The following is a 56695-nucleotide window of genomic DNA, read 5'->3' on the forward strand; positions in this document are numbered from 1 at the left end:
GGGGCGGTGGTGCGGCCGGACGAGCGGCTGTCGTGGGGGCGGACGGTCGGGCTCGGGGCGCAGCACGTGGTGGCGATGTTCGGGGCGACGTTCGTGGCGCCGGTGTTGATGGGGTTGGACCCGAACCTCGCGGTGATGGTGTCGGGTGTGGCGACGGTGTTCTTCCTGCTGGTGACGCAGGGGCGGATTCCGTCGTACCTGGGCTCCAGCCTGTCGTTCGTGGGCGTGGCGGCGGTGATCAAGGCCCAGGGCGGGGACGCGTCGACGCTGACGGGTGCGCTGCTGGTGGTGGGCGCGGTGCTGGCGGCGTGCGGGGCGGTGGTGCAGGGGTTCGGGGCGCGGGTGATCCACGCGGTGCTGCCGCCGGTGGTGACGGGCGCGGTGGTGATGCTGATCGGGTTCAACCTGGCGCCGGTGGCGGCGGGGACGTACTGGCCGCAGGACCAGTGGACGGCGCTGCTGACGATGGCGTTCACGGCGCTGGCGCTGGTGGTGCTGCGCGGGTTCTGGTCGCGGATCGCGATCTTCCTGGGGCTGGTGTTCGGGTACGCGGCGTCCTGGCTGTTCGACCGGGTCTTCGGGAGGATCGACTCGCCGGTGGGCGGCGGGGCGGCGACGGAGCACTGGCGCCTCGACCTGTCGGGCGTCGGCAAGGCGGACTGGATCGGCCTGCCGTCGCTGCACGCGCCGAGCTTCTCGACCTCGGCGGTGCTGGTGGCGCTGCCGGTGGTGGTGGCGCTGATCGCGGAGAACGCCGGGCACGTGAAGGCCGTCTCGGAGATGACGGGTGACCCGCTGGACGACCGGATGGGCACCGCGATCATGGCGGACGGCGCGGCGACGGTGCTCTCCACGGCGGTGGGCGGTCCGGCGACGACCACGTACGCGGAGAACATCGGCGTGATGGCGGCGACCCGGGTGTACTCGACGGCGGCGTACTGGTGCGCGGCCGGCTTCGCGATCCTGTTCGGCCTGTGCCCGAAGTTCGGCGCGGTGATCGCGGCGGTCCCGGGCGGGGTGCTGGGCGGCATCACGGTGGTGCTGTACGGCATGATCGGCCTGCTGGGCGCGCAGATCTGGATCCACAACAAGGTGGACCTGACCAACCCGCTGAACCTGGTGCCGGTCGCGGCGGGCGTGATCGTCGGCATCGGCAACGTGACGCTGAAGTTCACCGACGACTTCGAGTTGAGCGGCATCGCGCTGGGCACCCTGATCACGCTGCTCGGCTACCACGGCCTGCGCGCCCTGGCCCCCGCCCACCTGAAGCACCCGCAGCCCGGGGACGGCCCGCTGCTGGACGAGGGCACCAGCGCGTACGACGACGAGCGGCGGGAGTGAGGCCGGCTCGGTCCGCCGCCCCGTCGAGGTAGTCCTCGTACACCGCGACCTCGTGCCGGACGATGTCCAACGAGCGCCGCAGCTCGGCGAGTCGGTCCCGGACGCGCTGCTCGTGGGCGCGCAGCAGGGCGAGGCGGTCGGGTTCGGTGCCGGTGCCGGTGCGGGCGAGTTCGGTGGGGCGGCGGATCTCCGGGATCGGCATGCCGGGGGCGCGCAGGACGGTGCGCAGCCGCAGCCGCTCCACGTCGCCCTCGGTGTAGCGGCGCCGCCCGCGCTGCGGCGGACGCCCGACGCCGAGAGCCCGCCCGTCGGCCGGTTCAGCCCCCGGCCGGCAGGCGGCCCTGCAGGGTGCGGGACAACTCGGCGATGCAGTCCGCGAGTTGGCGGTCGGAGAGCTGGGCCGGGTCGCCGCCGCAGCCGGAAGCAGCCGGGGCGGGGGCCGGAGCCGTGGGTGTCGCCGCCGGATCGGGCTGCGGCTGCGGCTGGGCGCCGGGCGGGGTGACGGCGCCCTTGAGGGAGACCAGGTTGGGGGTGACGGTGGCGTCGCCCGAGAGGTCGATGTAGTCCTGGGTCTGCCCGTTGAAGTCGACGAAGCCGCGCCACATGTCCCGGCCGAACGGGATGATCTCCTGGAGCGCGCCGCCCTCGCCCACGCTGATGGTGATCGAGGTCTGCTGGGCCATGTACGAGACCATCCGGCTGGCCAGCACGTCCAGGTTGACCGACGGGGCGTCGTCGGCCCGGACGTACACGTGCAGGTCGTTGAGGCCGTCGCCGACCCGGTCGGCCTGGAGGACCGCGAAGGCGACCACCAGTTGCGAGGAACTGTCCCGGGGCACCAGCGGCGTCACGTAGTACAGGTGGCCGTCGGCCTTCGAGCGGAGCAGGAACTCGCCGGGGTTGGTGGCGTTCGCGGCGGCCGAGGTGTGGTCGTAGCCGAAGCCGCGGTCGTCCTTGGCGCCGCGCCCGCCGAGCCACTGCACCTCGTGGATCTGCGAGCGGACCACCGAGGCCGGGTAGACCGCGCCGGGCAGGTCGCCGGGGGCCGCGGTGGGCCGGTAGGCGAGGTCGGGGCGGCCGTCGGCGGAGCCCTTGAGCACCAGGACGCCGGCCGGGGCGAGCACCGTGCGCTGCTTCCAACCGGTCTGCCTGGCCACCGAGATGACGACCACGGGCCGGGCGGTGCGGACGTCCGGGCCGTCGCAGTAGCCCCAGATGTCCTGGTCGCTGTAGACCAGGTCGGGGAAGCGCTCGGCGAGCAGGTTGCGCAGGCTGACCGCGCCCGTCCCGCCGAAGGCCCGGTCGAAGGCGTGGTCGCCGCCGAAGGCGCAGGAGGTGACGGAGTTGGAGCCGCCGTCCCAGACCGCGACGCCCTCCATCGGCTGCTCGCCGGAGCCGTCCAGCACGGCCGTCCACACCCCGGCCGCCGGCCGGCCGCTGCTGCCGTCACCCGCAGCGCCGTCGCCGGCGGCGGCGCCGGGCAGGTAGTGCAGGCTGTGGTTCAGCAGGTGGACGCCGGAGGTCAGGCCCGCGCTGTCGGTGAGCGCCTTGGTGGCGGCGGCGTAGGACGCGGTGCGGGCCTCGAAGTCGAAGTCCGGCATCGGGGCGGTCTTGACGCAGGCCGGGACGTCCGAGGTGCCGACCAGGTCGCAGCGCGTACCGTCGCCGGGACGGCTGTGCTCGGTGACCGGGAGCACCGAGCGCGGGGTGGCCGCGCCGCCCGCCGGTACGTCCAGGACGGTGGAGCGGGCGTAGAACCGGCCCGCGTCCTTGTCGTCGTCCCACAGGCCGGTGCCCGCGCGCACCAGCGAGCCGAGCACCGCCAGCACCACCGCGGCCGTCGCCAGCCGGACCCACCAGTCGCGCAGGCCCGCCCCGGACTCCTCGACCACGTACCCGAGCGCCACCCCGGTGCCGCCCAGGCCGATCGCGAGCCAGAACCAGAACAGCGGCGCGGCGTCCAGCGGGCCGCCGCGCGGGAAGAACAGGCGCTCGACCAGCAGCAGGTAGCTCTGGTCCTGCTGGCCGAAGCCGCCGAACAGGAAGTGCTTGACCACCCGGGTCAGCACCGCCAGCAGCGGCATCCACAGCCACCAGACGGCCACCAAGACCAGGGCGCTCCGCGCCGCGTGGCGGCCCCGTGCACTCGTCATCCCGCTCCCCCGTTCCCGACCCGCTCCACGGCGCGGGCCCCCCTGGTCCATCGTTCCCGCCCCGCCCGCCCGGCAAGCCTGCGGAGCGGGCGGACGACCGGACTGAGCGCCGCCGTGAACCCCGGTCCTCGGCCGTTGCCGGACACGCTGGCGTGACGGCCCGTCAGGCGGCCCCGGCGGCCTCCCGCAGGGTGCGGGAGAGCGTGCCGCGCAGGTGGGCGAACTCGGGGGTGCCGCGCAGCGCGGCGGGGTCGGTGGCGCTGTCGCGGGGCAGGTCGACGGGCAGGTCGGCGACCACCCGGCCGGGGTCGGCGGCCATCACCAGGACCCGGGAGCCGAGCAGCACCGCCTCGTCCACCGAGTGCGTGACGAACAGCACGGCGGTGCCGGTCCGGGCGGTGAGGGTGCGCAGTTCCTCCTGGAGGCGTTCGCGGGTGAGCGCGTCCAGGGCGGCGAACGGCTCGTCGAGCAGCAGCAGCCGGGGCCGGCCGGCCAGTGCCCGGGCGATGGCGACCCGTTGCTGCTGGCCGCCGGACAGCTCCCAGGTGCGCCGCCCGGCGTAGCCGGACAGGCCGACCAGGTCGAGCAACTCGGCGGTGCGGGCGGCCCGTTCGGCCCGGGGCAGACCGTGCCGGGCGAGCGCGAAGGCCAGGTTGCCGCCGACGGTGCGCCACGGGAACAGCCGCGGCTGCTGGAACACCAGCCCGGTGCCGTGCCCGGGCCGGGGCGGCGCGCCGTGCACCAGCGCGCCGCCCTCGACGGCCGGTTCGAACCCGGCGACCACCCGCAGCAGGGTGGTCTTGCCGCAGCCGGACGGGCCGACCAGGACGACGAACTCCCCCTCCGCGACGGTCAACGAGACGTCGTGGACGGCGGTCACCTCCCGCCCGGCCCGCCGCCGGCCCCGCGTGCCGCCGTACCGGACCGTGATCCGGTCCAACGCGACTGCGGGGGCCGTGCGTTCGGCCGCCTCGGCCACCCCGGCCACCTCGCCCACCTCGGCCACCCCGGCCGCCCCGGTCGGCGGTCCGGGCGCCTCAGCCGGTGACACGGGCCAGCTCCTCCACGGCCAGTGCCTTGGCGAACACCGAGGCGTCGGGCACCGCGTCGATCTTCTGCTGGCCCTTCAGGAACACCGCGGCGTCGTGCAGGTTGTCGGCGAGCCTGCCGGGCGCGCCGGGCTTGCCCAGGTAGTCGGGGCCGGCCTGTTCGGCGGCGGTGAGCAGGACGAGCTGCTTGAGCTGGGCGAGCGCGTCGGCGGGGCTGAGGTTGAGCTCCTTGGCGATCGAGGCGGCGGCCTGCTCGGGGTCGCTCTTGGCGAGCGTGACGGCCTGGTCCTCGGCCTTGAGCCAGGCGGTGACGATCTCGGGGTGGGCCTGGGCGAAGGCGTTCGTGACCACGCCGAGGTCGGCGGTGCGCTTGCCCTGGTCGGCGAGCTGGCGGCTGGTCACCAGCACCTTGCCGTCCTTCTCCAGCTCGGTGAGGGTGGGCGTCCAGGTGTAGGCGGCGTCGATGTCGCCGCGCTTCCAGGCGGCCAGCGCGTCCTGCGGCTGGAGGTCGATGACGTTCACCTTCGCCGGGTCGACGCCGGCCGCCTGGAGGGCGGCCAGCAGCGAGTAGTGCGAGGTGGAGCCGAACGGGGTGGCGACCTTCTTGCCGACCAGCTGCTCCACCGAGGTGATGCCGCCGCGGGCGACCAGCGCCTCGTTCTCGCCGATCAGGTCGTGCACCCAGAGCACCTTGTACGGGATGTTCAGCGGCGCGGCCAGGCCCTTGGTGACGGGGCTGGAGCCGGCCAGTCCGAAGTCGACCGAGCCGGCCAGGACGGCGGTGTTGACGTCGCCGCCGGAGTCGAACTTCACCCACTTGACGTCGGCGTCGGGCAGCGCCTGCTCCAGCAGCCGCCTGTCCTTCACCACCAGGTCGGCGTTGGGTATCTCCTGGTAGGCGATCCGGACGGTGGTTCTGCCCTTGCCGTCGGCGCTGCCGGATCCGGAGCTGGAGCAGGCGGTGGCGGCGGCGGTCAGCAGCACGGCCGCCGCGGCGGCGGTGGCGGCGCGCAGGACGGGACGGCGGTTCTCGGACATGGCGAACTCCCTTGGAATAAAAAAGGATTGACGGATGGTCAGGCGCGTCCGCGCCAGGGCACGGCGAGCCGTTCGACGGCCTTGAGCAGGCCGTCCAGGACGATGCCGGACAGACCGATGGTGATGATTCCGGCGAGCACGACGGCGGTCTGGTTGTAGCGCTGGGCGTCGCGGATCATGCCGCCGATGCCGGGCACCCCGTTGATGGTCTCGGCGGCCACCACCGAGGTGTACGCGACGCCGACGGCGATCCGCACCCCGGTGAGGATCTCGGGCAGCGCGGCGGGCAGCACCACTCCGCCCAGCAGCGACCAGCGGCCCGCGCCGAGCGCCCGGGCGGCCTCCAGCAGGTCGCCGGGCACCCCGCGCACGGCGGCCGCGGTGGCGGCGGCGACCGGCGGCAGCGCGGCGATCAGCAGCAGCCAGACCTTGGGCGACTCGTCGATGCCGAACCAGATCACCAGCAGGCTCAGGTAGGCCAGCGGCGGCAGGGTGCGCAGGAAGGTGACGGCGGGCTCCAGCACCACCGCGACCGGGCGCAGGGTGCCGATCGCCAGGCCGAGCGCGGTGCCGAACAGGACCGCCCAGCCGGTGCCCTGGGCGATCCGGCGCAGGCTGGCGGCGAGGTGCTCGCCCAGCAGGTGGCCGCTGTAGCCGCGGACGCCGTCGTGGACGGTGGAGGCGAGCACGAACTGGTGCCACACCTCGCCCGGCGAGGGCACCAACGCCCTCGGCCACACCTGGAGTTGGACGACGAGCTGCCAGCCGGCCAGCAGCGCGGCGAGCGCCAGGGCGCGCAGCGCCGTCCAGCGCAGCGCCTCGGCCACCCGGCCCCGGGAGGCCCCGGCCCGCGCGCCCGCCGCACCCGGCGTTCCCGTCACGCCCGCCGTTCCCGTCACGCCCGCCGTACCGGCCTTCGTACCGGCCTTCGTGGCGGTCGTCGTACCGGTCGTCGTCCCGGTCCCCGTCGCCGCGCTCATGCCGCGTCCCGCTCGGCCAGCAGGGCGCGCACCCGGGGCACGACCTCCTCGCCGACCCGGTACGCCTCCTCCAGGTGCGGGTAGCCGGAGAGGATGAACTCGTCGACGCCCAGGGCCCGGTACTCGGCGAGGCGGGCGGCGACCTCGTCGTGCGAGCCGACCAGGGCGGTGCCGGCGCCCTCCCGGACCAGGCCGATGCCGGCCCACAGGTTGGGGGCGACCAGCAGGTCGCGGGCGGCGGCGGTGCCGCCGCCGTGCAGGGCCGCCATCCGGGCCTGGCCGGTGGAGTCCATCGCGGCGAACCGGGCCTGGCTGGCCCGGACGGCCGCCGGGTCGATGCCGGACAGGATCCGGTCGGCCTCGGCCCACGCCTGCTCGGCGGTGTCGCGGCTGATCACGTGCAGCCGCAGCCCGTACCGCAGGGTGCGCCCCTGCTCGGCGGCGATCGCGCGCAGCCGGGTGATCCGCTCGGCGATCGCCGCCGGCGGTTCGCCCCACAGCAGTTGGACGTCGGCGCGGCGGGCGGCGACCTGCTCGGCGGCGGGCGAGGCGCCGCCGAAGTACAGCGGGACGGGGTGCTCGACGGCGGGGTCGACGAGCTGGGCGTCGGCGAGTTGCAGGTGCTCGCCCCGGCGGTCGACGCGCTTGCCGTCCAGCAGGTCGCGCAGCGCGGCCATCACCTCGTCGGTGCGGGCGTAGCGCTCGTCGTGGGCCAGGTGGTCGCCGTAGGCGCGCTGTTCGGCGGGGTCGCCGCCGGTCACCACGTTCAGCCGGAGCCGGCCGCCGGCCAGGCGGCGGAAGGAGTCGGCCTGCTGGGCGAGCAGGGTGGGGCTGGCGAAACCGGCTCGGAAGGCGACCAGGAAGCCGATCCGGCGGGTGTGCTGGGTGAGCGCGGTGGCCAGGACCCACGGGTCGACGCAGCCGAGGCCGACCGGCGCGAGCAGCGCGGTGAACCCGGCCTGCTCGGCGGCCCGGGCGACCTGCGCCAGGTAGTCGACGTCGGCGGGCCGGCGGGTCGCGGCACCGGTGCGGCCCTGCACGGCGGTGACGCCGCCGGGGTCGCGGCCGTCGCCGCCGGTGGGCAGGAACCAGTGGAACACGGGGGTTCGGTCGGGCACGGGGGTCCTCTTCTCCGGGGGCGGCCGAGGCGGCGGACGGGACAGCGGGCGGGGCTCGCACACGGGCGTACCGGACTGACCGGGCGTACCGGGTCGTACGGTCGGCAGGGTGCGGGCGCGGCGACGGCACCCTCCGCACCCGCTACGGACGCGGGGGTGCGGACGCGGGGGCTACGGACGCGCAGGTGCGGCGGGGTACCGGCGAAGCCGGGGGCGTGCGGCGCTCAGGCGCGGTGACAGGCAGCGGAACACACCCGGAGAAGGTCGATGTGACCCCGGGTGGTGAGGAATACGCGCTGCGACATGCGCCGGAAGCTACCACGTTCCGGCCGGTCGGGGGTCGAAAACGTCCACATCGCGGTCATCGCGTCCACGATCCGGACGGTTCGCTGAAGCGGTCGGCGCCACGGGTCTTTTCGGCCAACCCCGGTGACGTCCGATCAGTTATTCGACGGACCGCGCCTACTGGAAACAAACCTTTCGTTCAACCACTTGACCGCGCCCGGTACGCCGCTATCGTCTCCCCCAGCAGTCGGTCTAGACCTATGACCGTCTCCGGCCTGTCGCAACGGTCGTACGGAGGAACCCCGTTCGTGTCCGCCCCACCGCGCCACGACGGGGACCGACGTACCTGGACGGTCCAGGACGGACCTGAACCCCCCACCTCAGGAAGGCACCCCCCATGCAGACCAAGAGAAAGGTGACCGCCGTCGTCGGCGCGCTGGTCGCCCCCCTGCTCGGCATGACCATGAGCGCGGGCACCGCCAGCGCCCACGGCTGGATCACCAACCCGGCGAGCCGCCAGGACCAGTGCGCCAACAACGTGGTCAGCTGCGGCCAGATCAAGTACGAGCCGCAGAGCGTCGAGGGCCCGAAGGGTCTGTTCACCTGTTCCGGCGGTCACTCCGAGTACGCCGAGCTGGACAACGACAACCTGGGCTGGAAGGTCACCAACGTGTCCTCCGTCCAGACCTTCACCTGGCACTTCACCGCCCGGCACTCCACCGCGAACTGGCAGTACTACATCGGCAACAAGCTGATCGCCACGTTCCCCGGCAACAACGCCCAGCCGCCGGCCGACCTCAGCCAGACCGTGAACTTCGGCAGCTACACCGGCCGCCAGAAGGTCCTCGCGGTGTGGAACATCTCGGACACCGCGAACGCGTTCTACTCCTGCATCGACGTCAACATCGGCGGCACGGGCGGGACGACGGGCGGCACCACCGGGGGCACCACGGGCGGCACGACCGGCGGGACCACCGGCGGTACGACCGGAGGCACCACCGGCGGTACGACCGGAGGCACCACGGGCGGGACCACCGGCGGCACCGGCAGCTGCACGACCGCCGCCTGGAACGCGACCGCGGCGTACAGCGCCGGCCAGACCGTCTCCTACGGCGGCCACAACTGGCGCGCCAAGTGGTGGACCCAGGGCGAGCAGCCCGGCACCACCGGCCAGTGGGGCGTCTGGGACGACCTCGGCGCCTGCTGACGAGCCACCCGGCACCCCGCGACACCGCTGACCGACCGACGGCCCCCTGTGGGGGAGGGCCGCCCGACCCGGCCCGGCACCAGGCCCCCGGCCCGCACCCGGGTCGGGGGCCCACGCGTTCCCGAGCCCCCCGGCCCGGCTGCTGCCCGCGACGTGCACCGGGCATCCCCGTCCGCCCGACCGTCCGCCCCGGATCGCCGACGCCCCGCCTTCCCACCGCGACCCGCGCAGCAACACGCCCACCGGCCGTCGGCCCTCCCACCAGGCACCCCGGCCGACCGTCCGCCCCGGCCGCGACCGCCACCCCCCGAATCGTCACCCACGCCCTCCGCGGTCCTCGCGCCCCGGCCTCCCGCCGCAGCACACCCACCGCCCGGCTCAGCCTCCGGCCCGACGCGCCGCGCCTCACGCCCCCGGCTCCCGGCCCGCCCGGCTGCCGCCCTGACGGCACGCGTGCGGCGTCGGCGGCGCGGCCCACGCCGAACAGGAGCCGGGGGCAGCGGAGTTGGTGATCGTCCCGCTGTCCTGTTCGCTGTACCGGCAGGAGGGCGGCATCCGGCTCTCCCCCGGTTCGGCGGCGGCCCGGCTGCTCGGCGCGGAGCCGGCCGGCCACCGCCCGCTACCACTGCGGCTACACGCCCGCCCCCGGCTGCCTGGACGCGCTGCGCGCGCACGACACGCGCTCCACCGGGCACGACGTGGACGGCGAGGTCCGGATCGCCGAACTGCCCGGCCACCCGTTCCACCTGGCCGCCCTGTTCCAGCCGGAGCTGGCCCCGGAGCACGAGGGCCCGCACCCGTTCGTCCGCGCCTTCGCCCGGGCCCGGCCGGAACGGCGGCAGCCCGGACCACCGCCCCGGCCCAGATCCCGGACCCGGCCCCGGCCCGCCCCTCCCGGTAGGGCCGGGGCGGGGACCGGCCGCCCCCGTCAGCCCCGCAGCCGGGCCAGCAGCGCACCCCACCAGCCGCGCCGCTGCGGGGGCACCACCGGCGGTGCGGGCGGCAGCGGCGGCGCGACGGCCACCGGGACGGGCGCCGTCCGCGCCGGGGTGGTGGCGGGCGTCCGCGGGCCGGGCACGGACGGCCCGAACGCCGTCGCCGAACTCGACGGGTACGGCGCGGACGACACGGTCGGCGCGGTCGGCGCGGTCTCCGGATACCGCGAGGTCGACGGGTACGACGGGTTCGAGGGGACGGCCCCGGCGGCCGGTGCCGCCGCCTGCGGCTGGAGCGCGGCACGCGGGGTGAAGCGGGCCGGCAGCTCGGTCAGGTGCCGGGACATCCAGTTGCCCCGCCAGACCAACTGGTCCTCTTCCACCGAAAGTTGGAGGTCGGGCAGCCGGGTGAGCAGGATGTCGATGCCGGACTCGGCGATCGCCCGCCCGATCTCCTGCCCGGGGCACTCGTGCGGGCCGCTGCCGAACGCCAGGTGCGAGCGGTTGCCGAACAGCGGGGTGTCCAGGTCGGGCCGGACCGCCGGGTCGGCGTTGCCCGCCGCGACGCCGAGCAGCAGCATGTCGCCGGCCTTGATGGCCTGCCCGCCGAGTTCGGTGTCACCGGTCGCCCAGCGGCCGGGCACCAGCATGAACGGCGGTGAGTCCCAGAGCACTTGGTCGAGCGCGTCCGGCAGGGTCATCTGGCCGCCCGACAGGTGGGCGCGGAAGCGGCTGTCGGTGAGGACCATCTTCAGCGTCTCGGAGATCAGGTTGATGGTGGTCTCGTTGGCGGCCAGCAGCACCGAGCGCAGGTGCTCCAGCACCTCGTCCTCGCTCAGCCCGGACGGGTGCTCGATCAGCCAGGTGATCAGGTCCTGGCCGGGCTCGTCGCGCTTGCGCTCCACGGTGCGGCGCAGCGACTCGACCACGTACTCGTTGCTGGCGACGGACGTCTCGGTGCCCTTGACCAGGTCGCGGGCGGCCTCGACCAGCCGCGGGCCGTACTCCTCGGGCATGCCGAGGAGCTGGGTCATCACCAGCATCGGCAGGTGCTCGGCGAACTGGGAGACCAGGTCGACCCGGCCGCTGTCGCCGAACTCGGCGATCAGCTGGTCGGAGAACCGGGTGACGTAGCGCCGCATGCCGCGCCGGTCGAAGCGGTTCAGGCCGTCGGTGACGGCGACCCGCAGCCGGCGGTGCTCCTCGCCGTCGACGAAGGAGCAGGTCGGCTGCCAGGCGATCACCGGCAGCACCGGGGAGTCAGGGGCGACCCGGCCCTCCCGGAACTCGGTCCAGCGCCGGGAGTCCCGGGAGAACCGGGACGGGGTGCGCATCGCGGTCAGGTTCGCCGAGTAGCCCAGCACCAGCCAGGCCGGCAGGTCGCCGTGCAGCAGGACGGGTGCGACCTCGCCGTGCTCGGCGCGCAGCTTCTCGTAGAAACCGGCCGGGTCGGCCTCGGCCTCGGGGCCGAACAGCCGCAGCAGTCCACCGCCCGGCGGCCCCCCGGCGGCGCGGTGGGCGGGACAGCCGGGCGGCGGGACGGGCGCGCCCTGGTACGCGTGCTCTTCGTACGTCACGGGATGACTCCGGGGAGAGGAGGAGGAGTTGACGGGCCGCGGGCGGCCGGTGGGGCGGCGGGCGGGACGGCGGGACGTCAGCCGACCGGCTGGGCCGAGGGCGTCGCGGCCGGGACGGACCCGCCGGACGCACCGGACGCAGCGGACCCGCCGGGCCCGCCCGGCTGGGCGGCGAGGTCGTACAGGTAGCGCATCAGGGCCATCAGCACGTCCCGGCTGGACTCCCGGGAGCGGGCGTCGCAGTGGACGATCGGCACGTGGTGCGGCAGGTCGAGCGCGGCGCGCAGTTCGTCGACGGGGTAACGGGGCGACTCCGGGAAGCCGTTGAGCGCGACCACGAACGGCACCCCGCGGTCCTCCAGCCGGCCCAGGACGTCGAAGGAGACCTCCAGTCGGCGGGTGTCGACCAGCACGACCGCGCCCAGCGCGCCCTCGAACAGGCCGTTCCAGAGGAACCAGAAGCGCTCCTGGCCGGGCGTGCCGAAGACGTACAGCACCAGTTCGTCGCTGATGGTGATCCGGCCGAAGTCCATCGCCACGGTGGTGGAGTCCTTGCGCTCCACCCCGGCCAGGTCGTCGATGCCGACGCCCGCCTCGGTCATGGTCTCCTCGGTGGTCAGCGGGCGGATCTCGCTGACCGCGCCGACCAGGGTGGTCTTGCCGACCCCGAAGCCGCCGACGATGACGACCTTGACGGCGGTGGCCACGGTCGCCGGGAGCAGCTCGGCCTCGCGCGGCCCGCGCGGCTCAGAGCCGTTGAAGTCCATGGATCACTGCCTCCAGCAGGGAAAGGTCGGGAAGGGCGGCCGGGGGGACGGGGGCGCGGACCTCGATCCGGCGCTCGGCGAGCAGGTCCGCCAACAGGACGGTGACCAGGCTGTTCGGCAGCCGCAGGTAGGCGGAGATCTCGGCGACCGAGAGCGGGGAGCCGCAGATCCGCAGGATCGCGGCGTGCTCGGGCTGCATGGTGGGCTCGGGCCGGGCGCGGGCGACGACCAGCGTGACCAGGTCGAACCCGGCGGTGGCGGACTTGCGGTCGCGCCCCCCGCTGATCACGTAGAGCCGCTCCGGGTTGGCGTCCGCCCAGTCCTGGTTGCTCATCCCCGCACCTCGGTGTGGCCGACGGCCGGTCGGCGCGTCGGCGGTGTTCCGGTGGTTCCGGCCGTCCCGGTGGTTCCGGCCGTCCCGGCGGCTGCGACTGCCGCCGCCGTCGCCGCCGCTGCCGCGTCGGACCCGGCGGACGGTGCGCCCGCCCGGCCCGGCCGTGACCCGGCCCGACGGAGCGCCCGCCGTCCGGCCCGTGGCCCGACGGGGCGCCCGGCCCCTGGCCCGACCCGTCGGCCGGTCGGGTCGGCGGCGCGACTCACGCGATCTGCTCGCTGCCGCGGACGGGTGTGGTCAGGTGCTCGCCGATCCGGGCGACCAGGTCGCGCATCCGCTGGCCGACCAGGCCCGCGTCCACGCCCTCGTCCGCGAGGACCGCCAGGTAGGCCCGGGAGCCGGCCGCCATCAGGTAGAAGAAGCCGCCGCCGACCTCGATCACCACCAGCCGCATCCGCCCGTCGCCGTGCGGGAACTCGTGGCCGACCGCGTTGGCCAGGCTCTGGAGTCCGGCGCAGGCGGCGGCCAGCCGGTCCGCGGTGTCGGGGTCGGTGCCGTGCTGGGCCAGCCGCAGGCCGTCCGCGGACAGCACGATGACGTGCCGGATGCACGGGACGGTCTCCGCGAGGTCCTTGAGCATCCAGTCCATGTTGGTCCGTTGCTGAATCACTTGTCGCCTTTCCCTGCTGATTCGTCACTGGCGTGGCTGCCGCCGCCCGGCCCGGCGGCCGGCGCGGTGCCGTTGACGCCGTCGGTGAAGGCGGCCAGCCACAGGCCGGGTTGGACCGGCTCGGGGGCGGGTGCGGGTACGGGTGTCTGCGGCGCGGTCGCGGCCCGCACCGCGGGCGCCGGGGCCTGGGTCGGGGCAGGGGCCGGCGTCCGGGCCGGGGCCTGCTGCGCGGGGCGGGAAGCACCGAAGCGGGACGGTGCGGCGTGCCGGCGGCGCTGGGGCAGCCCGTTCGCGGTGCGCTCGAACACCTGGGGCACGTCGTCCTCGTACGGCTTGGACGCCGGTCCGGACGTCGGCCCGGACCCCGTCGCGGACGCCGGTCCGGACGCCGATCCGGACGCCGCCGCGGGCACGGCGCGCGGGAACGTGCCGCCGGAGGGGGCCGGGAACGTCCCCGGTGCGGAGGCCGGGAACGCCCCGGTGGCGGCGAAGCCCCCGGCGGGGGTGTGCGTGGCGGCGGCGGGGTGCGGGCGGGGCGCAGTGTCCGCGAACTCGGCGCCGGGCACCGGCGGGTAGGGCTCGCCGTCGTACTGGCCGCCCGGCCCCTGGGGGGAGGGGAAGGCCAGCGGGGTGGTGGTGGCGATCCGGCCGATGCCGTGGGCGCGACTGGGCGCGGGCGCGGTGGTGATGTACGCCTCGGGGACGATCAGCACCGCGCGCACGCCGCCGTACGCGGAGGGGCGCAGCGAGACCTGGAAGCCGTAGGCGCGGGCGAGTCGGCCGACCACGGCGAGGCCGAGCCGGGGGGCCTCGCCGAGGCCGTTGAGGTCGATGCCGGACTCGGCCTCGGCGAGCATCCGTTCGGCCCGGGCGCGGCCCTCCTCGCCGAGGCTGAGGCCGCCGTCCTCGATCTCGATGGCGATGCCGGTCTGCACCTCGACGGCGGTGAGGTGGACGTTGGTCTGCGGCGGCGAGTAGCGGGTGGCGTTGTCGAGGAGTTCGGCGAGCGCGTGGATCAGCGGTTCGACGGCGGGGCCGACCACGGCGACCTCGGAGACCGGGTGGAGTTCGACCCGGCGGAAGTCGAGGATGCGGGAGATGCCGCCGCGCAGCACGCTGTACAGCGGGACGGGGTTGTTCCACTGGCGGCCGGGGCGGGCACCGCCGAGCACGGCGATGGAGTCGGCGAGGCGGCCGATCAGGGCGTTGCCGTGGTCGAGCAGCAGCAGGTCGTCGAAGACCGCGGGGTCGTCGCCGTGCCGGTCCTCCATCTTGCGCAGGTCGATGGCCTGGCGGTGGACGATGGCCTGGACCCGGCGGGCGATGTTGACGAAGGCGCGCTGCGCGGACTCGCGCATCGCCTCCTCGTTGTCGACGGCGTCCAGGACGGCGCGCAGCACGGCGTAGCGGAAGTCGTGGAACTCGTCGCCGGCGTTGGTGACGTGCTGCTGCTCGTAGGAGCGGAGCACGTCGGTGATGAACTCGCCGCCCTGCATCCGGGCGACGGCCTGCGGGAGTTCGTTCCTGGCGAGTTCGAGCATGCCGGCCTGCTGCCGGGCCAGGCGGTGCCGCTGCTCGGCGTCCTGCCGGGCGGCCTCCTCGCGGGCCAGCTCCAGTGCGCGGCCCCGGCGCACCGCTTCGTACCCCGCCACCGCCACGGCCGCGGCGCCCACCAGGCCGCACCAGATGATCCCCGAGGTCGCCGCGCCCGGGTTCGCCGCGGCGGCGAGGCCGACGGCCGCGCCGATCACCGCCGCGGGCAGCAGACAGACGAGCACGGCCGCGGGCAGCCGTCCTCCTGAAGACGATCCGTCTGGTGACGATCCGGCTCGAAGCATCAGCATCCTCATACGCTCGGAGGGGACAGGGGGGTGGGCGGGGCCGGGCGGTGCGGCGGGGCCCGGGCGCGAAGCAGCATAGCCGGTGCACGGAGGACCTGACGGCCCGTCAGGGCTCTTTTCCCCCAGGAGAGTTGCCCCTGCTAGAGGCTGTTCCCGGGGCCCGCCCGGGCGGTCCGGACCGTCCCGCGCCCGACTCATAGGCTTGTCGCACCATGCGGCCCCGGAGTAGCCCCACCCGCCGGATTCACCCGGACGAGCGGCAGTCCCGGCAAACCTTCGACCACGGCCGGTCGAAACTGCTAGGGCCGGTCCTCGAACTCCCGCCCGCCCCCGCGACAGGGGTTCGAGGCCCGCCCCGGCCCGGCCCGGACGCCGCCGCGCACCCCGTTCACGGCTCCTCCGCAGTCCGGTGGGCCCCGGCTCGCCCCCGGATCACCGCCGGTTCACCCCGCCGGGTAGGGATCCCGGACGACCCGCCCGCGCCCACGACCGGAGGCCCCGATGCCCACCGACCCGTCCGCCCGGCCCGACCGCCGCGCCCTGCTGCGCACCGGCCTCGCCACCGGTGCCGCGACCGCCGTCGGCCTGGCCGCCCCGGCCACCGCCTCCGCCGCCCCCACCACCGGTCCCTCCGCCTCCGGCCCCGATCCCGCCCCCGCCGACCGGACCGTCACGCTGACCGGCCGACTCCCCACCGGCGCGCCCGACTTCGTCCACCTCCCGGTGGACGTCCCGCCCGGGGTGCGGGAGATCGCGGTGTCGTACCGCTACGACCGGCCCGCCGTCCCGGCCGGCACCCCGGGCAACTCCTGCGACATCGGCCTCTTCGACCAGCGCGGCACCGACCCGGGCGGCCGGGGCTTCCGCGGCTGGTCCGGCGGCTTCCGCGACTCGTTCAGCATCTCCGCGACCGCCGCCACCCCCGGCTACCTGCCCGGACCGATCGACCCGGGCACCTGGCACGTGGTGCTCGGCCCGTACCAGGTCGCCCCGCAGGGCCTGGCCTACACGGTCGAGGTCACCTTCCGGTTCGGCCGCCCGGGCCCGGCCTTCACCCCGCACTACCCGGCCGAACGGGCCCGCGGCCGCGGCCGGGCCTGGTACCGGGGCGACTGCCACCTGCACACCGTGCACTCGGACGGGCGCCGCCGGCCCGAGGAGGTCGCGGCCGGCGCCCGGGCCGCCGGGCTGGACTTCATCGTCTCCACCGACCACAACACCAGCTCCGCGCACGGCGTCTGGGGCCCGCTGGCCGGGGACGACCTGCTGATCGTCACCGGCGAGGAGGTCACCACACGCAACGGCCACTGGCTGGCCCTCGGCCTGGAGCCCGGCCGCTTCGTCGACTGGCGCTACCGCTCCCGCGACGACCTGTTCCCCCGCTTCGCCCGCCAGGTCCGCCGCGACGGCGGCCTGGTCGTCCCCGCGCACCCCTACTGCCCGTACGTGGCCTGCCAGTGGAAGTTCGGCTACCGGGACGCCGACGCCGTCGAGGTCTGGAACGGCCCCTGGACGTACGACGACGAATCCGCCGTCGACACCTGGGACGCCGGCCTGGCCGCCGCCCTGCGCGAGGGCCGGGGCTGGCTGCCCGCGCTGGGCAACAGCGACGCCCACAGCGAGCCGCAGCCGATCGGCAGCCCGCACAACGTCGTCCTCGCCGACGACCTGAGCCGCGCCGCGGTCCTCGACGGCCTGCGCGCCGGACGCAGCTGGATCGCCGAATCCGCCGCCGTGCAGCTGGAGTTCACCGCCACCGGCCACGGCCGCCAGGCCGGCATCGGCGAACGCCTGACCGTCCCCGCCGACGCCCCCGTCGACGTCCGCCTCACCGTCTCCGGCGTCCCCGGCGGGACCGCCCGCCTGCTCACCGACGAGGGCCAGCTCCACCAGGAGCCCCTCTCCCCCACCGGCCCCACCACCCTCACCTGGCGCACCACCGCCTCCCTCGCCGGCTACGTCCGCGCCGAGGTCCGCCACCCCAGGCCGGACGGCACCCCGGGCCAGGGCACCACCATGGGCCCCGCCCTCCCCTGGGGCCCGATGGCGGCCCTCACCAACCCGATCCTCCTCGCCACCACCCCCTGACCCGCTCCGCTCCTCGCGCCCCCGCTCAGGTCAGTTCCAGCACCTTCCGCCCGCAGCGCAGGAACACCCGGCGGGTGGCGGTCGGGCGGGCGAGGTCGTGGGTGCCGAGGACGACGAGCAGGCGCTCGTCCGCGTCGGTGCGGGTGAGCGGGACGGTGTGCTGCGCGCCGTCGGTGTGTTCGACGACCAGCCTGAGGCCGCCCGCCGCGGCGACCCGGCGGACCTGGTTGAGGCTGGGCAGTTCGCCGCTGACCTTGACCAGCAGGTCGCCGAGGGTGGCCGCGCCGTGCGCGGCCGGGTCGACGGCGGGCAGCGGCCCCGCCCGGGAGTAGCGGCGCACCGCGTACCGCGCCCGGAACGCGTCCCGGGCGGCGATCGCGGCGTCCTCCCCGTGCACGGTGGCGGTGACGGCGGCGGCCAGCAGGGTCTTCGCCGCCACCGGGTGCCGGCGGCCGTCGCCGACCTGGGCGAGCAGCAGCTCGACCTCCTCGTCGAGGAGTTCGGTGAGTGCCCGGAGGTACCCGGGCAGCAGCCGGTCCGCGCAGGCCATCAGGCGGCCGAACATCTCCTCGGCGGGGAAGCCCAGGGCGACGTAGTTGTTCTTCGACTTGCTCATCTTGGCGCCGGTGCCGTCGGTGCCCTCGATCAGCCCGGTGGCCAGCACCACCTCGGGCCGCTGCCCGGCCGCCGCCATCACCCGGCGGCACATCTGCAGGTTGAGCAGCTGGTCGAGGCCGCCGAGCTCGACGTCGGCGGCCAGCTCCACCGAGTCCGTCGCCATCACCACGGAGTAGACGAGTTCGGCGAGGGTGAGCCCGCTGCCCTCGGCGAGCCGGGTGCGGAAGTCCTCGCGCTGGAGCGCGGCGGAGGCGGGCAGCCGGGCCAGTACCGCCAGGAAGCTCGGCAGTGTCATCGGCGCCAGCCACTCGCTGTTGAAGCGGAACTCGGCGCGGGAGAAGTCGAAGAACGGGCCGACCTGCTGCCGGTAGGTGGCCACGTTCCGCCGGACGTCCTCCTCGGTGAGCGGCGGGCGCTCGGCGCTGCGGCCGGACGGGTCGCCGATCCGGGCGGTGACGTCGCCGACCAGGAACACCACCCGGTGGCCCATCCGCTGCAACCGGCTGGCCAGGATCATCGGCACGGCGTGCCCGAGGTGCACCTCCGCGCCGGTCGGGTCGATGCCGAACTTCACCGTCAACGGCCTTCCCTCGCCCAGCAGTTCGGCCAGTGACCGGACGCCGGGCAGCACCTGCGCGGCGCGCGCCCCGAGCAGCTCGGCCTGCCGCCGCGGGCCGAGCCCCGACAGGTCGGCGCACCGGCGCCCGGCCAGCAGCCCGAGCAGCCGGCCCAGCTCCGGGCCCTCCCGCCACTCCCCCTCGTCCTCGATCAGTGCACGGATCCGTGCGGTGGTGCGGTCGAACGCGGTGGCGGTCATGGCCATCCTCTCGGGGGGTGCGTCGGCGTACGGCGGCACGGCAGGCACGCGGGCACAGCGGACACAGCGGCGCGGTGGACGCGGTGGACGCGGTGGACGCGGTGGGCACGGCCGGGCGGCACGGGACGACGGAGGCGGGGGGTTCGGAGGAGGCCGGTCGACAGCGCTGCCGGCCGGCCCGCGAAGGGGCGACCGCCCACGGCTCGCGGCAGGTGCCGACGCCCGGCCGCGCCCGGTCGGAGGCGCAGCAGGCACGGCGGGGTGGGCGCGTCAACGCGTCGGCGCGTCAGTACGTCAGCGCGTCAACGGGATCGTCCGAAGGCCGGGAGTCCCGGCCGCCCAGGGTGAGGAGGGCAGGCCGGAGGGCGGTGCGAGCCGCCACTAATATCGCTTCACCACGCGAACCTCCGGGGACAGGGAACGGCGGGAGCGCGAACCGCGCCCGGCACCGCCGTCGCCGCCCATGCTGCCGCATCTCCCCCGCCCCGCGCACCCGGTTTTTCCGCGTCCCGCGCGCCCGGTTCCCCCCGTCCCGCGCGCCGCGGTTTTCCACCCGCCCGCACCACGTGTGCGCCTTGGCAGCGGCGCCCCCGGCTGCGAAGGTGACGGAGTATCAGCCCACCATCCCTTTGTCCGATCATCCCAATGGGAGCGTGCGCATGACCGCACCGGTACTGACGGTGGACCAGGTGGTCGACCGGATGACGGACCTGGCCGCCGAACTCCCGTCCCGCGACGGGGTCGCCGTGTTCAACGCGATGTACCTGACCGTCACCCGGCTGGTCCGCGACCACCTCGTCGCCGGGTACTTCGACGACCCGGCCGCCATGGCCGAACTCGACGCCGTCTTCGCCGCCCGCTACCTCGCCGCCGTCGACGACGACCGCGCCGGACGCCGCCCCGCCGCCTGCTGGCGCCCGCTGTTCGAGCTGCGCGCCGCCCCGGGCGTCCACCCGCTCCAGTTCGCCCTGGCGGGCATGAACGCCCACATCGAGAACGACCTCCCGCTCGCCGTCCTCGACACCTGCCGCCTCACCGACCGCACCCCCGACCGGCTGCACGCCGACTACCTGCGGATCAACGCCCTGCTCGCCCGGGTCGAGGCCGAGGTCCGCGCCTCCCTGCTGCCCGTGCCGGCCGGCGGCGCGCTGCTGCACGTGCTGTCGGTCTGGAGCATCGACCGCGCCCGCGACGCCGCCTGGGCCTCCGTCCTCGCCCTGTGGGAGCTGCGCCGCCTGCCGCCCGCCCGCGCCCTGGTCGCCGACGCCCTCTCCGGCTCCGTCGGCATGGTCGGCCGCGCCCTGCTCACCCCGCTCACCCCGCTCAGCCCGAACTGACCGCGCTCCGGGGCCTGACGGACCGGTGCCCGATGATGGGTCCACCGGCGGGACGGGCGCCGGATCGGACGCCGGGACGGCCTGCGGACGAGGGCGGGCACGGACACGAGCACGAGCACGGGACGGAACAGCCATGGCGAAGCGCACGAAGGACGAACAGGGGTCGAAGCGCCGTGGCCCCGACCCGCGGCACTTCGTGCAGGTCGCCCGCCGGCCGAGCCTCGGCGTCGAGGTGTCGACGGGCCGGGCCTGGGTCGGCGTCGACCAGCAGGTCGGCCACGGCTCCGCCGACGCCCTGTTCGCGCTGACGGACGAGCAGTACGCCGCGGCGCTCGCCGGTGAGGGGCTGGGGCCATTCGAGGGCGAGTGCTGGCGGGGCGAGCACGACGACCTGCTGCTGTTCCACCCGGGCGGCGGGTCCTGGTACCCGGAGCGGTGGTCCCCGTGCCGGGCCCGCATGCTGCCGCCCCGGTTCGAGGGCGAACTCTGGTGGCACGTCGACGCGTTGGACGAACCCGCGGACAGCGCCCGGGCCGAGGTCTCCCGGAGCCTCGCCGCCGGCCCGAACGGCACCGCCGACCGGGTGTTCCGGCTGGTCGGCGACGGCGCCCACCCCCGCCCGGCCGCGCTGATCGGCGGGCTGCCCCCGGGCAGCGACCGCGCCCGGGCCCGGGAGGTCCTGGGCGATCCGGTGGAGGAGGGCGGCGACGTGTACGCCGTCGAGGGCGACCGGGTGCGGCTCGGGTACGCCGACGGCGGCCTGGTCGAGATCGCCCTGGAGCGCCCGGCCCCGCGGCCGCTGCCGGAGGGCCCGGTCCGCGCCTTCCTCGCCGCGCTCGGGGAGCCCGAGGCGGGCGCGGCCTTCCGGGAGGTGGCGCGGCTCGCGGGCGGGACGGGCCGGCGGTGGGCGGCGTCCTCCGGCTCCCCCCGGCGGCTGCTCGCGTTCGACGGCGGCGTCGAGGTGCAGGTCGAGGAGGGCCGGGTCCTGAGCGCCCGGGTCCGGCTCCGCGCGGACGCCTCCGGCCCGGCCTACCGGCACGCGCCCGACCTGCTCCCCGGGGCGGTCCGGCCGCCCACCCGCGCGGACTTCCACCGCGCGCTCGGCCTGCCGTCGGCGACCGGCGGGGGCACCGACCTGTACCGCTACGGCACCCGCGACCTCCTGGTCGAGTACGTCGAGTACGTCGAGTACGTGGCCGGTACCGCGGACGCGGTGACGGCGGTCCTGCGCGGGACCAGCGCCCCGCCCGGCGTCCACCGGTGGCGCTCCGGCGAGTTCACGCTGTTCCTCGACGTCCTGGACCGACCGGAGGCGCACCCGCTCGTCGCCCACGTGTGCGGCCTCCCCGGGGTGCGCCTGACGCTCCGCCGCGGCGCCGTCGCCGAGGTCGAGATCGGTGGCCGCGGCCACCGGAGCGAGCGCTTCGCGGCCTTCGTCGACGGGATGCCGGGCGAGCCCGCCCGCGCGGACCTGCCGCTCGGGGCGCCCACCGAGCGCGGCGCGCACGACGACCTGTGGGACTTCGCCCGGGGCTGGATCCACGTCCACTCGTCCGACGGGACGGCGGTCAGCACCGTCACCGTCCGCCGGGAACCGCCGCACGGCCTCGCGGCACGCCCCGGGACGGCGCACCGCGACCGCTGACCGGCTCCCGGAGAAGGCGGCGCGGGCCCGGCGGCGCTGTCGTACCGCGCCCGTACGCTCCGGCCATGAGCGTCTCCCTCTACTACTCCGCGGCCCGCGCGCTGCCGCTGACCGCGGCCGAGGCGTCCGCGGTCGCCCGCGTCACCGCCGCCCACCTGGCGTCCTTCCCGTACCGGGACGAGGAGAGCCTGTACCTGTACGACCTGCCCGAGGACGGCGGCGGCGAGCCGGAGCGGATCGTGGCGGGCTCCACCAAGCTGCCGCTCGACCCGGACCGGGCGATGCCGGTGATCACCCACGTGCTGGCGGCGGTGACCGCCCTGCGCCGCGCCCTGCCCGGGGCGCGGTGGCACGTGCACCTGGACGACCTCGACGTCCCGTGGGACGAGCACGGCGGCTACGCCTTCTGACTCCGGGCCGGGGCGGCGCGCGGAGGGGCCGGGCACTCCCCCGGAGTGCCCGGCCCCTCTCCCGGCCCCCGCCGGCTACCGACTACCGACCGCTCAGGCCCAGCTGGAGTGCAGCGGCTTGCCCTCGGCGTAGCCGGCCGCGCTCTGGATGCCGACGATCGCCTTCTCGTGGAACTCCTCCAGGCTCGCCGCGCCCGCGTAGGTGCAGGAGGAGCGGACGCCCGCGACGATCGAGTCGATCAGGTCCTCGACGCCCGGGCGGGCCGGGTCGATGAACATCCGCGAGGTGGAGATGCCCTCCTCGAAGAGGGCCTTGCGGGCCCGGTCGTACGCCGACTCCTCGGAGGTGCGGTTGCGCACGGCGCGGGCCGAGGCCATGCCGAAGCTCTCCTTGTACTGGCGGCCGTCCGCGGTGGTCTGGAGGTCGCCCGGCGACTCCAGGGTGCCCGCGAACCAGGAGCCGACCATCACGTTGGACGCGCCCGCGGCCAGCGCCATCGCCACGTCGCGCGGGTGGCGCACGCCGCCGTCCGCCCAGACGTGCTTGCCCAGCCGGCGCGCCTCGGCGGCGCACTCCAGCACGGCGGAGAACTGCGGCCGGCCGACGCCGGTCATCATCCGGGTGGTGCACATCGCGCCGGGGCCGACGCCGACCTTGAGGATGTCCGCGCCCGCCTCGACCAGGTCCCGCACGCCGTCCGCCGAGACCACGTTGCCCGCGACGACCGGCACCTGCGGGTCCAGGCCGCGCACCGCGCGCAGCGCGCTGATCATCGACTCCTGGTGGCCGTGCGCGGTGTCGACCACCAGCACGTCCGCCCCGGCCTCCAGCAGCGCCTTGGCCCGGCCGGCCACGTCGCCGTTGATGCCGACGGTGGCGGCGATCCGCAGGCGGCCCGCGCCGTCCACCGCGGGGGTGTAGAGGGTGGCGCGCAGCGCGTTCTTCCGGGTCAGGAGGCCGACCAGGGTGCCGTCCCCGGCGACCACCGGGGCGAGCTTGCGGTGCGCCTCGTTCAGCCGGTCGAACGCCGTGCGCGGGTCGATGTCCCGGTCCAGCAGCAGCAGGTCGCGCGACATCACCTCGGAGAGGCTGGTGAAGCGGTCCACCCCCTGGCAGTCGCTCTCCGTCACCACGCCGACGGGCTTGCCGCCCTCGACCACCACCAGCGCGCCGTGCGCGCGCTTGGGCAGCAGCGAGAGCGCGTCCGCGACGGTGTCGCCGGGGCTCAGCGTCAGCGCGGTGTCGTGCACCAGGTGCCGCTGCTTGACCCAGCCGATCACCTCGGACACCACCTCGATCGGGATGTCCTGCGGGATCGCCACCAGCCCGCCGCGCCGGGCCACCGTCTCCGCCATCCGCCGCCCGGCGATCGCGGTCATGTTCGCCACCACCAGCGGGATGGTGGTTCCCGTCCCGTCGTTCGAGGACAGATCGACACCCTGCCGGGAGCCCACCGCGGAACGGCTGGGGACCATGAAGACGTCGTCGTACGTGAGGTCGTACGCGGGCTTGAGGTCGTTCAGGAAGCGCATGAAGGGGCTCTCTGGCTGGGGAGAAACGTTACGGCGCCACGCGGCCGAGCCGCGCACACCCAACGTTCGATTCTCGTTGATTCCCCCGCCCCGAGCCAGCCCACGCCCGAATCCTGAAGATCACCACAACCGGACGCCCCCGATCCCGGAACCGCCTCGTACGAACCTCCAAACCCCCGCCACCGGCCCCCGCCGCCGACCCCCGCCCGGCCACCCCGGCTGCCCCCGGCGACCCCCGGCCGCCCCGGTCCGGCTCAGTCCGGCTCAGTCCGGCTCAGTCCGCCGACGGGAACAGCGTGCGCAGCGCCAGGTCGGCCACCTGCCGCACCTGCTCGCGGGTGTGACCGCTCGCCGCCTGGACGGCGATGCCGTCGGTGACGGTGTGGACCAGCCGGGCCAGGACGCCGGGGTCGCAGCCCGCCGGCAGGTCGGGGGCCCGCTCGAAGCGCCGGCGCAGGGCGGCTTCGCCGGCCATCCGCCGGGCGATCACCTCCTCGCGGACCGCCCGGGAGTCCGGGCCGCAGGCGTGCACGCTGTTGACGCTCAGGCACCCGGGCGGCGCGTGCGTCCCGCCGGTCAGCTCGACGGCCCCGAGCAGCATCCGCTCGACGACGGCTCGCGCGGTGGGTTCCTCCAGCGCCTCGGCGGCGAAGGCGCCGGGGCCGGTGAAGTAGCGGTCGAGCGCCTTGCGGAACAGCTCCTCCTTGTTGCCGAACGTCGCGTAGAGGCTGTTGCGGTTGATGCCCATCGCCGCGGTCAGGTCCGACAGGGACGTCCCCTCGTAGCCCTGCCGCCAGAAGAGTTCGAGCGCCCGGTCGAGCGCGGTCCGTGGGTCGAAGGCGCGCGGGCGACCGCCTGGCATGCCGTACCTCCTCCGGTTTCCGGCCTCCCGGCACGGTACTCCCTCGACCCCCCTTGAATCCGCGCGCCCGCTCGCCTAGTTTCTAACCGATCGGTTAGAAACCGGGCAGGACAGGCCGTCGGGGAGGACGCGTGATCAGGGTCGGAATCGTCGGAGCGAGCGGCTGGGCCGCCGCCTCGCACCTGCCCGCACTCGCCGGGCTCGCGGACTTCGAGGTGACCGCGGTCGCGACGACCGGGCAGGCCGGTGCCGACCGGGTGGCGGCCGCCCACGGCGTCCCGCTGGCCCTCGTCGGCGCCGAGGCGCTCGCCGCCCGCCCCGAGGTGGACCTGGTCGTGGTGTCGGTCAAGGCGTCCGGGCACGCGGCGGCGGTCCGGGCCGCGCTGGCGGCGGGCAAGCACGTGCTCTCCGAGTGGCCGCTGGGCGTGGACGCCCCGGAGGCGGAGGAACTCGCCCGGGCGGCCGACGCGGCGGGCGTCGTCCACGCCGTGAACCTGCAGGGGCACCGGTCGCCGGACGCCCGGTACGTGGCCGACCTGCTGGCCGCCGGGACGATCGGCCGCCTGGAGTCCGCCGTCCTGGTCGCCGCGGGCGATCCGCTGGGCGGGCCCCGGATCGCGCCGGAACTGGAGTGGTCCACCGATCCCGCCGCGGGCACCTCGCTGCTGACCGTCATGGCCGGCCACTTCCTGGCCACCCTGCACCGGGTCGCGGGCCCGCTGGTCGAGGTCTCCGCGAGGCTGCCCCGGTCCCGCGACCGCGTCGAGGTCACCGGCACCGGGCGGACGGTCCGCAACGGGGTGCCCTCCCAGGTGCTGCTCCTCGGCACGCTGGAGAACGGCGCCGCCGCGTCCGTCACCGTGCACGGCGGCAGCGGCAGCCCGGACGGGTTCCTGATCAAGCTGGTCGGCTCCGACGGCACGCTGACCGCCGTCCCGCCCCGCCCCGGCACGTACATGCACTGGACGGACTGGGACATCCGGGTCGACGGCGAACCGGCACCGGTCCCCGCCCGCTACCGGACCGTCCCCTTCGACCCCGCCGCCGGTCCGGTCGCCAACGTCGCGGCCGTCTACCAGGAGGTCGCCGAGGCGATCGCCCGGGGCCGCACCCCCAGCCCGGACTTCCACGCCGCGGCGGCCCACCACCGCCTCCTCGCCGCGATCGAGCGCTCGGCGGCGACCGGCGCCCCGCAGCAGGTGCGCTGAGCGCGACGCCGCCGGTCCCGGCCCCCCTCCCCCCGGCCCGCCCGCTCCCCGCGGGCGTGCCGCGGCCCCCTGCGGTGCGGTGCACCGAGGGGGCCGAGAGGCGGTTCCGCGCTGGTGGGCGGTTCCTAGTAGCCGCGCCAGTTGGCGCCGTAGCCGCGGGCGGCGGCCATGTTGTCCATGTTGCCGTAGCGGGCGTCGCAGTAGCGGGAGCTGGCGATCAGGTTGTCGACGGGGTTGCGGATGTCCGTGTGGCCGGGCAGCGCGTACACCTTGAAGGTCGGCATGATCACCTGGGTCAGGCCGATCGACGGGGTGCCCTTCTTGGCGTTCGAGTCCCAGTTGTTCTGGGCGTTCGGGTTGCCGGAGGACTCGGCGATCGCGGCGGCGCGCATCGCCTTCGCGGACGGGACGTGCTGGCCGTTGGCGGCCAGGACGTCGCGGGCCTCCTGGATCCAGCCGTCCAGGTTGTTCGGGTAGGTCTTCTTCGCGGCGGCGGCGGCCTGCTCGGCGGCCTGCTGGTCGGCGGCCTGCTTGGCCTGCTCGGCGGCCTGCTGCTGGGCGGCCTGCTCGGCCGCCTGCTGGTCCGCGGCCTGCTTGGCCTGGTCCGCGGCCTGCTGCTGGGCGGCCTGCTCGGCCGCCTGCTGGTCGGCGGCCTGCTTGGCCTGGTCCGCGGCCTGCTGGTCGGCGGCCGGCTGGTCCTGCTGGACCGGCTCGCGCGCCTCGCTACGGGAGGCGGCCTGGCCGCCGTCGCGGTTGGCGTCCTGGGTGTCCGCGGCGGTGACCGCGGCGGCGTCGGTGCGGTGGGACGCGGGTCCGGCGAACGCCTGGGTGACGGGCAGCAGCGTGCCCACGGCGATGGCGCCGGCCAGTCCGATGCCGAGGACGGCGTCGGGCATGCGGTGGTGGCCCATCCGCACCTGGGGCAATCGGCCGAGGTTGTGCTTGATGCGTCGCATGTTTCGGGTACCTCCGAGAGTCGGTTCCAGGTCATGCCGGGCCCGGGCGGACATGCGTGGTCCCCGCTCGGTGCGGGTTCCTTCGGCCCGGGACGGCCGGCCCGGCGGCTCCTGCTCACCGGGGACGCCGCGCCGCGCTGGTCTCGCGGTCCGCTGCGTCATGAAGCCCCGTGAGCACTCGGATCGGCTCGGGGCACAACCACGAGACTGCCGGAGCCCCAACCAGGCGGCAAACACCCCCAAATGGGACCTACACAACTCCTCCACAACTCGAATTCCCTTACCTCCCAAGGGAGTTCACTCTCACCGACCCCCCGTATTCCACCCCGCCTATGAAGAAGGTCACAGCACCGCCCAACCTCCCCCCAGCACCGGGAATTTGGGCCCGAGCCCAGTCCCGCCAAGGGCTCCGCCCCCTCCGCCCCCGCTCCGCGCCCCCGCCCCCCGTGTGACCCCGGCCACCGCCCCGCCCTGTGACGCCGCTCTCCCCCCGGCCACCCACCGCATCCGCCCGACCACCGGAACCGCCCACCCCGTGACCCGGCTCACGTCTCCGCCCTCCCCTCGCCCCCCCTTCGCCCGGCCCCATCCCCTCCCCCCACCGGCCCCGGGCCCGGGCGGGCCTGGTTGACTGCGGCGGGAGGTCAGGGTGGAGGCGTTGGTCTCGGCGTTCGCGCCGATCTGGGTGCTGACGGCGGCCGGGTGGCTGGCCGGGCGGACGGGGCTGCTGGGGGCGGACGCGGAGGCGGTGCTCGGGCGGTTCGTGTTCCACGTCTCGATGCCGGCCGCGCTCTTCACCGTGGTGGCCCGCACCGACCTGGCCTCCTTCGCCGACCGCTGGGTACTGGCGTTCGCCGCCGGGACGCTGATCGCCTCCCTGCTGGGCCTGCCCGTCGGACGGCGGCCGCGGCGGCTGCGCCGGACCCCGGCCGAGCGGACGGTGGCGGTGATGGCGGCGGGCTACGTGAACTCGGGCAACCTCGGCATCCCGGTCGCCGCGCAGGTCCTCGGCGACGCCTCGTACGCGGCACCGGTGCTGCTGTTCCAGGTGCTGCTGGTCACCCCGCTGATGCTGACCGTGCTGGACGCGACCACCGCCTCCCCTTCTCCCTCTTCCCCCGCCTCCCGCCCCGCCGCGCGGCTGCGGCGCCTGGCGCTGCTGCCGCTGCGCAACCCGGTGATCCTCGGCGCGGGCCTGGGCGCGCTGTTCTCGGCGGCGGGCTGGCGGCTGCCGGGGCCGCTGGCGCACTCGGCGGACCTGCTGGGCGCGGCGGCCGTCCCGACCGCGCTGGTCACCCTCGGACTGTCGCTGCGCACCCCGCCGGGCGCGGCGGCGCAGCGCCCGGACCGGGGTGAGCTGGGTCTCGCGGTGCTGGTGAAGACGGTCGGGCAGCCGCTGGCCGCGCTGGCGGTGGGCGCGCTGCTGCTGCACCTGCGGGGGCCGCAGCTGCGGGCGGCGGTGCTGCTGTCGGCGCTGCCGACGGCGCAGAACGTGTACGTGTACGCGCGGCTGTACGGGGCGGCTCCGGTGCTGGCCCGCTCGGCGGTGCTGGCGTCGACGGTGCTGTCGATGCTGACGCTGTCGGTCATCGCCTGGTCGCTGGGCGGCGGTTGACCGGACCCGCCGGGGTGCGGGGCGGGCCGGCGACCGGGAAGTGCGGCAGGTCACACGTCCGGGAGTGCGGCAGGCCACCGGTCCGGGAGTGCGGCAGGTCACAGGCTTCGCTCCGGCGGGGGCCGCTCCCGTAGAGTTCGGCGGTACGGATGGGGCGACGAGGAAGCATCGGCAGTGACGAACCAGCAGAGCGGCCCGGGCAGCGCCCCGGTCGAGGACGACACCGACTACGGCAAGGGCATCGACCCCGAACGCCTGGAGCTGTGCCTGAACGTGCTCGCCGAGCTGGACGAGATCCACGTCGACCACCCGGACGCGATCCGGGTCCGGCTGGCGGTCGGCGGCCTGTTCCGCACCCTCAAGCAGCGCCGCCGGCAGGAGACCCGGGCCCGCAAGACCGCCAACGACCGCGCGGTGACGGCGCGGACCGCAACGGGCGCGCCGGGACGGATCGACGACGAGACGGCGGGCGCGTTCGGGCTGAGCACCGAGACCACCACCGAGCTGGCCGGCATCCTGGAGCGCCCGCGCTCCTGCTACACCTGCAAGCAGCGGTACGTGGAGGTGGACGCGTTCTACCACCAGCTGTGCCGCTCCTGCGCCGCGCTGAACCGCTCGCGCCGGCACGCCCGGACCGACCTGACCGGCAAGCGCGCGCTGCTGACCGGCGGACGCGCCAAGATCGGCATGTACATCGCGCTGTGCCTGCTGCGCGACGGCGCGCACACCACCATCACCACCCGTTTCCCGAACGACGCGATCCGCCGCTTCACCGCGATGCCGGACAGCGCCGAGTGGATCCACCGCCTGAAGATCGTCGGCATCGATCTGCGCGACCCGGCGCAGGTGATGGCGCTGGCGGACGAGGTCGCCGCGGACGGCCCGCTGGACATCCTGATCAACAACGCGGCGCAGACCGTGCGCCGCTCCCCCGGGGCGTACCGCGAGCTGGTCGCGGCCGAGTCGGCGCCGCTGCCGGCCGGGGCGCTGCCCGCGTCCACGGTGATCGGCCGGTTCGGCTCGGGCGCGGTGGACGTGCCGGCGCTGCCGGGGCAGAGCCGCGGCGAGCGGCCCTCGGTGAGCGCCGAGCAGGTCACCTCGCTGGCGCTGGTGACGGGTTCGGCCTCGCCGGAGCGGATCGCGGCCGGGACGGCGATCGACGCGGGCGGCCTGGTGCCGGACCTGGCGGACACCAACAGCTGGGTGCAGACCGTCTCCGAGGTCGGCCCGATCGAGCTGCTGGAGGTGCAACTGTGCAACTCCACCGCCCCGTTCATCCTGATCTCGCAGCTGCGCCCGGCGCTCGCCGCGTCCTCGGCGCGCCGCAAGTACGTGGTCAACGTCTCGGCGATGGAGGGCGTCTTCGAGCGCGGCTACAAGGGCTCGGGCCACCCGCACACCAACATGGCGAAGGCCGCGCTGAACATGCTGACCCGCACCAGCGCGCAGGAGATGTTCGAGACCGACGGCATCCTGATGACCGCGGTGGACACCGGCTGGATCACCGACGAGCGCCCGCACCCGGAGAAGATGCGCCTGCACGAGGAGGGCTTCCACGCCCCGCTCGACCTGGTGGACGGCGCGGCCCGGGTGTACGACCCGATCGTCCGCGGCGAACTCGGCGAGGACCTCTACGGCTGCTTCCTGAAGGACTACCAGAAGGGCAAGTGGTGACGGACGTCCGGCCCCTCGACGCGCGGCCCCCGGCCGCCGCGCACCCGCTGCCGCCGCTGGTCGGCGCGGGCGTGATCGTGCCGACCGGGGACGGGCGGGTGCTTCTCGGGCGGCGCACCACCGCCGGGGAGTCGCCGACCTGGAGCCTGCCGGGCGGCAAGGTGGACCACCCCGGGGAGTCCTTCGAGGCCGCCGCCGCACGGGAGTTGGCCGAGGAGACCGGCATCGTGCTGCCCGCCGAGGAGATGCGGGTGCTGGCGGTGCTGCTCGACCACGAGCTGGGCCGCACCCGGGTGACGGCGGCGGTCCTGGCCCCGCCGAGCCTGGCCGAGGCCCTGGTCACCGAACCGCACGCGTGCGCCGGCTGGGAGCGCTTCCCGGTGGACGCGCTCCCCGAGCCGATGTTCTACCCGTCCGCGCAGGTGCTGGCCGCCTGGCTGCCGGACCACCGCGCCCCGGGCGGCACCTGGCACTACCCGGCGGCCACACCGCACTCCTGACGGACCGTCAGGCGCGCGCGGAACCCCGCGGAGGCGCCCCGGAGACTTCCGGAGCGCCTCCGCGGCGAGTCCTCCGCGCCTTGCGCTACCCGCGCTACCTGCGCTCGGCCGCCCGGAGCCGGACGTCCGCCGGGGGCCTGGTCCCGGCGCGGCGCACCAGCAGGACGAAGGTCCGGGCGTAGGCGTCGCCCTCGGTGACCCGGGGCCAGTCCAGCCCGGCGAGGGCCGCGGACGCGGCGGCGTGCGGTTCACCGTGCACCCACACCTCGGCGGACTGCCCGGCGCCGCCACCACCTCCACCGCTACCACCGCTACCGCCGAAGTGCACCTGCACGCCGACGAGTTGGTCCCGGCCGAGGTCCCCGCCCAGGGCCGGGGCGAGGGCGGGCAGCACGGGGTTGCGGACCAGCCAGTCCTGCACGTCGTGGAAGTGCCGGCCGGTGCCCCAGCCGACCACGCCGCCGTGGATGGCGTGCCAGCCGGGCAGGCCGTCCGGGTCGGCGGGGTCGAGGTGGCCGGCGAACCGGCCGTTGTGGGCGACGAGTTCGATCAGCGCGGCGCCCGTGGTGGACGCCCACGCCTCGACGCCCCGGCGGACCGGGTCCTGGTCGCCGCCGTCGATCCGGGGCACCCGGTCCCGGACGGCGGTCTCCGGGCGGTCCCGGTCGGCCAGGAACACCAGTTCCAGCCGGTCCGGGTCGTCGTCCGGCGCGGCGCCCAGCCGGACCGCCAACTCGCCCGGCCCGCGGACCTCTTCGCCCTCGACCCGCCACCGCTCGCCGTGCAGCGCGGACAGTTCGTCCGCCACCGCGCCCAACACCGCCTGCTCGGACGGTCGTTCCGTACTCTTGCCGGACGCGTCCGGGCCGGTGCCCGACCGGCCGCGCCACCATGATCCCCATGCCATGGCGCACACCGTAACGTTGTACAGATTTGCTCACAATGTGTGGGTGGGGACCGGGTCAGGTAGTCGATGTCGTCCGCTGTGTGTATCGTCGCACTGCGCGATCAGGGACTTACCGCGGGCAGCAGCTGGGGGCGGCAATGGCTGTGGAACTACCATCGGGGCTCAACCACATCATCGGGCTGCTGGGCGTGCGTTTCCCGGCCGCCAACGAGGACGAGCTCAATCAACTGGCCGACCAGTTGGACAAGTTCGCCGGAGCGCTGGACGGCGCCCAGATGACGGCGGACAAGGCGCTCACCCTGCTGCACGAGGTCTACCAGGGCGAATCGGCGGACAAGCTCTCCGAGCTGTGGAGCACCATCACCAAGTACTCCAAGGTGATCGTCGAGACCTGCCAGACGGTGTCCAAGGTGCTGCGCGCGGCAGCCGTGGTGGTCGAGCTGGCCAAGACCCAGTCCATCACCCAACTTTTCTCCATCCAGGCCCAGTTGGCGGCGGCCTCGTCCACCGGGCCGTGGAGCGCGGCGGCGGTGCTGCGGATGGGCCGCGAGATCATGAACCAGCTGCTGGAGGCGGCGGTCGGCAAGCTCGCCCAGACCGTCACCCGGCCGATCGAGGACATGATCGAGAAGGCCGCGCAGAAGATCGTGCCCACCCCGTCCAACAACTCCAACGGGCAGGGCTTCTCCATCGACCTGGCCCAACTCGCCCAGTGCGCGGCCGACCTGCGCCGCGGCGCGGACGACATCGAGACGCACGGCACCAGCTTCAAGCGGATCGTGCAGAGCCTGAAGATGGGCGACTCCGGCGACAAGTTCGGCAAGCTGGTGATCGAGGCCGCCGAGAAGGTGCTGCAGACCATCGCCGAGGACGTCCTCAAGCGCATCCTCGCCTCGTTCCGCGACACCGCGGACAAGATGGACAAGATGGCGGGCAACCTCAACGAGAACGAGGACAGCAACCGCACGGTGCTGAACAGCCTCACCTCGCTCGCGGCCAACCCGCTCAGCCCCAACGCGACGGCCACCAACGGCGCCTCCGCCGGCGCGTCCCCCGCGCTGAACGGTCCGCGCCTGGGCGGCGGCGACGCGGGGCTCGCCGCGTTCGCGGGCCTGATGCCCAAGCTCGGCCCGATCGGCTCCGGGCTCTCCGGCGGCAGGAGCGGCGGCTCGGGCCTCAACACGCTCGGCCTCAAGGAGCCGCTCGTCTCCGGCGGCCACGGCGGCGGCGCGTCCGGCGGCTCCGGGTCCGGTTCCGGCAGCGGCGCGGGCGGGGGCACCGGCGGCACCGGCGGTCAGGGCGGCGGCGCCTTCGTCCCCCGGCTCTCGATGCCGGCCGGCAGCCTCGGCAACAGCGGCCGGGGCAGCAGCGGCACCCGGATCGAGACCCAGAAGTCCGGTGAGGGCAGCGGCGGTTCCGGCTCCGGCTCGGGTTCCGGCTCCTCCCCCTCCACCGCCACCAACTCCGTCGGCCGCGGCGTCCCGCCGGGCGGCATGATGGGCATGGCGGCCATGGGCCACGGCGGCTACGGCCCGGTCGGCGGCTCCGGCATCCGCGGCGCCTCCCAGCGCCGCACCAACCGCACCGCCGAGGGCGACCCCGAGAACACCGCCTCCCCCGACGGCATCATCGCCGACGAGCTCAGCGCCGCCATGTACCCCAACCTCCAGTTGGGCCGCGTCACCCCGCAGCGCAAGCCCGAGTCCGAGCGCGACGACCGCTACGACGACGACTTCGAGCTCGACCTCGAGGAGCTCGGCGACCTCGACGACCTGCACTGACCCCGGCCGGTCCACGGCCCAGGAGCCCCGCCAGCGCCCCCACCAGGGCCTGCCGGGGCTCCGCCCTTCTCTCCCCCCCCCGGCCGACCCCGGCCGACCTCGGCCGCCCCCGGCGCCACCTGCGGTCCGCGGCCCGCAACGCATCCGCCCAGTCTGTGAATTGACCGTGAACCGTAAACTTTTCACCGTGGTGGTATGGACCACGAACGAAACAGATGGCTAGGGTCGTAGCGGTTCGCACGCGCGGCCGTTCGGAACCCTGGGACAGGACGTGACCGTGGCCGAGACACTGGTGGCCTCCGAGTACGAGGCCGAACGGCTGGACGCCACCGCCGCCTGGGTCGCCCGCCACCGGCCGCCGGGCAGCGGAGCGCTGGCCGAACTCGGCGCCGGCGACGGCGCGCTGACCGGACGGCTGCTGCGGGCCGGGTACACCGTGCACGCCGCCGAACCGGACCCCGCCCTGCGGGCCCGACTCTGGGACCGACTGCGCGGACGGGCCCGACTACGGCTCAGCGGGGCCGACCTGGCGGCCCCGCCACCGGTACGCCGCCGCTTCGGCGCGGTCCTGCTGATCGACACCCTGCACGCCGGCCAGGACCTGGAACTGCTTCACGCCCTCCCCACCGACCTGCTGTTCGTCGCCCTCGCCCCGCCCGCCCTGGACGGCCGACTCCGCCCGTGGCTCTCCGCCCAACAGGGCTGGCTGCTGGTGGAGGAGATCGACCTGGCCGCCCCGCGCCCCACCCACCGCACCCTCGCCCCGGGCAGCCGCGGCATCCTGCTCCGCCGGGCCGGCTGACCCCGGCAGCAGCGGGACGGCGGCAGCGGCGACGCGCGGCACGGCCCGACGACGGCCCGACCGTAGCGCGGCTCAGGACAGCCGGACGATCAGCCCCTCCATCCCCGCCCGGCCGATCCTGCCAGCAGCGAGACGGCGCGGCGACAGCGACAGCGACAGCAGCCCCGCGAGACGGCGGCGGCGCAACGCACAGCACGGCCCCATCCTGCACAGCCCCACCACCGCCCACCACCGCCCGACCTCCGCCCCACTCCGCCCCAACTGCGGCGCGGCTCAGGACAGCCGGACGATCAGCTCGTCCATCGCCGCCCGCCCGGCGTCCATCGCGGCCCGCAGCAGCGCCGGGTCCCGGGTCAGCCGTCCGACCTTCGGGGCCTCCGGCCCGGGGCGGACGGAGAGCACGGCGGGGCCGTCGGCGGGCGGGGCGAGGTCGTGGCGGCCGAGCAACTCCTCGTCGGCGAGCAGCCGTTCGGCCCGCCCCAGGTAGGAGTCGCGCAGCGGCGCGGGATAGCGGCGCAGCACCGTCCGGGCGACCATCCGGGAGCCGCGCGAGGGCCCGGCCGCCACCGCAGCCGCCGCAGCCGTCGCCGCCGTCGCCGGGACCGGGCCCCGCGAGCGCAACACCAGGACGTGCGTGGCGCCCTGGGCGAGCGCGGTGCGGAACGGGATGGACTCGGCCAGCCCGGCGTCGTAGTAGCGGCTGCCGTCGAGTTCCACCGGCGGTCCGGCGAGCAGCGGGAGGGCGGCGCTGGCCCGCAGGGCGAGGCGGAGCCGGGCCGGGTCGGTGAGCAGGGGGTGGAGGTCGGTGGCGACGCCGGTGCCGGTGTGGGTGGCGATCGGGTGCAGGGTGGTGGGGTTGGCGAGGATCGCGTCGAAGTCCATCCGGGCCACGTGCGCGTAGAGGTGCTCGACCAGGTTGTGCAGGTCGACGACGGGACGGCCGCGCAGCACGTTGCCGGGCCGGACCATCGCCCGGGCGTACTCCGCGTCGGCCCAGCCCGCGAGCTGCCCGGGGTCGCTGCTGAGCAGCCAGGCGCCGGTCAGCGCCCCGGCGGAGGCTCCGTAGACGGCGTCGAACACCCCGGTGAGACCGGCCTCGTGGAGGGCCAGGGCCATGCCGCCGGAGATGATGCCGCGCATGCCGCCGCCCTCGACGGCGAGCGCGATCCGCAGCCCGTCGGTCCGCCCGCCGGGACGGCTGCCGGTGCGCCACCGCTCGGCGAGGGCGGCCAGGACCCGGCCCCGCGCGCCCGTGGCATCCGTGGCGTCCGCGGTGTCCGCGATCCCGAACCCGTCCTGCTGATCCACGCCGTACTCCCCTACTCCCGCACTCCCGTACCGACACCCGCGCCCCGCCCGCCCGGACGTCCCGCCGAGCGCCGCGGCCCCGACGTCCGGAACGCCGAGAAGTGTCGCACACGAACCCGGGCGCACCGCCCTGCCACGCCACCACCGCCGTCCCCCACCCGCTCTCCCCGGCCCGTCACCCTGCGCCAGACTAGTGTGACGCCATGTCATCCTTCGGCACCTCCGCCCGCTCCGCCACCGCCGCGCTGCCCGAACCCGTCGCCCGGGCCGTCGAGTTGGCGGACCGGCTGGGGTTCACCCGGTCCTGCCGGCCGGAGCACGGGCGGCTGCTACAGGCCCTCGCCGCGGGCGCGACCGGCCGGATCGGCGAGACCGGGACCGGGTGCGGCGTCGGCCTGGGCTGGCTGCTCGCCGGGCGGCGGCCGGGCGTCCGGGTGGTGAGCATCGAGCGGGAGGCCGAACGCGTGGCCGCGGTAAGGGAGTTGTTCGCCGACGTGCCCGACCTGGAGGTGCTGCACGGCGACTGGACGCGGATCCACCCGCACGGCCCGTTCGACCTGCTGGCCCTGGACGGCGGCGGCAACGGCAAGCAGTCCGCGCCCGCCGACCCGGAACGCCTGCTCACCCCCGGCGGCACCCTGGTGGTCGACGACCTCACCCCGCTCACCGGCTGGCCACCGACCCACCGGGGCGCGCCCGACACCGGCCGCACCGTCTGGTACGACCACCCGGCCCTGCTCACCACCGAGGTCCGCCTCGCCCCCGACCTGTCCACCCTGCTGGCCACCCGCCGCCCCTGACGTCCGCTCGGCTCTCGGGTCCGGTCAATGCCCGGGTCCGGTCAATGCCCGGGTCCGCTCAGCGCTCGCGTCCCCGCGGCTTCAGCGGCAGCGGCGGCAGTGGCGGGGCGTGCAGCCGTTCGCCGTCGTAGCCGTGGACCCGGCCGAAGCGGGTGCCGGTCTCCCAGTCGGCGCGGGCCGCCGCGATCTCCTCGTGCGTGCGGCCGACGAAGTTCCACCACATGACGAGGCGTTCCTCGAAGGGTTCGCCGCCGAGCAGCAGCAGGGCGGCGTCGGTGCGGGCGCGCAGCGGGAGTTCGCGGCGGCCGCAGCCGAGGTAGAGGAGGGAGCCTGGTTCGACCGGGACGCCGTCGACGTCGGTGCTGCCGGTCATGGCGAGGACGGCGTACTCGAAGCCGGGTTCGAGCGGGAGGCGGTGGGCGGCGCCCTCGCGGAGGGTGAGGTCGGCGCCGGTGAGGGCGGTATGGGTGGTGCCGGGGGAGGTGGCCCCGTCGAGGGTGCCGAGGATGAGGTCGGCGTGCAGGCCGCCGGCGGTGACGACGGGCAGCTCGGGGTGGTGTTCGAAGGCGGGCGCGGTGTGCCGGTGGGCGTCGGGGAGGGCGACCCAGAGCTGGGCGCCGTGCAGCAGCGGCGCGTGCTCGCGCGGGGACTGCTCGGAGTGCGAGATGGCCCGGCCGGAGGTCATCAGGCCGAGTTCGCGCGGGCGGACGGTCTGCACGCTGCCGAGGCTGTCCCGGTGCAGCACGCTGCCCTCGTGCAGCCAGCTGACGGTCTGCAGGCCCGTGTGGGGGTGCGGCGGCACCTGCATGCCGGGCTCGTCGGCGATGTCGTCGGGGCCGTAGTGGTCGACGAAGCACCAGGCGCCGACCATCCGGCGGCCGAGGTTGGGCAGCAGCCGCCGGACCACGGTGGACTCGCCGAGCGGGACGCGCCGCCCGGTCAGCAGGTCCTTGACGGGGCCGGTGGCGGCCTGGCGTCCGCAGACGGCCGGGGCGGATTTCCGGTCGAGGTTGCTCATGGCCGCCAGTATCGACCGGACCGCCGGCCGCCTCCGGCCGCGCGCACCCCCGTGTCCGGACGAATCCCGCGAACGCACCCGCTCCCGTCCCCGCCCCGCCCCCACACGCAGACGCGGACGCGGACGCACCCCCCGTCAGCCGACGAGGCGGCCTCAGTGCTTGCAGGCCCACCAGGCCTCGGCGCTCGCCGCCTCCGCCTGGGCGCGCAGCGCGCGGACCGCCTCCGCCGGGTCGGCCGCGCCGTAGACCGCCGAACCGGCCACGAACACGTCGGCCCCGGCCTCGGCGCAGGCCTCGATGGTGGCGGGGGCGACCCCGCCGTCGACCTGGAGCCACAGGTCGAGGCCGTGCTTGTCGATCAGCTGCCGGGTGCGGCGGATCTTGGGGAGCATGATGTCGAGGAACGCCTGGCCGCCGAAGCCGGGCTCCACCGTCATGATCAGCACCATGTCCAGCTCGGGCAGCAGGTCCTCGTACGGCTCGATCGGGGTGGCGGGGCGCAGCGCCATCGAGGCGCGGGCGCCCTTGGCGCGGATCTCCCGGGCGAGCCGGACGGGGGCGGCGGCGGCCTCGACGTGGAAGGTGACGGAGCCGGCGCCGGCCTCGACGTACTGCGGGGCCCAGCGGTCGGGCTGTTCGATCATCAGGTGGCAGTCGAGGGGGGTGTCGGTGGCGCGGGCCAGCGACTCGACGATCGGCACGCCCAGCGTGAGGTTGGGGACGAAGTGGTTGTCCATCACGTCGACGTGCAGCCAGTCCGCGCCGCGCACCGCCTCGGCCTCGTCGGCGAGGCGGGCGAAGTCCGCGGAGAGGATGCTGGGGTTGATCTGCGCCATGGCGAGGGTACCTTCACGACTCGGTGCGGGCGGCCCGGGCGACCGCCCCCGACCATCATCCCCCGTCCGCCGGACGGCCCGGCAGGTGGCCGGGCAGCGAGCCGGGCGGCGGGCCGGGCGGCAGATCGGGCAGCGGACCGGGCAGCGGGCCGGGCGGCGGGCCCCGTCTCGGAGCGCCCGCACGTCGCGGAGGCGCACCCCCGAAGTGTTCACACTGCCGAAACACTTCCCCTTCCCGGTGTCGGCCCGCTCTGGCAGGCTCCACAGCAGGCGGACCCAACGCTGCTCGCCCCTCACGAAAGGCGTCCGATGACCCAGGTCGTCCACCCCGCACGTGCTCTCTGGTGGCTGTTCGAACCCGTCCACGCCCTCACCTACTTCTCCCCCGAGGCCCGCGCCGCGTACGAAGCGGCCGGGCTGCGCGGTTACTGGCGCGGTTACTTCGGCGGCCGCTCGGCGCCGCTGGGCGCGGTGGACGCGGCGCCGGTGGTGGCCGCGTTCTTCAACTTCGCGCCGCAGATGGTCGAACGGGCGCTGCCGGAGGTGTGGACGCTGGCGAGCCCGGAGCAGGCGCTGGAGGCCCGGGTGGAGGGGGTGACGGGCGCGCTGCGGCGCGTCCTGGCGGACGTGAAGCCGGATCTGATCGACCGTTCGGTGGAGCTGCTGGAACGGGCCGTCGAGGGCCTGGACTGTTGTGGGCGCGTGCTGGCCGCCGCGAACGCCGACCTCCCCCGCCCGGAGGGCCGCCTGGCCCGACTGTGGCAGGCCACCACCGTGCTGCGCGAGCACCGGGGCGACGGCCACGTCGCCGCCCTGGTCACCGAGGGCCTCGACGGCTGCGAGGCGCTGGTGGTCCGCTGCGCGCTGGACACCCGCCGCGAGACGCTCCAGCCGCACCGAGGCTGGAGCGACACCGAGTGGGACGAGGCCACCGCCCGTCTGACCGACCGCCACTGGCTGGCCCCGGACGGCTCGCTGACCCCCGAGGGCCGCCGCCGCCACCTGGCCCTGGAGGCCGCCACCGACCTGGCCGCCTCCCGGGTCTGGACGCACTTCCACCGCTCCGAGCTGGACGAACTCCTCACCGCGCTGCGCCCGATCTCCGCCGCCTGCCGCGCCGACCTGCCCCCGACCACCCCGATCGGCCTGCCCAACGCGGCCTGACGCCGAGCGGATCGCCCACCCCGGCCGCCCGGCCGGGGTTCAGCCGCACCGGACGCCGCCCATCGCCCGCCACCCGCCGTCCGCATCAGCAGGACCTCCCCCGGAGCCCGGCCGGCCGGTCAGTACGGGGGCGGGCCGAGGACGATGGCGCGGCCGGAGTAGAACCGCTCCAGGTCGCCCCAGGGGACCCGGGCGGCGCGCTGCGAGCCGTCGGGGAAGCCGGACGGGTTGTGGATCCGCAGCGCCTCGTCGTCGGCGCCGACCGCGAGCACCAGGTGCCCGCCGGTGCGCGGCACTTCGGGGGCGAGGGTGCGGATGGCGGGGTGGACGGAGAGCACCGGGAGCCGGCCCGCGGCGAGTTCGGCGGCGATCCGGTCGGCGGGCAGCGGGTCGACCGCCTCGGCGTGCAGGCCCCAGCGGGTGCGGGCGTACGCGGCGAACGGGGCGTGGATCAGGCCGTCGAGCCGCCCGTCGGGGTGCCGGACGTACGCCCCGGCCCGTTGGCACTCCTCGGCGAGCGGGACGGCCGCCGGGGCGACGCCCCACCAGTGGTCGAGCGCCATCCGCAGGCAGGCCATCCCGCACAGCCGCCAAGACCAGTACTCGTACTCGTCCTCGTCGGCGGCGCCGGAGCGCTCCCACAACGGGTCGTCGGCGGCCCGCAGCGTGCCGTCCAGGATGTCGGGCACGAGTTCGGGCGACTCCCACTGGGAGTAGTAGGGGACCTGATGGCTGATCGGCTTCACCCGGTCATCCTGGCGCACTTCCACCCCCGTCCCCCGGAGCGCCGTCCGCGACACCGGGAACCGCCACCCCACCGGCAGCGGGAGGAACCGCACCGCGCGGCCCGGAGGACGCGGTGGCCACCGCCGTCCGCGTGATCGCCCGCCCGCCGTTAACTGGAGTTCCGACGGGTTCCGGGGCGAGGGTGGCTGGGCGTTGCACGGCTTCTGACCTGGTCAGTGGCTTGTGGACTGGGTCCACTCGTTCGTGTGAGATTTCGGCACTTGCTCGCAGATTCCTGGAGAAACAGCCGCAACTTGCATGCTTGTGGTGGATTCCGGGAGTCGCCGGTTCTCGCTGATCACCAGCGGCACCGGTCAGGAAGGTCAGGCTGGGCGGGGAGAGCCCGGCCTGGCAGATGTAGTTACCTTGCAACGGCGAGCCGCGGAGACGTCGTCGCCGGAGGACGAGCGCGCCCTGTACCAGGACACCCTGGCGGAGTACTGCTGGGCTCGTGACGTCGCCGGGCTCGCTCCGGCGACGCTGCACGCGCTGGTCCAGCCGGTCATGGAGATCTGCGCGTTCTACGGTGTCGTGCCGTGGCGATTGGGGCCTCGGGAAGTCGATCAGCACTTCGCCGGAGTTGGGAAGCGCGGGCACTCCACGATCAGGGCGAAGATGACGAAGATCGACGGATACTTCGCCTTCCTGGAACAGCGGTACGCGGGCGAGATCCTCGACGGTTCGGAGCTGTGGTCGAGTCTCCGGTGGACGCGTTCGATCGGCCACGACACCGTGGCGACTTCGGGCTTCGGATCCCGCCGTCCGCCCGGGCGATGAAGGACTTCTTCGCCTCCTGGCGCGAGGCGCTACCAGGGTCGAGGAAGTACCCGGTGGCGGCACGGAACTATGTCATGGCCAAGCTCGCCTACCTCTCGGGGGTGCGGGCAGCTGAGTTGTGTGCGGTCAGGTTGGGAGATGTGCACTGGGAGAACGGGCAGTGGGGCCGGTTCCTGGTGCAGGGCAAGGGGGCTCGAGGCTCAGGGCCGCGGCAACGCGAGGCGTACATGTTCGCCGAGGGAAGGGCCCTGCTGTGGTGGTACGTCGAAGAGATTCGTGGAGAGTTCCGGGACGACGCGAGCAGCCCCCTGGCTCCGCTGTTTCCGTCCGAGCGGCTCCCCGGCGCACTCGCGTCGCTGAACCTGCCGCTCGCGCCGGCAACGGTCGCGGACACGTTCCGCCGGGCCTTGAAGAGCGCCCCCCTGGAGCACCTGTCGAGTCCGGTGCCGGTTCTGTTCCCCCACCTCTTGCGCCACGCGTGCGCCACCCACAACTACGAGGCAGGGATGCCGTTGTGGGATGTGCAGGTCCTATTGGGCCACGTCTGGGCCTCCACGACGGTTGGCTGTCTCGCGACCGTCAGGAGGGACCCCGAGCGGTCGAGCTTGGAGTCGTCGCGGCGCGCCATCCGGCGGCTGAGCCAGGAGGGTTGAGAGGTTGAAGTGGAATCTGCGGTGGGTGGCGGCCCGGCGAGACATCTGGCGACCGAGTCAGTTGCTGGTCGCGTTCGAGGAGGTGGGGTTCACCCCGTCCTTGAGCAAGGTCGCTGCTCTGTGGTCGGGCAAGCCGATCACCGTGCGGTTGGACGATCTGGACATGATCTGCACGGCCCTCGGTTGTACGGTCGCGGACCTCATGGAGGCTGAGGCGGTGGCCGCGGCGGTGCCGGAGGATGCGTCGCGGCAGGCCGTCGGCGGTGATGCAACCTCGGGAGCGGTGCGGCCGTTGCCGCGGCCGGCTGGTGGTCGCCGATCGATGCCTCCGAACTGAGCGATCATGTGGACGATGAGCGCCGTGGCGGGAAGCTGTGCAACCTGCGCGTGCCGGGGGGAGGTGACCAAGGGCGGTCTGTGCCGGGAGTGTGCTGTGGTTCGGGCCCTGGCGAGGAGCGGAGGCCGCAAGCGCAGGGAGGCAGACTGTCGGCGCTGCGGATGGCCGGAGATTGTCGGACCGGACGGCACGTGCCGGTCGTGCCTGCTGGCTGTGCGCTTCGGTGAGAACGAGGCATGGCTGCGTTCGGAGATCATGCGGGCGACCCGACCGGCGGCAGGCCCCGGCAGTTCGTTCTCAGGTTGCCGGAGGTGGCGTTGCCACGGGCTTCGCCTCTCCGTGACCACGAGCGTCCCTTGACCAGGCCGTGGAGGATCTGCCCCTTGGCCAGGCCGATGCCGGCCAAGGGCCAGCGCGATGACGAGGACGTATGCCCACCTCAAATCCCGGGCCAGCTTGCCTTGTTCAGGGACTACGGACGACGGTTCTCCTCCCAGCACGGTGGGATGATCCGCGACCGCGAGATTGAGGACCTCCCTCTGGTCCTGGATCAGTTGCGGATCATTGGCCACCAGCGCGGAGTCAACTCGGCAGGGTGGTTCTACGACACGTGGCAAGGAGCACGGCTCGCTCCGGCGTCCCGCGAACCCGGCGAACGCAGGGTGGGCGCGGAGATGCTCGCCGACCTTCCGAAGATGCATCCGACGATCGCCGAGGCGCTCAAGCGTGCTGGCCTGTTGCGGGCCAGCCCGCCCGCGCCTCGTGCCGGCCTCGGCCTTCACACGGGGAAGCTGTGAACACTGCCTCGCCTGGAACGGTGTCGTGCGGCGCGTCTGCGCAGGCTGCCACCACTGGGAACGGAAGCCGCACCGCTTCCCAGTGAGCGTATGCGTACGGTGTTGCCGTGAGCTGCCGACCTCGGCCGGACACTGCCGGCGGTGCCGCTTGGTGATGGTCGAGACCGCCTCCGACCTCAGTGGCGCAGGACTGGTCGGCGGCGACCAGCTCTGGTTCAGCGGCGAGTTCGCTCTGCTCTTACGGACCGTGAAGCACAAGGGAACGAACGTCGGGGTGCGCGGCCGATTCGAGGCCAAGGCGAAGGTCGTCCGCGAGGTTGCCCGGCCGCCGCGCGAGGTGTCCGAGCACTTGATCGACCCCAGGCAGGAGGGGCTGTTCCGCTGCCCGGAACGCGACTGGACTCGCCTGGACGAGACACGGCAACCGGCGCTGACCGAGAACGCGATGCAGGTGGTCGCCGAGTTCACCAGTCACCTGCGGTCCCTAGGAGCCGACCCCAATCAGGTCGCCTCCAGCTTCCGCACCCTTCGGATTGTGGTCGGCCGCCTCGGCGTCGAAGTTCCACTGCTCGAAGCGGACATCCGGGCGGTCGCTGCCCTGAGCGACAGCCATCACCATGCCCGGCTGCCTCACTATCTGCAGCAACTCGGTCTGCTGGAGCCCCTGAACCTTGACAGCGCTGATGTCCGACGGGCGCGCGAACTCGCCGACGCGCTGCCCAGCGCTTTCGCGACGGCCGTGCACACCTGGATCCGCGTCATGGCCGGCGTCGGCACGCGACCCAGCCGAGCGTTGAAGGACAGAACCATCCACGCCTACGTCAGCCGTGCCCATCCTGTCCTGTCGGACTGGGCGAGCGTCGGCCTCGAGGACCCGCGCGCGATCACCAGCAGCGACATCGACCGGGCAGTCTCCGCCCAACGCGGCGCGAACACGCGGGCCACCTTGTGCTCGCTGAGGTCCATGTTCCGCGCGCTCAAGCGCGAGCGCCTGGTCTTCCGGGACCCAGCCCGGGCAGTGAGCCTTCCAGGCCCCAAGACCCTGCCCCGCCCGCTCGCAACCGACCAGTTACGAGGGTTGCTCGGCCAGGCTCACACAGCTCGGGACCGCCTGACGGTCGGGCTCGTCGCCGTTCACGCCCTGACCCGATTCGAAGTCCGCCACCTTCTCCTCACGGACATCGACCTGACTCGTGGCCGGTTGACGATCCGCCGACCTGGATGCCTCGACCACACCGTCTACCTTGACGAACTCACCTGGGACCTGCTGAGAACGTGGCTCGCCGAGCGATCCACCCGATGGCCCTCCACGACCAACCCTCACCTCTTGCTCAGTCGCCAGACCGCCGTGAACGACAGCAACGCCGCGCTGTCGGGCCTGTCAACTAAGAAGCCGTTCATGGCAATTGGCGTGCGGGCATCTGCCCTGCGGGCCGACCGGATCCTTGACGAGGCCAAGCACACCGCCGACCCGATCCACCTCATCAGAGTTTTCGGCATCGCGCCGAATACCGCGATGCACCACCTTCTCGCCGCTCACCCCGCCCAGTTCCGTCCCGACCCCATCGCGCCATGAGCTGTACACCCGCACTGAGCCGAGGCTGTGGCAGCTTCGGACCCTGTCCTCGCCATGGACTGATGAGGCTGCCTGAACTTGGCTCTGCCCGCTGTTCCCCGAACGATCTTGCGCCTGCTGTAATGCCACGGTGATGTCGAGCGCCGGGGATCGAGGTGGCCGGTGCGAGCAGGGACGGGTGAGCAGATGGCGGAAGCAGAGCCTCGGAGTGCTGTCACGGAGCCGACGGACTGGGAACTGATGCCTCTGGAAGGCGTCGGGCCGTTGTGCTTCGGCATGAGCGTCACGGAGGTCGCAGCAGTACTGCTGGGCATGACCGAGGTGCGTCGGTTCCAGGCTGACCCATCGTTTCCGGAGACCCTGGGCGTGGAGTTCGGCACGGGCCCCGCAGAGCCGGCCGTATACGCCTACTTCGTCGGCGGTCAGCTCTTCTGCGTCGGGGTCGACGCGGTCCACGGACCCCAGGTGACGCTTTGGGGAAGGGAGTTGACCGCCTGCGTTCCAGCTGACCTGGAGCGGTTCCTCGCGCACGCTCATGACTGCGGGGTGATCAATGTGTCCTACGGTCCGCGAGGGAACCCCGGAGCCAACGGGCTCGGTCTGGTCGTGCGGGTCCAGGAGGTGGCTGGCGGCGACGCGGTGACCCGGCCAGTCATGGTAGGTCGGGCCTGGGCCGACCGGTGCACCGACGACTGGGAAGGCGCGATCCCGGAATGCGAGTGGGTGGGCTGTCAGTGGACCTACCCAGGCCATTCAGAGCACTGGCCCTCGCCTGGCCACACACCGAACTGGAATGGTTGGCAACCACCCCTACGAATGTCTTCTGCGGGCGCCAGATCCTCGAGTACCGAGCGAACCCGCTGACAACTGGCGGTTGCTGCCGCCAAGGCCAGCGGGTTCGCCGTCTCAGCCATCCGGGATTCAGCGAACTGGTCGGATTTTCGGCAGTACCGTCCCTCCTCGCGCCCACCCGCCCCCGCCGTCCTACCCCGCCCCCGCCCCCGCCCCCGAACGGAACCGCCGTGGCCGAGATCCGCCCCGAACCCGTCGACTCCCCCGACGCCCGCCTGCTGCTGACCGAGTACCAGGCCGAGGTACGCCGCCGCTGGAGCGGACCCCCGCCCGTCGGAGCGCTGCCCGCCGAGGAGGCCCCGGCGGACCTCGAACTCACCGCGCCGCGCGGCGGCGTGTTCCTGCTCGCCCGGCTGGACGGCCGCCCGGCGGGGTGCGCGGGCGTCCGGACCCTGGCCGCCGACCCCGCCGACCCCGGCGCCCCCACCGTCTCCGGTGCCCCCGGCAGCGCCGAGCTGAAACGGCTGTACGTCCGCCCGTCCGCCCGCGGGCACGGCCTGGGCCGCGCCCTGCTGGCCGCCGCCGAGGACGCCGCCCGCGCGCTGGGCCGCACCCGGCTGCGGCTGGACACCATGGCCGAATTCGCCGAGGCCCGCGCGCTGTACACGGCCGCCGGCTACGCGGACATCCCGCCGTACAACACCAACCCGTACGCCGCGCACTGGCTGGAGAAGGCCCTGTGACCGGCCCGGTGGTGAACCTGTGGCGGGCGGGCCTGCGCGCCGTACCGGACGGGGTGTGGGCCCGCACGGACGCCGAGGTGCTGATCCTCGCGGACAACGAGCTGACCGAACTCCCGGACACCATCGGCGAGTTCACCCGCCTGCGGACCCTCGACCTGGGGCACAACGCGCTCACCGCCGTCCCCGACCGGATCGGCGCCCTCACCGGCCTGTCCGGCTTCCTCTACCTGCACGACAACCGGCTCACCGCGCTGCCGGCCGCCCTCGGACGCCTGCACCGGCTGCGCTACCTCAACGTCGGCGACAACCCGCTCACCGAACTCCCGGACAGCATCGGCGACTTGGTCCGGCTCATCGAACTGCGCGCGCAGAACTGCCGGTTGACCGCCCTCCCGGCAGCCCTCGGCGCGCTGTCCCGGCTGCGCGAACTGCGCCTGCGCGGCAACCGCCTGACGGCACTGCCCGCCGCGCTCTCCGGGCTGCGCGAGCTGCGCTGCCTGGAACTGCGCGACAACCGGCTCACCGCCCTGCCGCCCGCGCTGGCCGGACTCCCGCTGCTGCGCGAACTCGACCTGCGCGGCAACCCGTTGACGCAGGTCCCGTCCTGGCTGGCCGAACTCCCCGCACTGGAGAAGCTCGACCTGCGCTGGACCCCGCACCCGCCCGCCCCGCACCTGGTCGACGCCCTCGAACGGCGCGGCTGCGCCGTGTACTTCTGACCCGACCCGGACGAACGGGCGGACGGACGGACGGGCGGCCCGGCGGAGGAACCCCCGCCGGACCGCCCCCCACAGCCGTCGACAGCCCTCGACAGCCCTCGACAACGCTCGACAACCGTCAGCCGCCGCCAGCCGCCGCCAGCCGTCAGCGCCTCACCAGGCGTAGTGCTCCGGCGCGGTGCGGTAGCCGGGGAAGATCTCGTCCAGCCGCTCCAGCGCCTTGGCGTCCAGCCGGACCTCCAGCGAGCGCACCGCCGCGTCCAGCTGCTCCTCGGTGCGGGGGCCGATGATCGGGGCGGTGACGGCCGGACGGCCGCGCAGCCAGGCCAGCGCGACGTCGCCGGGCTCGTGGCCGAGCTCCTCGCACAGGTCCTCGTACGCCTGGATCTGCTCGCGGTGCTCGTTCAGGGTGTCCTGGGCCCGGCCCTCGGCGCGGCGCACGCCCTCGCGCTCCTTGCGCAGCACGCCGCCGAGCAGGCCGCCGTGCAGCGGGGACCACGGGATCAGGCCGAGTCCGTAGTGCTGGGCGGCGGGGACGACCTCCAGCTCGACGCTGCGCTCGATCAGGTTGTACAGCGACTGCTCGCTGGTCAGGCCGAGGAAGTTGCGGGCCCTGGCGGTCTCCTGGGCCTGGGCGAGGTGCCAGCCGGCGAAGTTGGAGGAGCCGACGTAGATGATCTTGCCCTGGAGGGTGAGCACCTCCATCGCCTGCCAGACCTCGTCCCAGGGGGTGTCCCGGTCGACGTGGTGCATCTGGTAGAGGTCGATGTGGTCGGTCTGCAGGCGGCGCAGGCTGGCGTCCACGGCGCGGCGGATGTTGAGCGCGGAGAGCTTGCCCTCGTTGGGCCAGTCGCCCATGTCGCCGTACAGCTTGGTGGCGATCACGGTCTTCTCGCGCCGTCCGCCGCCCTTGGCGAACCAGTTGCCGATGATGCTCTCGGTGAGGCCCCTGTTCTCGCCCCAGCCGTAGACGTTGGCGGTGTCGAAGAAGTTGATGCCGTGCCCGTGCGCGGCGTCCATGATCCGGTGCGCGTCGGCCTCCACGGTGTGCGGGCCGAAGTTCATGGTGCCCAGGCAGAGCCGGGAGACGGACAGGCCGGTGCGGCCGAGGTGGGTGTACTCCATGGCTTCCACCCTCCGCCGCACCGGCCGACTTGTCCAGTACCACCCGCCCGTCCAGCACCGTCCAGTACCGGCCACGACCGGCCGCGACCGGCCGCCCCCGACCCGCCCGCCTCGCCGCCCCCGTCGCGTCCGCACCCGCAGCCGACCCGCCGTCAGGAACCGTCCGCCCCCGAGGGGCCCCGGCCGCCGCGGCTACGCGGTGTAGCGGGTGGCGAGGGCCGGGGACTGGCCGCCGAAGGCGGCGAGGTCGGCGGTGAACACGTTCCGCAGCAGCCGGTAGTCCTCGACGCCGGGGGCGATGACGGTCTCGCCGAGTTCCAGGCCGCGCAGGGCGCCGGTGACGAGGTCCTCGGCGCTCATCCGGGGGACGGCGCTCAGGTCCATGCCCTGGGAGGAGTGGAACTCGGTGGCCACCACGCCGGGGCAGACCACGGCGACGGTGACGCCGGAGTCCTCGACCTCGGCGGCCAGGGCCTGGGTCATGGCGACCAGGTGGGCCAGGGTCCCGGCGTAGACGGCGCGGCGGGGCATGACGCTCTTGTCGGCGGGCCCGGAGAAGGCGATCATACCGGCGACGTTGAGGATGGTGCCCGTCCCGCGGCGCTGCATGGGCCCCACCGCGGCGCGCATCAGCTGGGTGGGGGCCAGGACCTTGACGTTGACGAGTTCGCGGGCCCTGTCGGCGGGCAGGTCGGCCAGCGGCATGTAGTGGGAGACGCCGGCGTTGTTGACCAGCACGTCCAGCGGCTCGGCCGCGCAGATCGCCGCGAGGGCGTCGATGCCCTCCTCGGTGGAGAGGTCGGCCGCGACGGTGCGGACCTCGACCTCGGGGTGCGCGGCGGCGAACTCCTCCAGGCGGTCCCGGCGGCGGCCGACGACGATCAGGTCGTAGCCGTCGGCGGCGAAGCGTTCGGCGAACGCCTTGCCGATGCCGGAGGTCGCGCCGGTGACGAGGGCGAGCTTGCCCGTGGCGGGTGTTTCCTCACGTCGTGTCTCACTCATGCCTCCAGCATGCGCACCGATCGCCCCGTCAGGGAGTGGACCCGCTTTCCTGGGACCATCGGTACCAGGAAACACAAAGCGCCCTTTTGCCACAATGAGGGCATGCCCTCGACAGAACTCGGCGCGGCCCTGCACGCCTGGCGCGACCGCATCGCCCCCGACCGGGCCGGCCTTCCCGGCGGTGGCCGCCGACGCGCCCCCGGGCTGCGCCGCGAAGAGCTCTCCCACCTGACCGGGATCTCCGCCGACTACATCGTCCGCCTGGAACAGGGCCGCGCCCGCAACCCCTCACCCCAGGTCGTCGAGGCCCTCGCCCGCGGCCTGCGCCTGGAGAGCGGCGAACGCGAACACCTCTTCCGCCTCGCCGGACTCGCCGTGCCCGGCCCCGCCACGGTCCCCCGCCACATCACCCCCGGCGTCCACCGCATCCTCGACCGCCTCACCACCACCCCCGTCGCGGTCTACGACGCCACCTGGACCCAGCTCCTCGCCAACCCCCTCCACACCGCCCTGATGGGAGAGTGGACCGGCCCCGACCTGAACGCCGCCTGGCGCGCCTTCGTCACCTCCACCACCCGGGTGCGCCACACCCCCGAATCCAACGGCGCCCTCCAGCGGCTCCTCGCCGCCGACCTCCGCCGCACCAGCGCCCTCTACCCCGACGACGCCGCGCTCGCCGACCTGATCACCCGGCTCCGACGGCGCAGCGCCCGCTTCGCCGAGCTCTGGGACACCGGCACCACCGCCGAGCACGAGTCGAGCCGCAAGACCGTCGACCACCCCGCCGTCGGCCCCCTCACCCTGGACTGCGACGTCCTGCACGTCGCCGGCAGCCGGCTGCGCATCATGGTCTACACCGCCGGGCCCGACACCGAGGACGCCGAACGCCTCGCCCTGCTCTCCGTCCTGGGAACCCAGACGCTCACCGGCTGACCCCGCCGGGGCGGCACCGGCCCCCGCGGTGCCGCCCCGGCTCCCGCCCGCCGTCAGGCGGTCCGCCGCAGCAGCGCCAGGTACATCGCGTCCGTCCCGTGCAGGTGCGGCCACAGCTGGACGTCCGGGCCGTCGCCCAGGTCGGGGACGCCGGGCAGCAGCGGGCGGGCGTCGATCCACTCCACGTCCTCCCGGCCGCGCAGCACGTCGTCGACCACCGCCCGGGTCTCCGCCAGGTGCGGGGAGCAGGTCGCGTAGCCGACCACGCCGCCGACCCGCGCCGCGTCCAGCGCCGAACGGAGCAACTCCCTTTGCAGCGGACCGAATCCGGCGATGTCCTCGGGGCGGCGCCGCCACCGCGCCTCCGGGCGGCGGCGCAGCGCGCCCAGGCCCGAGCACGGCACGTCGACCAGGACGCGGTCGAACGCGCCCCGCTCCCAGGCGCCCCGCGTCCCGTCCGCGGTGATGACGGCGTACGGGCCGGGGTTTCCGTCCAGCGCGCGGGCCACCAGCCGGGCGCGGTGCGGCTGCTTCTCGGAGGCGACCAGCGCCGCGCCGCGCTCCGCGGCGACCGCGCCGAGCAGCGCGGCCTTGCCGCCGGGGCCCGCGCAGCCGTCCAGCCAGAGCCGGTCGGGGCCGTCCAGCGGCGCGTTGGCGAGGGCGAGCGCGACCAGCTGGCTGCCCTCGTCCTGGACGCCGGCCCGGTTCTCCCGCACCGCGTCCACCCCGGCCGGGTCGCCGCCGTCGGTGAGCCGCAGCGCGTACGGCGACCAGCGGCCGTCCTCGACCTCGGGCAGCGCCGCGCGCAGTTCGGCGACCGAGGAGCGGCCGGGCCGGGCGACCAGGGTCACCTCGGGGCGGGCGTTGTCGGCCTCCAGCAGCCGCTCCATCGCCTCCCGGCCGCTCGCGTCCGGCTGCCAGCGGCCGAGCGCGTCCCACAGCGAGGAGACCACCCAGCGCGGGTGGGAGTGGACGACGGCCAGGTGGTCCTCGGCGTCGTCCTCGTACGGCGGGGCGACCTGGGCGACCCAGCCCGCCAGGTCCTGGGCGCTGATCTTGCGCAGCACGGCGTTGACGAACTTGGCCCGGCCGTCGCCGAGCACCACCCGGGCCAGCTCGACGGTCGCGGAGACCGCCGCGTGGCTGGGGATCCGGGTGCCGAGCAGCTGGTGCGCGCCCAGCGAGAGGACGTCCAGCACCGGCGGGTCGACCTCGCGCAGCGGGCGGTCCACGCAGGCCGCGATGACCGCGTCGTAGGTGCCCTGGCCGCGCAGCGTGCCGTACACCAGCTCGGTGGCGAGCGCGGCGTCGCGCCGCTCCATGCCCTTGCGCTCGGCCTCGCGCAGCAGCGACGGCAGGATCAGGTTGGCGTACGCGTCACGCTCGTCGACGGCCCGCAGCGCCCGGAACGCGACGATCCGGGCGGGGTCCTTCTTGGGACGGCGGTGCGGACGGGGGGCGCGCTTCGCGCCGGCGGGGGTGCTCACAACGGGTGCCTCGAAACAAAGGTGCTGCGGATCAGGTCCGACCCACCGAGGGGTCTCGCCCCAAGTCTAGGCCGAACCCGCCGCCCGCCCCCGCTCCCGCCGTCCGGACCCGCCCCGTCCCCGCCCCCGTACGACCGGCGGCCCTCAGCCCTCAGCCCTCGAAGCGCTCCCCGGTCTCGATCCGGGCGCCGCGCGCCCAGTCCGCGGCCGGCATCGCCTTCTTGCCCTGCGGACGGACCTCGCCGAGCTCCACCTCGTGGCTGCCGGTGCCGACCCGGACGCTGTTCTTGGCCACCGCCAGCTCGCCCGGCGCCAGCGCGCTCTCGCCCGGCAGCAGGCGCACCGGGCCGGTCAGCTTGAGCCGCTCGCCGCGGAAGGTGGTCCAGGCCCCGGGCGCGGGCGCGCAGCCGCGCACCACCCGGTCGACCCGCAGCGCGGGGTGGGTCCACTCGATCCGGGCGTCCTCGACGGTGAGCTTGGGCGCCAGCGAGACCCCGGCGAGCGGCTGCGGCTCGGGCCGGGCCTGCCCGTCCTCGATCGCGTCCATGGTGCGCACCAGCAGCTCGGCGCCCGCGCGGGAGAGCCGGCCGAGCAGGTCGCCGCTGGTGTCGGTGGGCTTGACCGTCTCGGTCAGGACGCCGAACACCGGCCCGGAGTCCAGTCCCTCCTCGATCAGGAAGGTGGACGCGCCGGTCACCTCGTCGCCCGCCAGCACCGCGTGCTGCACGGGCGCGGCGCCGCGCCACGCGGGCAGCAGCGAGAAGTGCAGGTTCACCCAGCCGTGCACCGGGATCTCCAGCGCGCCGGGCCGGATCAGCGCGCCGTACGCCACCACCGGGCAGCAGTCGGGGGCGAGTTCGGCCAGCCGGGCCAGGAACTCCGGCTCGCTCGGCCGGGCCGGCTTGAGCACCTCGATGCCCGCCTCCTCGGCGCGCTGCGCGACGGGGCTGGCCACCAACCTGCGCCCGCGCCCGGCCGGCGCGTCGGGGCGGGTCACCACGGCGACCACCTCGTGCCGGGAGGCCAGCAGGGCGTCCAGGGCGGGAACGGCGACCTCGGGGGTGCCGGCGAAGACGAGACGCACGGGCGGGGGCCTTTCACTGGGATCACGGGGATCGCTGGGATCACGGGGAACACTGGGTTCGCTGGGTTCGCTGGGTTCGCTGGGATGCGAACGGTCGGAACGTCGGATTGCCGGAGAATGCCCGCCGGGCGGCCCGCCGTTCCGGGCACCGCTTTTCCGCCCGGCGTCGGGCGGCGTCCGCGCGCGGTCGGCGGACGAACCGTCGGGCGGACCGTCAGCGGATCGGGCCGAAGGTGGAATGCGGCGAGATCCGCACCGTCGGCGCGGGGCCGCCGCCCCAGTCCGTCTCCCGGATCGCCTTCATGGCGGCCTTCCGGGCCTCCCGGTCCAGCCGGTCGATGAAGATGATCCCGTCCAGGTGGTCGGTCTCGTGCTGGATGCAGCGCGCCATCAGCTGGGTGCCCTCCACCGTCACCGGGTCCCCGTACATGTTGACGCCCCGGGCCACCACCCCGTACGCCCGCTTGGTGTCGAACCGCAGGCCGGGCAGCGACAGGCACCCCTCGGGGCCGTCCTGCTCCTCCTCGCTGAGCGACAGGTCCGGGTTGATCAGGTGGCCCACCACGCCGTCCACGTGGTACGTGAACACCCGCAGCGAGACGCCGAGTTGCGGCGCCGCCAGCCCCGCCCCGGGAGCCTCCAGCATGGTGTCGGTGAGGTCCTTCACCAGCTTCCGCAGCTCCTTGTCGAAGACGGTCACCTGCTTCGCGGTGGCCCGCAGCACCGGGTCCCCGAAGATCCGGATCGGCTGAACTGCCAAGACTGCGACTCCCTCTGCACCGACAGGACCGCCCGGAAAGGACGGCCTCCGGGAAGTCTATGCAATCTCCGGCGGCGCTTCGGAGCGGCCACTGGCATATCCCGAGTCGCAGTCCGCGCGTGACCCAACGACCCGCCGTGCGTTGGTCAATGCGAATTGACCGGGACGCGCGAGCGCCCCGAGCACGCGACCCGACCGAGAGGTGGCAACGAGGCCATGGCCGAGCAGATCAACCACGACGCCCGGGCCCGGGCGTCCCTGCACCTGCTGGTGCGGGACATCGAGCGGGTCCGCCGCCAGGTCGACGCCCTGCGCACGCTCACCGCCCAGCTGGGCAACGTCTACCGGCCCCGCCGCCCCAGCACGTCCGCCGGATTCGTGGTCTACGGCCGCGCCCCGGCCCCGACGGTCCGGCTCGCCCAGGAACTGCGCGAGAGCGTCGAGACCCTGGTCGCCGCCGCCGTCGAGTTCGACCGCGCCCTCGGCTTCTCCTGGGACTCCGTGGGCTCCGCCCTCGGCGTCACCAAGCAGGCCGTCCACCGCCGCTACGGCATGCGCCGCCCCACCGGCGAACTCCTCCCCACCCCGCGCGACACCGAGACCCCCACCGCCCCGCCGCCCATCGCCACCACCGCCACCATCGCCACCACCGCGGCCGAACACGCCGCCGCCGCGGCCCGCCCCCCGATCCCGCAGGCCCGCCAGGCCAGCCCCCTGATGCCCCAGCGCACCCGCTGACGCTCCGGACGAACCCGGAACGCGCGACACCGGAACGCGCGACACCAGGGGCGCGGGGAACCGCACGGCCGACCGAGCACGCACAGCCAGATCGCGACGCAGGACCAGAACTTGCCCCACCCCGCGACCTCGCTGACGCGCGACTCCCGCCGCGCGCAGTTCCCCGCGCCCCCGTTTCCGCACCATCCCGCCAACGCCCGGCGCGGCGGGGCTCTCAGCCGATGTCCGTCGGGTCCACCCGGATCCGCACCGTCTCCGCCCCCCGCAGCGCCAGCCGCGCGATCTGCGCCGCCTTCAGCGCGGACGCCAGCGCGGCCCCCTGCCCCGGCGCGACCCGCACCAGCGCGCGCTCCACCCCCTCCTCCCGCGCTCCCCCGGAACCCCCGGGCCCCCCGGAACCCCCCGAACCCCCGTGCGCCGGAACCGACACCGGCACCGGCCCCAGCACGTCCGCGCCCGCCGGGAGCCGCAGCAGCCCCAGCAGGTCCGCGACCGCCCGGGCCGGCCCCGTCACCGAGGCCATCCGCGAGACCGGCGGGAACCTGAGCTCCTCCCGCTCGTCGAGTTCCGTCCCGGCGTGCCCGGCCGGGTCCCACCGCACCAGCGCCTGCACCGGCCGCGCCGCCGGCTCCGCGACCACCACGACGGTGCCGCCCTCCCCCGCCGGGCGGACCAGCGCGGCGGCCGTCAGCCAGCGCCGCACCGCCTCCTCGCCGGCCCGCAGGTCGGGCCGGTTGAGCAGCGCCCAGCCGTCCAGCAGCAGCGCCGCCGCGTACCCGGGCCCGTCCGCGACCGGCTCCGCGCCGGGCGTGGCCAGCACCAGCGCGGGCGTGCCCGGCACCGTCGCCAGCACCGCGTCCCGCCCGGACGTCCGCACCGGGATGCGCGGGAACGCCTTGCCCAGCTCCTCCGCGGTGCGCCGCACGCCCACCACCGCGGCCCGCAGCCGGAACGACCCGCACTCGACGCAGTGCCAGTCCGCCTCCTCCGTGCCGCACCAGGCGCAGACCAGCGCGGCGTCCGCCGCCGGCGACTGCAGCGGCCCGCCGCAGGCCCGGCAGCGGGCCGTCTCCCGGCAGTTCCCGCAGACCAGCCGGGGCGCGTAGCCCCGTCGCGGCACCTGGACCAGCACCGGCCCCCGGGCCAGCGCCTCCCGGGCGGTCTCCCAGGCCACCGACGGCAGCCGGGCGGCCTGGGCCGCTCCGTCCCGGGCCTGGTCGTGCTCGGTCACCGTGCGCACCCGGGGCGCGGTCCGCCGGACCGTCTCCCGGGCGGCGGCCAGCGGCCGGGCCCAGCCGGAGCGCAGCAGCTGCGCGGCCTCGACCGTCATCGACACGCCGCCCAGCAGCACCGCCGCGCCCTCCTCGGCGGCCCGCAGCAGTGCCACCTCCCGCACGTGCGGGTACGGCGCGTTGGGGTCGCTGTGGCTGCTGTCGCCGTCCGACCAGACCACCACCAGCCCGAGGTCGCGCACCGGTGCGAACACCGTCGCCCGGGTGCCGATCGCGGCCCGCACCGAGCCCCGGCTGACCGACAGCCAGCGCCGGTAGCGCTCCTGCGGGCCGGTCTCGGCGGCCAGCACCGCGTGCCGCCCCTCGCCGAGCAGCGCCCGCAGCGCCGCGTCCACCCGGGCCACCGCGCGCCCGTCCGGCAGCACCACCAGCGCGCCGCGCCCGGCGGCCAGGGTCGCCGCGACCGCCCGGGCGATCTCGGCCGGCCACTCGGGGCCGGGCAGCGCCGTCCAGACCGCGCGCGGGGCGTGCCCGCCCGCCAGCGAGCCGAGGAACTCGGGCCCGTGCACGTACCGCTCCCAGCTCCCGGCCGGGGGCGCGTCCGGCGGCGGCAGCGGGCGCGGTGACGGCTCGCCCTCCGCCCCGGCGTGCCGGGGCGGGATCGCCAGTTGCAGCACGTCCGCCAGCGTCCCGGCGTAGCGGTCGGCGACGGCCCGGCACAGCCGCAGCAGTTGCGGCGTCAGCACCTGCTCGGGCGACAGGACCCGGGCCAGCGGCGCCAGCGGGCCCGGGTAGTCGGAGTCGTCCCGCCGCTCGACCACGAACCCGTCGTGCAGCGCCCCGCCCTCGCGCCGCCCGTGCGCGCCGACCCGGCCGCCGAACCGCACCCGGACCCGGACGCCCGGCCGGGCGTCCTCGGACATCGCCTCGGGCACCGCGTAGTCGAAGTACTGGTCCAGGCTCAGCACGCCCTTGTCGACCAGCACCCGCGCCACCGGCTGCCGCTCGGCGGGCACCACGCCGCGCGCGGCCCGCGGCTTCGCCCGGCGCACCGTCTCCCGGATGAACGCCAGCTGCTCCCCGGGGCCGTCCGCGCTGCTCACGCCCCCAACCTAGCGGAACCCGCCGACAGCACCGGCGGCACGACGCAGCCGCCCGCCGGGGGCGGGAACCCCCGGACGGACGGCTGCGGATGGGGCGTGCTCAGCTGGTGGCGGCGGCCTTCAGCGCGTCGACGCGGTCGGTGCGCTCCCAGGTGAAGTCCGGCAGCTCACGGCCGAAGTGGCCGTACGCGGCGGTCTGCTGGTAGATCGGGCGCAGCAGGTCCAGGTCGCGGATGATCGCGGCCGGGCGCAGGTCGAAGACCTTGGTGACGGCTTCCTGGATCTTGGTGACCGGGACGCTCTCGGTGCCGAAGGTCTCCACGAACAGACCCACCGGCTCGGCCTTGCCGATCGCGTACGCGACCTGGACCTCGGCCCGGCGGGCCAGGCCGGCGGCGACGATGTTCTTCGCCACCCAGCGCATCGCGTACGCCGCCGAGCGGTCCACCTTGGACGGGTCCTTGCCCGAGAAGGCGCCGCCGCCGTGGCGGGCCATGCCGCCGTACGTGTCGATGATGATCTTGCGGCCGGTCAGGCCCGCGTCGCCCATCGGCCCGCCGATCTCGAACCGCCCGGTCGGGTTCACCAGCAGCCGGTAGCCCTCGGTGACCAGCTCGATGCCCTGCTCGGCCAGCGCCTTCAGCTCCGGCTCCACCACGAACTCCCGGATGTCCGGGGTGAGCAGCGAGTCCAGGTCGATGTCGCTGGCGTGCTGCGAGGACACCACCACGGTGTCCAGCCGCACCGCCCGGTCGCCGTCGTACTCGATGGTGACCTGGGTCTTGCCGTCGGGCCGCAGGTACGGGATCGTCCCGTTCTTGCGGACCTCGCTCAACCGCCGCGACAGCCGGTGCGCCAGCGTGATCGGCAGCGGCA

At 74.8% G+C, this 56695-nt stretch carries 49 protein-coding genes and 1 pseudogene (1 of these 50 cut by a window edge); 23 read left to right on the plus strand and 27 right to left on the minus strand.

Annotated features, from left to right (window positions below):
• The coding region (locus ACIP60_RS28195; protein ID WP_400689304.1) for a uracil-xanthine permease family protein at positions 1–1341 on the plus strand (1341 nt) is incomplete at its 5' end.
• A 190-nt stretch (positions 1342–1531) separates the two neighbouring features.
• On the opposite strand, the pseudogene ACIP60_RS28200 reads toward ACIP60_RS28195, so the two are convergent.
• The 6 genes and pseudogenes from ACIP60_RS28200 to ACIP60_RS28225 form a co-directional block, all read right to left on the minus strand.
• Positions 1532–1768, minus strand: a pseudogene (locus tag ACIP60_RS28200) (hypothetical protein); the annotation flags it as partial.
• Positions 1659–3494, minus strand: coding sequence for a hypothetical protein (locus tag ACIP60_RS28205; RefSeq protein WP_400689307.1), 1836 nt, complete (start codon positions 3492–3494; stop codon positions 1659–1661). The pseudogene ACIP60_RS28200 and the gene ACIP60_RS28205, both read right to left, overlap by 110 nt.
• Positions 3495–3657: 163 nt before the next feature.
• Positions 3658–4500: an ABC transporter ATP-binding protein gene (locus ACIP60_RS28210; RefSeq protein WP_400689784.1), complete on the minus strand. Its 843-nt coding sequence runs from the start codon at positions 4498–4500 to the stop codon at positions 3658–3660.
• 31 nt (positions 4501–4531) lie between these two features.
• The gene (locus tag ACIP60_RS28215) at positions 4532–5581 is read right to left on the minus strand and encodes an ABC transporter substrate-binding protein (RefSeq protein WP_400689310.1); all 1050 of its coding nucleotides are present in this window, start codon (positions 5579–5581) and stop codon (positions 4532–4534) included.
• Positions 5582–5619: 38 nt separating this feature from the next.
• On the minus strand, positions 5620–6462 hold the full coding sequence (locus ACIP60_RS28220) for an ABC transporter permease (protein ID WP_400689313.1): 843 nt from the start codon (positions 6460–6462) through the stop codon (positions 5620–5622).
• Between the two features lie 95 nt (positions 6463–6557).
• Entirely contained in the window at positions 6558–7679 is a 1122-nt protein-coding gene (locus ACIP60_RS28225; protein ID WP_100835211.1) for an LLM class flavin-dependent oxidoreductase, read from the minus strand.
• A gap of 682 nt (positions 7680–8361) precedes the next feature.
• Between ACIP60_RS28225 and ACIP60_RS28230 the strand changes: the two genes are divergently transcribed.
• A complete protein-coding gene (locus ACIP60_RS28230; RefSeq protein WP_400689316.1) occupies positions 8362–9171 on the plus strand; it encodes a lytic polysaccharide monooxygenase in 810 nt (269 codons plus the stop codon).
• A 928-nt stretch (positions 9172–10099) separates the two neighbouring features.
• Here ACIP60_RS28230 and ACIP60_RS28235 read toward each other — a convergent pair.
• From ACIP60_RS28235 to ACIP60_RS28255, 5 genes are all read right to left on the minus strand, one after another.
• On the minus strand, positions 10100–11683 hold the full coding sequence (locus tag ACIP60_RS28235) for a cytochrome P450 (RefSeq protein ID WP_400689319.1): 1584 nt from the start codon (positions 11681–11683) through the stop codon (positions 10100–10102).
• Between the two features lie 77 nt (positions 11684–11760).
• A complete protein-coding gene (locus ACIP60_RS28240; protein WP_400689322.1) occupies positions 11761–12450 on the minus strand; it encodes a GTP-binding protein in 690 nt (229 codons plus the stop codon).
• Positions 12431–12784, minus strand: coding sequence for a DUF742 domain-containing protein (locus ACIP60_RS28245; RefSeq protein ID WP_100835214.1), 354 nt, complete (start codon positions 12782–12784; stop codon positions 12431–12433). Before ACIP60_RS28245 ends, ACIP60_RS28240 begins: the two co-directional genes overlap by 20 nt.
• 262 nt (positions 12785–13046) lie before the next feature.
• The gene (locus ACIP60_RS28250; protein ID WP_030462807.1) at positions 13047–13454 is read right to left on the minus strand and encodes a roadblock/LC7 domain-containing protein; all 408 of its coding nucleotides are present in this window, start codon (positions 13452–13454) and stop codon (positions 13047–13049) included.
• Positions 13451–15232 carry an ATP-binding protein gene (locus tag ACIP60_RS28255; RefSeq protein WP_400689326.1) on the minus strand — a complete coding sequence of 594 codons (1782 nt, stop codon included), beginning with the start codon at positions 15230–15232 and terminating at the stop codon, positions 13451–13453. Before ACIP60_RS28255 ends, ACIP60_RS28250 begins: the two co-directional genes overlap by 4 nt.
• 564 nt (positions 15233–15796) lie before the next feature.
• Here ACIP60_RS28255 and ACIP60_RS28260 point away from each other — a divergent pair.
• Positions 15797–17383, plus strand: coding sequence for a CehA/McbA family metallohydrolase (locus ACIP60_RS28260; RefSeq protein WP_400689329.1), 1587 nt, complete (start codon positions 15797–15799; stop codon positions 17381–17383).
• A gap of 25 nt (positions 17384–17408) precedes the next feature.
• Here the strand turns inward: ACIP60_RS28260 and tyrS are convergent, their stop codons facing one another.
• Positions 17409–18818, minus strand: coding sequence for a tyrosine--tRNA ligase (gene tyrS, locus ACIP60_RS28265; RefSeq protein ID WP_400689332.1), 1410 nt, complete (start codon positions 18816–18818; stop codon positions 17409–17411).
• Between the two features lie 659 nt (positions 18819–19477).
• Here tyrS and ACIP60_RS28270 point away from each other — a divergent pair.
• The 3 genes from ACIP60_RS28270 to ACIP60_RS28280 all read left to right on the plus strand — a co-directional run bounded on the left by ACIP60_RS28270 (position 19478) and on the right by ACIP60_RS28280 (position 22210).
• On the plus strand, positions 19478–20155 hold the full coding sequence (locus tag ACIP60_RS28270) for a DUF5995 family protein (protein WP_400689335.1): 678 nt from the start codon (positions 19478–19480) through the stop codon (positions 20153–20155).
• Positions 20156–20288: 133 nt separating this feature from the next.
• Entirely contained in the window at positions 20289–21800 is a 1512-nt protein-coding gene (locus ACIP60_RS28275) for a hypothetical protein (RefSeq protein ID WP_400689338.1), read from the plus strand.
• A gap of 65 nt (positions 21801–21865) precedes the next feature.
• A complete protein-coding gene (locus tag ACIP60_RS28280) occupies positions 21866–22210 on the plus strand; it encodes a hypothetical protein (protein ID WP_400689341.1) in 345 nt (114 codons plus the stop codon).
• A gap of 93 nt (positions 22211–22303) precedes the next feature.
• Here the strand turns inward: ACIP60_RS28280 and ACIP60_RS28285 are convergent, their stop codons facing one another.
• Together ACIP60_RS28285 and ACIP60_RS28290 are read right to left on the minus strand one after the other, a co-directional pair.
• Positions 22304–23743, minus strand: coding sequence for a GuaB1 family IMP dehydrogenase-related protein (locus ACIP60_RS28285; protein ID WP_400689344.1), 1440 nt, complete (start codon positions 23741–23743; stop codon positions 22304–22306).
• A gap of 274 nt (positions 23744–24017) precedes the next feature.
• A complete protein-coding gene (locus ACIP60_RS28290) occupies positions 24018–24605 on the minus strand; it encodes a TetR/AcrR family transcriptional regulator (RefSeq protein ID WP_400689347.1) in 588 nt (195 codons plus the stop codon).
• Between the two features lie 131 nt (positions 24606–24736).
• Here ACIP60_RS28290 and ACIP60_RS28295 point away from each other — a divergent pair, with 131 nt between their 5' ends.
• Positions 24737–25813, plus strand: a complete 1077-nt coding sequence (locus tag ACIP60_RS28295) for a Gfo/Idh/MocA family protein (protein WP_400689350.1) — start codon at positions 24737–24739, stop codon at positions 25811–25813.
• Positions 25814–25938: 125 nt separating this feature from the next.
• Here the strand turns inward: ACIP60_RS28295 and ACIP60_RS28300 are convergent, their stop codons facing one another.
• Positions 25939–26769 carry a transglycosylase SLT domain-containing protein gene (locus ACIP60_RS28300; RefSeq protein ID WP_400689352.1) on the minus strand — a complete coding sequence of 277 codons (831 nt, stop codon included), beginning with the start codon at positions 26767–26769 and terminating at the stop codon, positions 25939–25941.
• A 649-nt stretch (positions 26770–27418) separates the two neighbouring features.
• On the opposite strand from ACIP60_RS28300, the gene ACIP60_RS28305 reads away from it, so the two are divergent.
• The 3 genes from ACIP60_RS28305 (at position 27419) to ACIP60_RS28315 (ending at position 30558) form a co-directional block, all read left to right on the plus strand.
• Entirely contained in the window at positions 27419–28384 is a 966-nt protein-coding gene (locus tag ACIP60_RS28305) for an AEC family transporter (protein WP_400689355.1), read from the plus strand.
• A gap of 174 nt (positions 28385–28558) precedes the next feature.
• Positions 28559–30058 (plus strand): SDR family NAD(P)-dependent oxidoreductase, encoded by a 1500-nt coding sequence (locus ACIP60_RS28310; RefSeq protein ID WP_400689358.1) that lies wholly within the window; start codon positions 28559–28561, stop codon positions 30056–30058.
• On the plus strand, positions 30055–30558 hold the full coding sequence (locus ACIP60_RS28315; protein WP_400689361.1) for an NUDIX hydrolase: 504 nt from the start codon (positions 30055–30057) through the stop codon (positions 30556–30558). The genes ACIP60_RS28310 and ACIP60_RS28315 overlap by 4 nt, the downstream gene beginning before the upstream one ends.
• Before the next feature lie 94 nt (positions 30559–30652).
• Here the strand turns inward: ACIP60_RS28315 and ACIP60_RS28320 are convergent, their stop codons facing one another.
• Positions 30653–31465 carry a DUF6348 family protein gene (locus ACIP60_RS28320; protein ID WP_400689364.1) on the minus strand — a complete coding sequence of 271 codons (813 nt, stop codon included), beginning with the start codon at positions 31463–31465 and terminating at the stop codon, positions 30653–30655.
• Between the two features lie 137 nt (positions 31466–31602).
• Between ACIP60_RS28320 and ACIP60_RS28325 the strand changes: the two genes are divergently transcribed.
• Both ACIP60_RS28325 and ACIP60_RS28330 read left to right on the plus strand, forming a co-directional pair.
• Positions 31603–33246 carry a hypothetical protein gene (locus ACIP60_RS28325; protein WP_400689367.1) on the plus strand — a complete coding sequence of 548 codons (1644 nt, stop codon included), beginning with the start codon at positions 31603–31605 and terminating at the stop codon, positions 33244–33246.
• A gap of 277 nt (positions 33247–33523) precedes the next feature.
• Complete coding sequence (locus ACIP60_RS28330; protein WP_400689370.1) at positions 33524–34048, plus strand: hypothetical protein; 525 nt, start codon at positions 33524–33526, stop codon at positions 34046–34048.
• Between the two features lie 273 nt (positions 34049–34321).
• Here ACIP60_RS28330 and ACIP60_RS28335 read toward each other — a convergent pair whose 3' ends face one another.
• Positions 34322–35356, minus strand: coding sequence for a patatin family protein (locus ACIP60_RS28335; RefSeq protein ID WP_400689372.1), 1035 nt, complete (start codon positions 35354–35356; stop codon positions 34322–34324).
• Between the two features lie 203 nt (positions 35357–35559).
• Between ACIP60_RS28335 and ACIP60_RS28340 the strand changes: the two genes are divergently transcribed.
• The gene (locus ACIP60_RS28340) at positions 35560–36156 is read left to right on the plus strand and encodes an O-methyltransferase (protein WP_400689375.1); all 597 of its coding nucleotides are present in this window, start codon (positions 35560–35562) and stop codon (positions 36154–36156) included.
• A gap of 58 nt (positions 36157–36214) precedes the next feature.
• On the opposite strand, the gene ACIP60_RS28345 is transcribed toward ACIP60_RS28340, so the two are convergent.
• Together ACIP60_RS28345 and rpe are read right to left on the minus strand one after the other, a co-directional pair.
• Positions 36215–37174, minus strand: a complete 960-nt coding sequence (locus ACIP60_RS28345; protein ID WP_400689378.1) for a pirin family protein — start codon at positions 37172–37174, stop codon at positions 36215–36217.
• A gap of 153 nt (positions 37175–37327) precedes the next feature.
• Positions 37328–38011: a ribulose-phosphate 3-epimerase gene (gene rpe / locus ACIP60_RS28350; RefSeq protein WP_100835229.1), complete on the minus strand. Its 684-nt coding sequence runs from the start codon at positions 38009–38011 to the stop codon at positions 37328–37330.
• 309 nt (positions 38012–38320) lie between these two features.
• Between rpe and ACIP60_RS28355 the strand changes: the two genes are divergently transcribed.
• Positions 38321–39175 carry a hypothetical protein gene (locus ACIP60_RS28355; protein WP_400689382.1) on the plus strand — a complete coding sequence of 285 codons (855 nt, stop codon included), beginning with the start codon at positions 38321–38323 and terminating at the stop codon, positions 39173–39175.
• Positions 39176–39294: 119 nt separating this feature from the next.
• Here the strand turns inward: ACIP60_RS28355 and ACIP60_RS28360 are convergent, their stop codons facing one another.
• On the minus strand, positions 39295–39921 hold the full coding sequence (locus ACIP60_RS28360; RefSeq protein ID WP_400689385.1) for a C39 family peptidase: 627 nt from the start codon (positions 39919–39921) through the stop codon (positions 39295–39297).
• Between the two features lie 307 nt (positions 39922–40228).
• On the opposite strand from ACIP60_RS28360, the gene ACIP60_RS28365 reads away from it, so the two are divergent.
• The 7 genes from ACIP60_RS28365 (at position 40229) to ACIP60_RS28395 (ending at position 46355) form a co-directional block, all read left to right on the plus strand.
• Entirely contained in the window at positions 40229–40738 is a 510-nt protein-coding gene (locus ACIP60_RS28365) for a hypothetical protein (RefSeq protein WP_400689388.1), read from the plus strand.
• A complete protein-coding gene (locus ACIP60_RS28370; protein ID WP_400689391.1) occupies positions 40735–41391 on the plus strand; it encodes a tyrosine-type recombinase/integrase in 657 nt (218 codons plus the stop codon). The genes ACIP60_RS28365 and ACIP60_RS28370 overlap by 4 nt, the downstream gene beginning before the upstream one ends.
• Positions 41392–41395: 4 nt before the next feature.
• Complete coding sequence (locus tag ACIP60_RS28375; RefSeq protein ID WP_400689393.1) at positions 41396–41728, plus strand: helix-turn-helix domain-containing protein; 333 nt, start codon at positions 41396–41398, stop codon at positions 41726–41728.
• A 506-nt stretch (positions 41729–42234) separates the two neighbouring features.
• The gene (locus ACIP60_RS28380) at positions 42235–42525 is read left to right on the plus strand and encodes a hypothetical protein (protein ID WP_400689396.1); all 291 of its coding nucleotides are present in this window, start codon (positions 42235–42237) and stop codon (positions 42523–42525) included.
• Between the two features lie 151 nt (positions 42526–42676).
• The gene (locus tag ACIP60_RS28385; RefSeq protein ID WP_400689398.1) at positions 42677–44101 is read left to right on the plus strand and encodes a tyrosine-type recombinase/integrase; all 1425 of its coding nucleotides are present in this window, start codon (positions 42677–42679) and stop codon (positions 44099–44101) included.
• A 1022-nt stretch (positions 44102–45123) separates the two neighbouring features.
• Positions 45124–45636 carry a GNAT family N-acetyltransferase gene (locus ACIP60_RS28390; RefSeq protein WP_400689401.1) on the plus strand — a complete coding sequence of 171 codons (513 nt, stop codon included), beginning with the start codon at positions 45124–45126 and terminating at the stop codon, positions 45634–45636.
• Complete coding sequence (locus tag ACIP60_RS28395) at positions 45633–46355, plus strand: leucine-rich repeat domain-containing protein (RefSeq protein ID WP_400689404.1); 723 nt, start codon at positions 45633–45635, stop codon at positions 46353–46355. The genes ACIP60_RS28390 and ACIP60_RS28395 overlap by 4 nt, the downstream gene beginning before the upstream one ends.
• Before the next feature lie 153 nt (positions 46356–46508).
• Here ACIP60_RS28395 and ACIP60_RS28400 read toward each other — a convergent pair whose 3' ends face one another.
• On the minus strand, positions 46509–47480 hold the full coding sequence (locus ACIP60_RS28400; RefSeq protein WP_100835233.1) for an aldo/keto reductase: 972 nt from the start codon (positions 47478–47480) through the stop codon (positions 46509–46511).
• A 192-nt stretch (positions 47481–47672) separates the two neighbouring features.
• A complete protein-coding gene (locus ACIP60_RS28405) occupies positions 47673–48482 on the minus strand; it encodes an SDR family NAD(P)-dependent oxidoreductase (RefSeq protein ID WP_400689408.1) in 810 nt (269 codons plus the stop codon).
• 102 nt (positions 48483–48584) lie between these two features.
• Here ACIP60_RS28405 and ACIP60_RS28410 point away from each other — a divergent pair, with 102 nt between their 5' ends.
• Entirely contained in the window at positions 48585–49415 is an 831-nt protein-coding gene (locus ACIP60_RS28410; RefSeq protein WP_400689411.1) for a helix-turn-helix transcriptional regulator, read from the plus strand.
• 53 nt (positions 49416–49468) lie between these two features.
• Here the strand turns inward: ACIP60_RS28410 and ACIP60_RS28415 are convergent, their stop codons facing one another.
• From ACIP60_RS28415 to def, 3 genes are all read right to left on the minus strand, one after another.
• Complete coding sequence (locus ACIP60_RS28415) at positions 49469–50902, minus strand: RsmB/NOP family class I SAM-dependent RNA methyltransferase (protein ID WP_400689413.1); 1434 nt, start codon at positions 50900–50902, stop codon at positions 49469–49471.
• Between the two features lie 151 nt (positions 50903–51053).
• Entirely contained in the window at positions 51054–51986 is a 933-nt protein-coding gene (gene fmt, locus ACIP60_RS28420) for a methionyl-tRNA formyltransferase (RefSeq protein WP_400689415.1), read from the minus strand.
• A gap of 214 nt (positions 51987–52200) precedes the next feature.
• On the minus strand, positions 52201–52746 hold the full coding sequence (gene def, locus ACIP60_RS28425) for a peptide deformylase (RefSeq protein ID WP_100835238.1): 546 nt from the start codon (positions 52744–52746) through the stop codon (positions 52201–52203).
• Between the two features lie 216 nt (positions 52747–52962).
• On the opposite strand from def, the gene ACIP60_RS28430 reads away from it, so the two are divergent.
• Positions 52963–53484 carry a hypothetical protein gene (locus ACIP60_RS28430; RefSeq protein ID WP_400689418.1) on the plus strand — a complete coding sequence of 174 codons (522 nt, stop codon included), beginning with the start codon at positions 52963–52965 and terminating at the stop codon, positions 53482–53484.
• A gap of 214 nt (positions 53485–53698) precedes the next feature.
• Here the strand turns inward: ACIP60_RS28430 and ACIP60_RS28435 are convergent, their stop codons facing one another.
• Together ACIP60_RS28435 and metK are read right to left on the minus strand one after the other, a co-directional pair.
• Entirely contained in the window at positions 53699–55819 is a 2121-nt protein-coding gene (locus tag ACIP60_RS28435) for a primosomal protein N' (protein ID WP_400689421.1), read from the minus strand.
• 100 nt (positions 55820–55919) lie between these two features.
• A protein-coding gene (gene metK / locus ACIP60_RS28440) for a methionine adenosyltransferase (protein WP_400689423.1) crosses the window boundary here: on the minus strand, positions 55920–56695 show its 3' portion. Its footprint extends 436 nt past the window's final position; the window shows 776 of its 1212 coding nt (coding positions 437–1212); its start codon lies off the right edge, out of view; its stop codon occupies positions 55920–55922.

This window comes from Kitasatospora sp. NPDC088783, from assembly GCF_044750705.1.
In the GTDB taxonomy this organism is placed as follows: domain Bacteria; phylum Actinomycetota; class Actinomycetes; order Streptomycetales; family Streptomycetaceae; genus Kitasatospora; species Kitasatospora fiedleri.

What these genes read in the sequence shown, in the direction of transcription:
- ACIP60_RS28325 (WP_400689367.1), top strand. Translation starts at nt 31,603, where the DNA reads ATGGCTGTGGAACTACCATCGGGGCTCAACCACATCATCGGGCTGCTG.
- ACIP60_RS28240 (WP_400689322.1), bottom strand. Translation starts at nt 12,450, where the DNA reads ATGGACTTCAACGGCTCTGAGCCGCGCGGGCCGCGCGAGGCCGAGCTG.
- rpe (WP_100835229.1), bottom strand. Translation starts at nt 38,011, where the DNA reads ATGGCGCAGATCAACCCCAGCATCCTCTCCGCGGACTTCGCCCGCCTC.
- ACIP60_RS28410 (WP_400689411.1), top strand. Translation starts at nt 48,585, where the DNA reads ATGCCCTCGACAGAACTCGGCGCGGCCCTGCACGCCTGGCGCGACCGC.
- ACIP60_RS28405 (WP_400689408.1), bottom strand. Translation starts at nt 48,482, where the DNA reads ATGAGTGAGACACGACGTGAGGAAACACCCGCCACGGGCAAGCTCGCC.
- ACIP60_RS28345 (WP_400689378.1), bottom strand. Translation starts at nt 37,174, where the DNA reads ATGAGCAACCTCGACCGGAAATCCGCCCCGGCCGTCTGCGGACGCCAG.
- ACIP60_RS28280 (WP_400689341.1), top strand. Translation starts at nt 21,866, where the DNA reads ATGAGCGTCTCCCTCTACTACTCCGCGGCCCGCGCGCTGCCGCTGACC.
- ACIP60_RS28270 (WP_400689335.1), top strand. Translation starts at nt 19,478, where the DNA reads ATGACCGCACCGGTACTGACGGTGGACCAGGTGGTCGACCGGATGACG.
- ACIP60_RS28245 (WP_100835214.1), bottom strand. Translation starts at nt 12,784, where the DNA reads ATGAGCAACCAGGACTGGGCGGACGCCAACCCGGAGCGGCTCTACGTG.
- ACIP60_RS28370 (WP_400689391.1), top strand. Translation starts at nt 40,735, where the DNA reads ATGAAGGACTTCTTCGCCTCCTGGCGCGAGGCGCTACCAGGGTCGAGG.
- ACIP60_RS28205 (WP_400689307.1), bottom strand. Translation starts at nt 3,494, where the DNA reads ATGACGAGTGCACGGGGCCGCCACGCGGCGCGGAGCGCCCTGGTCTTG.
- ACIP60_RS28260 (WP_400689329.1), top strand. Translation starts at nt 15,797, where the DNA reads ATGCCCACCGACCCGTCCGCCCGGCCCGACCGCCGCGCCCTGCTGCGC.
- ACIP60_RS28275 (WP_400689338.1), top strand. Translation starts at nt 20,289, where the DNA reads ATGGCGAAGCGCACGAAGGACGAACAGGGGTCGAAGCGCCGTGGCCCC.
- ACIP60_RS28230 (WP_400689316.1), top strand. Translation starts at nt 8,362, where the DNA reads ATGCAGACCAAGAGAAAGGTGACCGCCGTCGTCGGCGCGCTGGTCGCC.
- tyrS (WP_400689332.1), bottom strand. Translation starts at nt 18,818, where the DNA reads ATGACCGCCACCGCGTTCGACCGCACCACCGCACGGATCCGTGCACTG.
- ACIP60_RS28430 (WP_400689418.1), top strand. Translation starts at nt 52,963, where the DNA reads ATGGCCGAGCAGATCAACCACGACGCCCGGGCCCGGGCGTCCCTGCAC.
- ACIP60_RS28355 (WP_400689382.1), top strand. Translation starts at nt 38,321, where the DNA reads ATGACCCAGGTCGTCCACCCCGCACGTGCTCTCTGGTGGCTGTTCGAA.
- ACIP60_RS28290 (WP_400689347.1), bottom strand. Translation starts at nt 24,605, where the DNA reads ATGCCAGGCGGTCGCCCGCGCGCCTTCGACCCACGGACCGCGCTCGAC.
- ACIP60_RS28380 (WP_400689396.1), top strand. Translation starts at nt 42,235, where the DNA reads ATGATCCGCGACCGCGAGATTGAGGACCTCCCTCTGGTCCTGGATCAG.
- ACIP60_RS28340 (WP_400689375.1), top strand. Translation starts at nt 35,560, where the DNA reads ATGTCATCCTTCGGCACCTCCGCCCGCTCCGCCACCGCCGCGCTGCCC.
- ACIP60_RS28400 (WP_100835233.1), bottom strand. Translation starts at nt 47,480, where the DNA reads ATGGAGTACACCCACCTCGGCCGCACCGGCCTGTCCGTCTCCCGGCTC.
- ACIP60_RS28215 (WP_400689310.1), bottom strand. Translation starts at nt 5,581, where the DNA reads ATGTCCGAGAACCGCCGTCCCGTCCTGCGCGCCGCCACCGCCGCCGCG.
- ACIP60_RS28300 (WP_400689352.1), bottom strand. Translation starts at nt 26,769, where the DNA reads ATGCGACGCATCAAGCACAACCTCGGCCGATTGCCCCAGGTGCGGATG.
- ACIP60_RS28285 (WP_400689344.1), bottom strand. Translation starts at nt 23,743, where the DNA reads ATGCGCTTCCTGAACGACCTCAAGCCCGCGTACGACCTCACGTACGAC.
- ACIP60_RS28320 (WP_400689364.1), bottom strand. Translation starts at nt 31,465, where the DNA reads ATGGCATGGGGATCATGGTGGCGCGGCCGGTCGGGCACCGGCCCGGAC.